This is a genomic window from Chitinibacter tainanensis DSM 15459 (genome assembly GCF_000429785.1).
In the GTDB taxonomy this organism is placed as follows: domain Bacteria; phylum Pseudomonadota; class Gammaproteobacteria; order Burkholderiales; family Chitinibacteraceae; genus Chitinibacter; species Chitinibacter tainanensis.
The window spans coordinates 336,009-393,679 of sequence record NZ_KE386951.1 but is presented as its reverse complement, the minus strand read 5'-3'; the positions used below and the strand labels follow the sequence as shown (position 1 = coordinate 393,679).

Below are 57,671 nucleotides of genomic sequence, written 5' to 3'. Positions count from 1 at the left end.
AAGCGTTACTGAAATTGTTCTATTTGGCGCTGCGCAACATCAGCCAGAAATGGACGATGCCACTGCGGGATTGGAAAGCGGCGCTAACCCGGTTTACTATCCAGTTTGAGGAACGACTTCCTCAGTAATCAACGAAGCCGATTTACACAAAATTCTGCACACCCTCACATGAGGCCAGCACGAGCATTCTTAAATAAAGCATGCTATAGGTCGTTGGGTGGCGATATAGCTTTCAAGTCTATTTCTAATTTTTCTGTAAAACTACTTCTCAGGTAAATCTAAGTGATTTACGGCGACCTGATGCTGCCATGCATTTCCATTTAATGCTCTTTCATATCCTAGTGAGAATAATTTTTTCATGTATTCTCTATCAAAGAAGTCGTTTGGCTTCTCATTGAAATCCATTGGGATCCAGGACAAATTGAAGCCGATGCCATCCCTTTGCGAAAGAATATAAACTTTGGCTAAATCGCCTATTCCCTGGGTCCGGATTAGTGATGAAATCGACTTGCTTAGAATTGGAACTAAAGAAAGTCCAACGTTGTCCCACTCCGGTGTCAACTTTGAATTCCTTATTACATAAATCTGTGGGGTGCCTTCAACCTTAAGTCGTTGTGCGATTAGTTTCCAATTCAAACCCGGTGCAGACAGAAATAGTTGTGAAGTTACACCGCCATCCACATGAACCTCCTGGTACACTCTAGTACCCACATTGACATCAATAAGCACAGGTGGGAAAGCCCCAGGGATGGATGCAGAGGCAAGAATCACTTTGTGAATAAGCTCCTTTGCATTTGGGCTGCCACTAGCCGCTATTTTGGTAATGTCCCATGTCACCGGACGCGTGGCGTCTAGGTTCGTCGTGCCAACTAACAATGATCGTCCCTTGCGGCCTTCAATCGCAATTTTCTCAATCATTTGATCATTGATGTATTTTTTAATGAGTGTTTTCAAGCGAACTGTATCTGCAGCCGCATCACCACTTATAATTGATAAAATGCTTCGGACTTCTATCAGATCCTTGGATGAGTAACTTGTGTATATTTCTTTTAATTGAGGATCATATTCAGAGCCTAAGAAAGCAAAAGGTGCGATCAGTGCTCCAGTACTTACACCTGTAACAATCTGAAATTCTGGGCGTTTGCCTGCTGCAGATAAACCGACCAGAAGTCCAGCCCCAAAAGCACCATCGGCGCCCCCTCCTGAAACAACGAGATAATTGTGAGGGCGATTCATTATCGCTGAAAACCTCGACTCCAATTCACTATCACTTAGATTTTTCCAGCGTTCAAACCCATCTGGAGTTTGATCTCCCCAGTAGCGTGCCTCTGGTATATCAGGGATAAAAGCTTGCTTCTCTAAAGCCTTCGGAAGAGGAGAGGTTCGATTTTGGGGCGTTGCACAGCCGGAAAAGGCAACAACCACGAACGAGAGGATGATGGAGCTAAGTAAAGTAGTAACCCATTTGCTACTGGTTGTAACAACGAATTGACTCACAAAGACTCCTTTAATTTCGAACGTGTCATTAGAGGTACGAAGACCCCCACAAATAATAAACCATCTTAGATCATCATCTTTTCATTAGGTTTACATCAAGATGGATCTTGGTGACTAGCATGCACAGATAAAATAATCATTTTTAGGCGTCTACTTGCTTGCAACTAGGCCTCAGCTACACAACAATGAGGGTTAACTAATCTACCAACCTAAGAACGTTATGCAGCTTCGCTTTGTGCTGATCTTTTTATTGTTATTGTCGTTCTATAGCAATGCAGGTCTAGATGCTTTGTTTCCATCCCAGATTCAGCGTGATGGTCAAAACGCAAGTGGGCCTACAAAGCTCATGACGGAGAATGATCCTCAGCGATTGGCACAGAAAATCGCCCTAGCTCAGCAGGCTATCGATCGACTCAATGCATCAGATAGTGGCGATCAGAACGACAATCGTATCTGGCTTGAGCTGCAAATCTATGCATACCAGCAAAATCAAGTTGCACTTGCCGGACTTGCTGGGCAAATCGAACTTCGTAAGTCAATTATCTCTCAGCCATTATTCCCAGTCGATAATATAGTAGATCTTGATAACCGGCGGAGTCAACTTCAATTAACAGATAATGAAATAAAAAATTTAATTGCAAGTTTGACTATGCAAGAAAAAGAGCTTGAGCAGAATCGAAGCAATCTTACCAATAGTGAGGTCGAGTTACGTCAGAAAACAGAAGCTCTAGATAAAAATGTATCCGATTCCAGTAAAAAGACTCAAGCACTACAGGCTCTTCAGATTGCACAGCTGAAGCAGGAAGCTTATTCCGCAATATTGGCGGCACAAGATGCTCGACAACGATTTACACGTGCCCAGTTGCAAACACAGCGCGAATGGCGTGATGCATTGAATGCTAGCCTCTTGAAAGTCTCCTCCGCACCTAGATTCGAAAAGCAGGACTTAGATCGCATATTGAGTAGCATTTCTAAACGCCAGAAAGAACTTAAAACTAAGCAACAGCAATTGAATGGAGAGGAAAACAAGCTACAGCTGGGTCTTGGTAATTTAATTGCCAGACGGCAGGAGTTGGAGCAAGAATTAAGACTATATCCATTAAGTGATAAAGTACAGGCAGACGAGAGAAGGAGACTCCTTTCTCATCAGCTTAATAAGCTAATGCAGGATGAATACCTTTTGCAGATGCGCCTAGAAAGCAATGCGATTAGTGCTGGTTTGCTGTCTGATAGTATTTTAGCAAATACACTTGAAAGTACATTCTGGAAGAAAAGATTTGAAATAAGTCAAAGTGCGGCTCGTGATCAACTCGCCGTTGTTCACGAGCAAATTCTAGGTTGGATTAAGCATCTATCTGGTCTGGAAGAAAATCTTGAATCATCCATATTGGTGGCGCAAAGCCAATCAGCTCGGCTATTTCAGGAAAAGGATCCCCATAGCCAAAATCTTGCTCAGCTATGGCAAGCCCGCGAAGCGCGCTATTCAGAAGCTAAAGCAGAGATTACACATAATCGGATGCTATTCAGTCGCTGGGCTGATGAATTCGCAGGAAAAGAAGTAACCCAAAGCCTTGGTGCCCGTTATTCGCAATGGCAGGATACATTACTGTCATTTGTTGAAAATAGTTGGAATTTTGAGTTGTTCAATGTTAACGATGATATTAACGTTGATGGACAAAATGTCTCAATTCGAAGAAGTGTTACCATTGGCAAGGTTATCGTTGCAATTCTATTGGTGACTGTCGGTTTTTCTGTGTGTATCTGGCTTGGTAATTTAATTGAGCGGCAAGTGCGCCAACATTCATGCTGGTCCCCAGTTGCAATTCGGATTACTAAGCGATGGTTACTTTCATTTTCATTCCTGATTCTATTGATTAATAGTTTGCTTTTGGTGCGTATCCCGTTGGCTGCGTTTGCATTTCTTGGTGGTGCCATTGCAATTGGTCTAGGTTTTGGTACTCAGACACTTCTTAAAAACCTCATTAGTGGACTCATGATGCTCCTAGAGCGCCCATTTAAGCCTGGAGATACCGTAGAAGTTGGTGGGTTACGTGGCACTATCGTTGATATGAGTGTTCGTGCTGCCGTTTTGCGCGATATTAACGGCATTGATACTCTAGTTCCCAACAGCACTTTTTTGGAGCAAAACGTCACGAATTGGACCTACTCAAGTAGTCTTGTGAGACAAAGTGTGCAAGTCGGTGTGGCGTACGGTAGTGATGTGAGATTGGTCGCTCGGTTACTTGAAGACGTTCTTCTGCAGCATGGGCATATCGACCAGCATCAAAAGAAAGAAATCCTACTTGAAGACTTTGCTGCAGATGCCTTGGTATTTGGTGTGTACTATTGGGTTGATCTAAATGGTTCAATGACGGGCCGGCAGATTGCTAGCGATTTGCGCTTTATGATTGAAGCAACTCTAAGAAAGCACAACATAGCGATAGCTTTCCCACAACGGGATGTACATATAGATCTAGCAGGAGATAAACCGCTTCGTGTTGAGTTGCAAGCTGCGAGTCTGTCAGTTGAAAATAGTAGGCCAAACCAAGCATGATTAGTCCTATTGTTTGCGTGCCCCTTGAGGGGCATGGATATTCTGATGCGCCACCACCCTTGATTATTTTTTAACCAGAACTGGATTGAGCGCTCCGATCGGTGTAAAGCTGAACGCGATCTGCGGCAAGGTGTTCAGGTTAATCACCACCTCATGCACGGTGTTTGCTTCCAGCGGGTCCATCGGGAGCAAGAATGCTTGGGCAGCATCAAAGCTCGACTCACCCTGATAGCAGCCCGTTAGATCACCAGGAATTGGATTGGTACACCCATTTTGGATGCGACGAACCGGTACAAATTGGCCAGTTCTGGTGTTTTTGATCGTTGCTGAGATGATTGAAGGTGTGACCCCTTGTGGCACCTGAATCAGGATCGGGGTACCCACTACGCGGGCGCCAACATCCGGTGCGGGATTCGGGACTTCCTGATTAGGGCGGAATTCATTGGGGACTTTGGAGCCTTGGCAGGGATAGGTTCTGGCGCGATCTTGGCCTACTTTGCCAGCATCCACGAAGGTCAAATCCCCTTGCAGGAAGGTCAGCCGGAACTGCTCGCTGCCATCAGCGGTGGTGGCTTTGACGAAAGAGGTACCCACGTCACTGAGCGGCAACATATTGGCCCCCAAGTGATACACCGTATTCAATAGGCTTTGAGCCATGGCTTGGCCGGCTGTATTCAAACTCTGGAAGGTATAGCCTGCCGGCAAGCCCTGGGTGGTGAGGGTTTCTGCAACCCGAGGCGTCGCCGTCATGCCGCCCGCACTATTGGCATTGGGATAGCCGCGATAACTGGCTCGCTGGGCTGGGGTGACACCGGTAAAACCAGTCTTACCCACGGTTTGAGTATGCACATAACTCAGATCGTTTTCGGCTACTCGGTTGAGATAATAGTTATTGGCATCAACCACTGCTGAATTGAGGGCGCTTGAAGTCGTGATGGCGCCGAACCCACATTCATTGCGCGCGGCATTCAAATACGCTTGCGCCGCTACGGTGGCTGTCGCAGTGGTCTGCGATGGATCCACTGTCGGTGCTGGTGTCACCAAGGGGGCAGGCGTACTGGTACTCGTCGACGTACCGGTATTGGTCGAGGCGCCTGTACCGCCACCCCCACCACAAGCGGTGAGTAGCGTGGTCAGCATCAGAAGACTCGTGGTGAGCGGGTGTGGATGTCGCATGATCAATCTAGGATTTGTTGTATGAGAATGAAATTTCAGGGGTAGGGTCCAGCTCTTCGGACGTGACAGCCTCTGGGTCCGCTAGGCATTCCAGCAAACGATTGACGACTCGCTCTAAGTTGGGCTTATGCACCATCCAGAATTGCGGCCAGTCGAATGCAAAGCCGACTTCGGGCGCCGCCGTCATATTGAAGATCAAATAACAGCGCGCCATCAGGGCGTACAACAAAGCCAGTCCACCGAAACCCATGATCAGCCTGCCGTCATTGGTCGCGAAACTCGCAAGCCAGGCCCCGAGCACCACAATTGGGGTGAAGATCGTCGGGACATTTAAAAAGTCACGCAATTTGAAGGCATCCCGAATATCGCTCGCGCTGGCCAAGAGATAGCGCTGTTGCGTACTGTGATTCACGATGCCAATCGGCAGCGTGCGGATTTCGGGTTTGCCAATCAGTGGTTTGAACTGAGACGAGGCGTAGAGCAGGCTCAGCACTTGTCCTTCGCGTACCGAGATATCCAACTTAGGCAAATCCACTTCGACTTCACCCACTGCAGGATCAAACAGCCAGAAGTGGCTATCAACCTCGGTTTTGGACGTTACATACAGCTTATGGGTATCAAACCCCGGGTGTTGACCGTAGTGGCTGGTGATTTTTTCTCGTTCGCGGCGCTCAGGGGCAAGGACGAGTCCGGTAAGACTCGTAAAGCCCACGAGGCGCTTCCCGAAGAAGTAATTCCGCATCCGAAAAGCACGCGCTTGGCAAAAGGCGTTGAAGTTCGTTTCGTCGAGCTCAATGGGCGTCTGATTCATAGCCTGACACTCCATCATTGTGTGCAGTATTGTTTGCTGAAGGCCTTCTGCGTCGGCAAAGCCTGACCTCGACCGACTGCACCACATAACTGATCGAACTGCTCCAGCTTGGGTCCCGCTAAGAGGCTATTGGCATTGCCCCGGCTGGCATTCGACAGTGACCACAGATCATCCGCCTTGAAGCGTTTGCATTCCTGCTGGATTTCGAACAAGCGATCGCAGTCCGCTTTGGCCAGCTTGCCGCCTTCAATGGGTTTGGTGGCGCCGCAATGTTTTGCCACCCACTCATCCACCCCAAAGCGACCGCTATCTCGGAAGACCTGCTCTGGCACACTTTGCACGCAGCGGTCCCATTCTGCGCCAGTCTTGGGTTTGGACCAGGCTGGGTGACTCAGGCAGAGTAATGCAATGAGGGGGAGTAGGATTCGTTTCATAGCGGGGCCTCGCGCAGGACAGGCTGTCATTGATCAGCAACTTCTCGTTGTTATTGCATAACACAAAGATAACGATAGTTGTCATATCTGCAACGATAGCGCGTAGTGAAGCGTGCGGCAACTGGGCATGCTGCAATGCATGAAAAATACAACCCAACCCGCAACAGCTCGACAAGTGTTTGCCTACAATGTCCGGCTGGCACGTCGACTTAAAGACCTCTCGCAAGAAGCGCTGGCCTTGCAGGCCGGGATGAGCCGAACCTATGTGTCGGAAGTGGAACGAGGGGAGCGGAATATCTCAATCGATAGCATGAGCTTGCTGGCACAAGCCCTCGGTGTGCCCTTGTCAAAGCTGGTCGACCCTGATGGGTTTGAGCACATCAAGCTCTAGCAAGGGCATCCATAACGGAGACAATAAAAAGCCCCATCCTTGGATGGGGCTTTTGCGTTTGAGGGACTTACTCAGTCGATCAAATTAGATCGCCAGTTCTTCCAGCGTTTTGCCAGCAGTCAGTGCATCGTGAACCCATTGAGGTTTACGGCCGCGACCTGTCCATTGTTGTGATGGGTCTTGTGGGTTTGCGTATTTTGCCGCAACTGCTTTAGCGGTTTTCTTGCCCGCTTTGCCGCCGAACAGGTCGGCGATGCTCAGGCCCAGAGTCGCTGCACGTTGTTGCACTTCAGCGCGCAGTTTTTCAATCTCGGTCGAGCGCCGGCTAGCCAACTCAGCATTAATCTGAGTGAGCAATGAATTCAGTTCTTCGTAGGTTTTGTTATCAAGTTGCATGTGTTTTCCTTAATTACTATAGGTACTTATTGTGTTGCAGTAGTCCGTCCGAGCAAACATTCTAAGCGTGCATCACAGACAACTAATCTACATCATACACATAAACCTAATTTAACCAATCCCTGATTTAATTCAGATCTGATTTTTATTGTATCTGCCTCAGTGATTCATAACAGAGGCTTTGATTGGTGATGTCACTTTTGATTCATCACACTGCCTTCTGAGGCCAGGGTGCTGGACTCAAGTGCGGTAGCCGCAAGAGCCTGCTCAAATACTTGATAGGCCATTACGTGCGGTGTGCTTTGCGTTTCCTGACCATTGTCTTTTTTCTTGATCGCTTGCGCTGCACGAATCTTTAATTCGGCATAAGTATTTCTTGTCTTTGAAGTGTGAGACAGATTCAGATTGACCCCAGCGGGTAAACAATCTGTCCACATCCCGGCTGTGCTTGGAGTCACGGATTGATTGGTGCGAATGGTGATTACGAGTGCCTCATGCTCAATTTTTACTTCATGAACCAACCAATTGATGACACTTAAAAATTGCGCTCGTTCGCGGAATTCATAAATATGTTCCCGAGGGACTAAACGTCGCAGCATTATCTTCGTGATGGACTCGCTCAGTATCGGATCCCTTTTCCAGGCTTTTTGAAGCTGCGCCAACCAAGCTCGGTATGTTGCGATTAGGGCCATCGGGGGGAGCTTAATTTTAGGGATGCGACGATGCCGGGAGCCATCTTTCCTTTTTTTCTGTGATTGTAGTGACTCTATCCACTTGGCATTTCTTACCCAGCGCTCGGCAGATTCTGGAGCGTAGCCCATTGCAATCAGGGGCGCTATGGCCCAGTTTTTTTCACGTGGCCACTTGAGGATGTTTACAACTTGCTCGGTTGAAATTGCAGGTCTTCCAGGAGGCCAATGCATTGTTGGCTTCTGGTAATGACATAGCGTAGTGACTTGTTCATAAAATTGATTTTTATCGGCGGAAAACTGGAACAGTGACGAAATGGGATCACCATAGTCCTGCGATTTATTGTCATTTGCTTGGTAGGTCTTGCTAATGTGTTTATCTGCTAACCAGGCCACTACATGCCGCGATAGGAGAGGGGAATTGAGCTGAATTAAACGTGCTGACAACCAACCATGTAGATGGATATACGAAGTTAAAGTAATTCCAGGCTCAGCATGTCCCATCATCGAACTGATTGCATACAGCCCGCGACGATCTGGGCTGATTGCCGCTTGCTGAGATGTTTCTTCCATAAAGGCACTCCTAAACCGCACCAATGCATCCCTCTCAAAAAAGGGATGCTCAAATAGGGGATAGTCGCGGTCCAGAATCCTGTGCTCTTCTACTGCCGCCAAACGGATCATTGCCCAGTTGGCAAAGCTATGCCGAAGGCTATGAAATACTACTTCTTCATCACCCGTCGCAAGTCGTAATGCGCGTTGGCAAATATTGATCAGCCAAGGGGCCTTGATCCTTTCATAGGTCAGGTCCGCATCTGCAAAGATGAAAGAGTCTTTTTCTCGCGACTTATTTTCTTCGTCTCGCAGATGCAAAAGCTCGTCAAGGAGTGGGGCTGGCAATAAGGCCCTCAATGGCAACTGTCTTCGCGATGTTTCTGTTTTAAGTTTTCGTGCTTTATGCGGTGTGATGATCAAATAAGGGTCATGCGTACCCTGAAGATCCTTGCGACGAAGAAAGAGGATTTCATTGCGCCGCAAACCACAATAAAACCCGAGTTTGAGGATGATGGTTGCGAGCTTAGCTGAACGCTGATCGTTTTGTGCTGCAGAACTAAGGATTAAATCGCAGGCGCGATCTACATCTAGAGGTGACACGAGCTTGGCATGAATTTTTTTTGTGGCGTGGCAAAAGCCCTCAACCGTTTTAAAATCAATTGGGGTAATGCCATACTCATTGGACAGCCAAGTATGGAATTCACTCAAATTCCAACTAATATCCCCTCGCCGTGCCGCCTTTTGCATCACGATTTCATAGCATTGTCGCCAATCCTCTTCATCAAATTCGTACACATTTTGACCCTTTGCGGCCTTGATAAGACGACTGTAAAAACACCCCAAATAGCGTCTAATGGAGGAAACTCGAAGGACCTTCCGTTGAAGACCTCCATGCTTAAGCAGATGAAGTGCACGAGCCACGATTAGACCAGTCATTGAATCGTATGAGGCCTGATATGTTTCCTTAAAGGCGACGATTGCATTTTTGAAATCAGAGGTGTTTTTTCCGGTGTTGATTGCTGAGCGCAGGTTCGTAAGGATGGCTGGATCAAAGTCCTGTTGTTCATAGGTTCTGGCAGTCGCTAATTCCAGGCTGGGCGAAGGAGGCAAATCTGTAGCCTCAACCGCCAAGCTTTGGTTGGGGCGAAGTACCATTCCCATCAGAATTCGCTGAATATCTGGCGTGGGTAGCGGAGTAGCGATGTTGACGCCGTAAAGCAAATCACAAAGATAAGGAGGGAGTGTCAGCGAGAGTGCCGTTTGCCTACCAATTTGCAACGCTTTGAAATTCACATTCAATGGTAAACGAGTTTTGAGACGTGCTTTGATCCCCGCAAAGATGGCGCCATTTTTTTTGAAAGGGTTTTTGTTAAGTTGAATATTTAACTTTTTAATTAAAGCGGTTAGCTCTGGAGGCAACCAGTGTGGATGCTTCTGGTTTTGTAGTGTTTCGAATAGGTATAGGTTTAAACGTGCTGACTTAGTGGTGTGTGGAGGAGGATGTCCAGTCCAGACTAACCAGCCAATAAAAGCCAATTGGACATCTGTGAATAAGCAGTTCGGACCAGAGCTGCGCAACGTTAGCTGCTCAGCCCACATTTTTTGCAGCAGCTGCCATTGCTGATAGAGCGCAAATTTATCAGGGGTAAAACGTTTGGCTGGAATTCTGAAGGAAATTGCAGGTGGCTGAGGCAGCGTAGTACCTGCGAGGATGTTGACTGCCTCTATGACCCGCCCGATGTATGCGAGTCTTAATTGTTTATCTCGAGGGTGCAGCCCCTTTTGAAGAATTTCATATAACTGAAGCAACTTCTCGCTTTTCAATGACTTCAGTTCGTTGGTATCAAGCAAATCCGGAAACTCGGTCCGAATGATCTCGTAAACGGCGGCCTCTTGATGCATCCTGCGTTGATGTCCTGCAGAGACCTTGCTGGGCTGCCTGGTGAGGTGTTCCTGCCAGAGTGAACCAGTTACAGAATCGGACATGCCATTTCTCGAATACTCAGTTCCTCAAGTATCGGGGCAAGGTGTAATTCAATATTTTTTCTGAACTGCTGCGGATTCATGCTGGAATAATTTGACCACGGCGCCTCGCCATACCGATGGTGGCCCATAAACGCTGCCAATGCTGTTTGTCCCATCCCATTTTCTAGCAATACGCTACGCAAAAGATGTCGATTACTGTTTGGGCGGATATTGAGAAAGTACTCAAGCTTATCTTGGTAGCTTTGAGGGCTTACCTCAATAATCGAATGCTCATGATTCAGAAAGAAGATGAGGGGCAAGGACTGGATCTGCTCGATAGGGCATGCGCTTACTGCATTGCTCCTCGTGGCATTATTCTTTGTTTTACGTGCAGTTGCGCCTTTTCTGGGGTTTCGGTTTAGTTCTGCAAACACCGCTGGGTTGTGAGAAGCCAGTCGGGTGAGCAGTCGTTTGCGATATTCGAGGAAGTTTCGCATGTGCGCACAAAGAACTTTAGGCAAATAAACAATTCGCGTATGCGCGAAATCATCACTGTCCTTGTCGGACAAAAGACACCATCCTTGCTCAAGATCTAGATCCGTATCTCTGGCGAATGCGCCACTGGTAGGGCGTGCACCGGTTGCTAATCCAAGTATCAATAGTGTGTATACCGCATATGCATTATGCAAATCCTGCAAGCGGTATGACTTCAAACCTTCCTGAGTCATCTTTTGCAGGTCAAGAATGCACTGCTTCAACGGCGTCATGAATGGTTTTAGACGAGAGCCAATCGTGTTCTCACTTTGTAATTCGGATGTGGCGTGAGATGGGGTTGTAAGCGCAGATGCCGGCCAAAAAGGCTGCGCGCCATCACTGGTCAGCAGTGAATGTAATGCCTCACGATAGCGTTGAAGCAGGAAACTTTCTGGTAAGGCGGTATAAGCCAGTTGAACCAAATAAACTTCACGTTGCTGGCCTGTGATGATGCTGGCTAGGGATGGATCACCTCCCGGCATTTGGATGAGCCGATGAAAGAGTAGGGCTTCAATTCGTTGAAGTGTCCATCGGTACGCTCCAGGTCGATGTATTGAGTTCAGGATGGCTTGGATTCTGTCTTGCAAGGTATCGCGATGTTGCGTGAAACAAATATTGTTGTCAGAGCCGCCTCTGAGGCTTTGGATCGCATCCCCAAGCTTGGTTGGAAGTGGCAGGCTTAGGCGATCAATGACTGGAAAATAGTTTCTTTTTTGCTCTGGCGTTAGGAGCTTGTCACTCTGCGTTGAATAAGTCGGCACCGTCAGGAACCAATCGTGACCCGCTTTGCTGAGTTGGGCGGCTTTAAGTTTGGCTGCAGCCCCAGTCGTCGTTGCAAATTGCACCCTATAAATTTCCTCAAAGGTGCGCCCACTAATGATGATTAGCCAGAGTAGGCATTGAGCGGGATCATCTAAGTCACGACTCTGAAGCGCTTGCAGTAGTCGTTTGATCTCGGTGGGTGTCGCCTGATTTAATGAAAATGGCAAATTCTGCCGCTGACGAGCGAGCGCGTTGTGTAGCCCTTTGGCGCTGCGGCGCATCCTAATCACATCAATCCGTTTGGTGTTTGCTGTGGGTGTGATAGGTGTAATGCTAATGGTCTGAGTCTCTACACCAAATTCGTGACGTGCATCGCCTGGAATCTGTGTTTCTTTACTCTGCAGGATCTCCTGAATGCGGAGATCGTGCTCAAATTTGAATTCATCCGGGGGCAAGGATTCATCTGTGAGTTCTCCACGGTTAGGTTGGCCGATCATCTTGCCACCCCCCTGACCATTTCCACCCTTGGCTTTAGCGGGCGTGCGCTTCTTTAGTTCCCCATTGAATAAGCCCCATGCCTCTAATGCTCGACGGGTAAAGAATTGCAGCGGCTCATCGGTGCTCCTGCCTAGCTTAGAATGATTGGTTATGCCCGCTTGAATTTCATTAAACATTTCAGCCACAGAGCATGGCTTCTCTGGTACCGAGTCCAATAGGCCTGCGGATGCAAGCTCCCCAAGCTTGCGCAAACATCTTCCGAGATCTGCTCGTTTACTTTGTTTATCAATAAAATGTGGCTGGTTCAGCGTGAATAGGGCAAAGGCCGATAGTATTTCATGCTTCTTTCTGAACAGACTTGATGCGCAACCGTACCAAAGTGCGCAAAAGAGAGGATGGGTTTCTGTATGAGGTCGAAGCGTTTTTCTACCTAGGCCATTGGGATTGATATCGCTCGGACTAAAGAAAATGAGTGGAAAGTACTGGGTGAGGCTTTCAGGGCTGGTGGCTTTTATTTGCTTTAATGCATCAGTGAGATTTTTAAAGATTAATTGGTCGCGCTCAAAGTCCGCACTGAATTTATATTTAAAGGGTTTTTCTTCCTCTTTATTTAAGTTTGCCTTGTGATTGATCTCTGCAAAGTCTTGTGCAGTTTGCAGGAAGTTTGGCGCATGTCCCACCACATGAAATAGTCCCATCAGATCGGGGGGCGCATCAATTCGTCTCAACGCGCTGAATAGATGCTCGTTGTCCAGATCCGGAAAGCATAGACTAAGTGGCACCCATTCTTTCATTCGTCTATCCGCAGATCTCGAGCCGCGTACAAGTTCGCTGTTGCATCATCCATCGTGAGGCCTTGGTGTTCGCTTGAAATGACGGAGGTCTCAAGCGATTGCGGTTTGATGAGTTTCTTTTTCCGGCTTAGCGTTGCGCGAGTCAACTGCGCGTATTTCAAAAAGCGATTTTGCGAACCATATATTTCCGCAATTGCCCCCTGCTTGGCCGCATTTTTTTCCGGTTGTGATTCATCTTGTTGGGCCCAATAAAGCTGTGCAAAATCTTCTTTGCTCAGCTGAGATGTGAATGGGCTAAGAAACGTCTCGAAGAATGGGAGCTGCTTGAGCTGTTCTCGAGACGGCTTTGGGAAAAGGATGGCTGGAAGTGGACGGTCTTGAGTTTTGTGCATCGGATTGGCATCCATGAAATCATGCCACATCGCTAATGTTCTAAAACCAGCTATGAAAATGTATCGTTGTTGATCAGAGGCTTTTGAAGTAGCCCCTGTGACAATCATGGGACTCAGGCAGGCCTGCAGGTAAAGCTCATCCTGATTGCATACGGGAATTCTGGTCGTTCGTTGATGATCGGCTTGAAGTTGGCCATAGCGTTTAGCAGGCTCTCTGGGCGCTTCAATTTGCCCAAGTCTGATTTCAATCAAGCGAGGTTGCTCTCGATTCATCCACCTAGATTCCCATATCACACCAATGAGACTCACTGGCAGACCGGATTGAAACTCGGGCTATCAGTAAGCATGACTATTTTGTTTGATCTCCCCCAGAAAGTCTTGTTGCATGCCGCGACTGTGTCCAGTTTGATCGACTTCGATAGCGCTCACTGACCAGTTTTTCACTCCGCCTGTGAGCTGGATCGCTTTGGGTAAGTTGCGCTGATGCCCGTTGTGGCTCATTTGCGGTATACCAATATCTTACTTAAAAGTGGCAAGCATACTTTCTCATCAGGCATGTCTGACCAATGCTTACTTGCCCGTTATCTTTGCTTGCAAGTGGTGTTTTGATATGACATCATCCATTTTTGTTTATAAGCAAAGTCTTATGTTGTGTCTGATGTGTCTTGTCTAGGTGCTCGAAGCTCTAGATATGCGGGTTCGGGCGACGTCAAACCACGACTTGGGGTTGTTTGCTTACTCTGTTATTGAAATTCTTTCATTGGTTTTTGATTTTGTTTTTAGATCGTAAGTTTTTCTGTGTTGTCGCATCTGTTGTCTTCGCTGTTAAGGCGGCATCAGCCGAAGCGCTCTTCAATCCATTCGAGAGCAACACTCAGGAGTTGCTCCGTCAGCAAGAGCGAGAACGTCAGCTCAAGTTGAAGCAACCGGACTCACCCGATGTTCGCTTAGAGCGCCCTCAACAGTCAGCACCGAGTGGGGTGATTCCCTCAAATGAAGCCCCGTGTTTTGATATCCGACGTATAGAGTTGGTCGGGGTGCGTGCTAAACAGTTTGAGTGGGCAATCTCGGCCGCTAGCCTAAAAAATGACTTAGCTGTTCCCCGGTGCCTCGGTTCGCAGGGCATTAACTTGATCATGAGTCGGATACAAAACGCCATTATTGATCGGGGTTATGTCACTACACGTGTCCTCGCTGCGCCACAAGAGCTAACCAGTGGCATTTTGGAGTTAACTCTTATTCCTGGGACAGTGAGAGCGGTGCGCTTTGCCGATGATGTTTCTACCCGAGCAACACAATGGAATGCTGTTCCATTAAGGGCAGGTGACCTACTCAATCTAAGAGATATCGAACAGGCGCTTGAGAATTTTAAGCGGGTACCCACTGTTGAGGCTGATATACAAATCGTACCTGCCGAAGGGCAGGCTGCAGAGGCAGGTCAAAGTGACTTAGTGATTACATGGCAGCAGCGGGAAATACCGCTGCGCATGAATTTGTCCGTCGATGATTCGGGTAGTCAATCAACTGGCAAATTCCAAGGCAGTATGACAATTTCGTATGACCATTGGTGGACCCTCAATGATCTCTTTTACGTTTCGTTAAATCATGATCTTGGCGGCGGTGAAGAGGGGGCTCGGGGTACACGTGGCTACACTTTCCATTACTCAATTCCGTATGGGTATTGGCTCTTCAGTGCAAGTACAAGTGGTAGCCAGTATTTTCAGTCAGTTGCTGGGGCTAATCAAGAATATCGCTATAGCGGCAATAGTCGAAATGCAGACCTCAAAGTTTCCCGATTGATTTGGCGCGATGCGGTTCGAAAAACCACTGCCTCATTCCGTGGTTGGTGGCGCGGGTCCAAAAACTACATCGATGACACTGAGGTTGAGGTGCAGCGGCGGAAAGTTGCGGGTTGGGAAGCCGGTCTAAATCATCGTGAGTTTATCGGTAGTAATACCTTAGATTTTGCTGTGACTTACCGTCGTGGTACAGGTGCTATGAATGCTCTCGAGGCACCTGAGGAGCAATTCGGAGAAGGCACTTCGCGGCTGGAAGTTTGGAATACCGACCTGGCTCTCGTCGTGCCATTTTCGATATTTGAACAACGATTACGCTACAGCGCCAATTGGCGCTGGCAAATGAATCGAACGCCGCTGGTGCCACAAGATCGTTTTTCAATTGGTGGCCGATATACCGTGCGTGGATTTGACGGTGAAAGTTCACTGATTGGTGAGCGCGGCTGGTTGGTTAGGAATGATCTTGTCCTGTCACTCGGGGACAGTGGGCATGAGTTTTTTATTGCCGCTGATTATGGCGCAGTCGGGGGCCCATCTACCCAATACCTGCTTGGGGACTCACTGGCCGGGGGCGTAATCGGTTTGCGTGGCGGATACGCGAATTGGAGTTACGAAATATTTGCCGGAAAACCAATTTACAAGCCCACTGGTTTTAAGACCGCTAAAACCACAGCCGGTTTTAATCTGAATTGGACGTATTAAATTAATTACTTTTTGGCGATTTTTGCCATCTTATTTTTCTTTAAATCATCGACATAAATGACCAGTCGGGTCGCTTGTGCGCAGCAACGTTGGACTTTGAGCAATGAATAAGAACATGTACCGGATTGTATTTAATCAGAGCCGTGGACAATTAATGGTCGTGGCAGAAAATACTCCGGCCCAGGGTAAAACCACAACCGATGCTCAAGGTCAACAAGGGGCTGCTTTTTGGCAAACACTCAAACCAATTCGGCACGCGTTATGTGCTGCGCTCGGTATGATTATGTTGACCGGTGTGCAGGCTCAGGTCGTTACAGATCCGAATGCCCCTAAATCTCAGCAGCCCACTGTACTCACCACCAGTAATGGAGTAACCCAAGTCAATATTCAGACGCCAAGTGCAGCTGGCGTCTCTCGAAACACATACAAACAATTCGATGTTGATCCTGCTGGTGTGGTACTGAACAACTCTCGCGGGAACGTGCAATCCCAACTGGGTGGGTGGGTCCAGGGCAATCCTTGGCTGGCAAAAGGGACTGCGCGGGTGATCTTGAACGAGGTTACGGGCAGTAATCCGAGTCAACTTCGTGGCTATCTTGAAGTGGCAGGTAGTCGGGCGCAAGTTATTATCGCCAATCCAGCTGGTATAAGTTGTGATGGTTGCGGATTTATTAATGCTAGCCGTGCAACATTAACGACAGGCTCTGCCATGATGAGTGGCGGTAATCTGGATGGTTTTCGAGTTACTCAAGGCACGATTAGTATCTTGGGAAATGGGTTAGATGCACGGCAAACCGATTACACAGACCTCATCGCCAGAGCAATTCAAGTTAATGCAGGTGTTTGGGCCAACGATCTGCGCGTAGTGGCGGGGGCAAGCCAAATTTCAGCTGAGGGTTCTGCGATACCTACTGCAGGCACCGGAAGCGCGCCAAGCTATGCGATTGATGTCGCTCAGCTTGGTGGCATGTATGCTGGAAAAATTCATTTAGTGGGCACCGAGTCCGGACTTGGAGTACGAAATTCAGGTCAGATCGGTGCTATGGCCGGTGATGTTGCCATCACGTTAGACGGTAAGCTCGTTAACGCTGGGGCGATAAGCAGTAGCCAACACATTCAAATTGACACCAGTCAGGGTTTAGAAAATGTAGGCACCGTCTATGCCAAATCCAATACGTCGCTGACGACCACAGGATCGGTCAATAATCAGGGTACGCTTGCCGCTCAAGGAAATCTCAACATCCAGGCCACTTCCGCGGGAAGTGAAATCCGAAGTGTCGGGGTTTTAGCCGCCGGTTTAAATGAGCAAGGGACGCTCACTGAGTCGGGCGTGCTTAGCCTGAACTCACGCGGTTCGATTATTGCAAGTGGTCAAAACTTGTCCGGGAATCAGCTGACTATGCTCGCCGGCACAGTTAATCTAGGAAATAGCCATACTGGTGCGGCTACGGTCAAATTGTCAGCCAACACGACAAATCTTGACCTTAACAAAGCAGAGGTCATGGCTTCACAGCAATTGGACTTGCAAGCCTCGCAACGTCTAATCACGGATGGTGCCAAGCTATCGGCTGAGCAAGTGAATGTTCAGGCTGAAGCGCTATCGAATATTGCAGGCACAATTATTCAAACGGGCACAGGTGATCTTCGCCTTCAAACGCCTGGCGCAATCAATAATGAGGCGGGGCTCATTGCTACCAATAGCCAACGGTTGCAGATCGCAGGCTCTGAAGTCATAAACACCCGAGGCAAAATCGAACATGTTGGTTCGGGCTCGGCCACCATCGTGACTAATAACTTTGCGGGGGCTGCTGGCCAGATCCAAAGCAACGCTAGCCTCGAGATCCAAGCTACTCGCTTGGATTTGAGTGAAGCAAAAACACTCGCTAAGAAAATAGACCTAACTGCAGAGCATGTTTCAAATCGCGCTGGTCAAATTATTAGCACTGGGAACGAAAGCGCAAATATCGTGGCGCGTAGCGCTCTAGATAATACAAATGGTGCATTTGTCAGTAATGGGCGTGCTGCACTGAGTACTGGTAGCCTTAATAACCAGGGTGGTGTGCTACAAAGCGTGGGCACGCTAGAGCTTTTAGCTTTAGGTCGCATTGATAATAGTAAATTTGGCCCAAATGCTGGCAGTATTTACGCCGGCGAGCAATTGAGCATAACCGCTCAATCGGTTGATAACCGTGGAGGTAAACTAACTTCTGCTGCTGCCATAGAGGCGAAGGTTGCTCAGGAATTCTTGAATCAAGAAGGGACACTGGCTGCTGCGCAAAATCTGTCCCTAAATGCCCATCAAATCGATAATCATCAAGGGACGATTGGCTCTGTTTCTGGCCAAGTTAGAGCCGGTGCAAACGCAGGCCTTATTAATACTCAGGGGCGGATCGAAGCGGCTCAGTCGCTAACCATCAAAAGTGCCAACCTAGCCAATCAGACTGGGATTGTTCAAGCGACACAGATAGATATCGATACACACGGTGGCGAACTCAACAATCAAAACGGGGTTTTGCAGGCCACTGGCCAAGTCACCGTCAACTCTGGAAAGTTTGATAACGACAGCGGGCTTGTTCATGCGAAAACAATATTAAGCATCAACACTCATGGCGCAGCACTCTTGAATACCAATTCAGGTAGCGCAAAAGGCATCATTGGCGCTGAAAGTGTGCAACTTAGTGCCGGTGATCTCACCAATACTGCAGGTTTTATTGGCAGTAAAGGTGCCCTGGAGGTTAGAGCCGAGCATGAGATTCAAAATGGTGGAACCATAAGCAGTGAGGCCCAGATTGCACTGCAAGCTCAGTCGCTGAATAACCTCGGCGGGCAAATTCAATCGATATCGGATGTCACCGTTAGTGCTAATTCGATTTCGAACCGGAATAGTTTGATTCGATCTGGACAAAAGTTGCAGTTGAATGCCCAGATGGTGGACAACCAAAGCACCGTATTGAGTAACCAGGGGCTTGAAGGCCAGCAGCTCTCGATCTCAGCCCAGCAAATTGAGAATCAGCAAGGTGCAATTCGAGCAGAAGCTGAGCTAAGCCTGCTTAGTACTAATAGTCTTAACAATAACCAAGGCTTGGTATCCGCTGGTAGTAAAGGCACGATCACCAGCCAAGCGCCAAGTAACCAATTAGCTTTTAGCAACACTCAAGGTAGTGTGATTGCAGGGCAGGAGTTACAGATCAATACCGCAACCTTAACGGGAGCGGGGCAGCTATTAAGCAAAGGTGATTTGACCCTTAAAGCACACGGAGATTACACCCATTCAGGTGTTCTTCAAGCTCAAGGTCTTGCCAAAGTAGAAGCCACAGGCACCCTCACGAATCAGGGGCGGCTCCTCAGTGCAGATCAACTAGTGTTGACCGCTAACCATATTGATAATACTGCGGTGGGAGAAATCTCGGCGGGATCGACAAAAGTAGTCGCCACGGGGACCCTAACTAATCGCGGGTTGATCGATGGCGTTGAAACACGTCTTTCCGCCGCGACTTTGAATAACCTCGGCACGGGTCGGATTTATGGCGATCACTTAGCTATCCAGGCCAACGTGTTGAATAATGGCGCAGAAAACGGTCTTGCTGCGGTCATCGCGGCTCGGTCAAGATTAGATATTGCTGCAGGCACTATTAATAATACAGATCACGGTTTGATCTTCAGTGCGGGTGATCTGGTTATCGGTGGCGCGATGGGTAGCAATTGGCAAGCCACTGGCGCAGCCGGTGCGGTGGTTAACCGCGGTGCAACGATTGAATCGCTGGGGGCGATGCAGCTAGGCGCAAACTATCTCACAAATAGTAACGCCAATTTTAGTACCCAACTGGTCCAAACAGTTGCCCCTGTTGCCCAGACCTATATTCAGCCGACAGGTAATCCAAACAAATACCTACTCAGTAATTTTGTTTGGCAGAATTGGAGTCGTGCAGGTTTGTATCGATGGGCCACTAACCCACCTGCTCAAGGTGGCGGGCAGCTTGGTCAGTCGCCAATTTCCTCTCCTGGTGCAGAACTCTGTTCAGAAGACGAAGCTGCTGATAGTTGTGCAAGAAAACTTACAACAAGTGATTTATTAAGTAACCCAGCATGGGCTTATTTTGGAGTCAGTGCGCCCACAGCGGAGCCGCAAGCGCCAGCGTTGACGAAGCCAGTAGCGCCGGATGCGGCGCGTGCGGATAGTTGCGTGCAAGGTGCTGGATATGATGCGGCTGCATGCGCCTTGTATAACAATGACCTGCAGCAATTCAATACGCAACAAGCGGCTTATACCACAGCGTGGCAAAGCTATAACGCCTCTTATCAAAGCTGGATTACCGATACAGAAGCAAAATATGATTTATTAGATGAGAAGGTTGACGCTTATAACAGTGGTTTCTCATCTACCGAAATCAAGGCTTGGACCCAGTATCAAGTGACGCACAGCGAGGCTGAAACCCGCGTGCTTAGTTCTGATCCCGGAAAAATTCTTTCTGGGGGACAGATGGTTTTGCAGGGCGGCCAGTTGCTCAACGACAAGAGCCAGATTATCGCCGGCGGCACCTTAAGTGGAGACTTGGGTAATCTATCCAATGTTGCCGCAACCGGGCAGCGCATTATTCACGAAGTAGGCACAAGTCAAGCGACACGCAGTCGCTGGCGTGGCGGCTTGAAACGTTATCACCAACGCGATTGGGATGCTGCAATTGCTTATGCGCCAGCCGATCAGGTTACTACTATCGATTTAGCCGTGAGCGAGCTAAAAGGAAACGCACAGTTTGCAAGCTCAAGTCAGGGGGCTTCAGCACTGTCGCGTTCTTTGATCGCTGCCGCAACGAGTGGGGTTCAGCCAGTTTCGGTGCTTGTACGTGATGGCCAGCCGATTAACCGCATCACCGAAGTTCCGGTGATAAATACGCAGGCAACGGCTGGATTAAGCCGTGTGATTCGTACGGCCAATCCGAATGTGAACCTGCCTAATAACAGTCTGTTTAAACAAAACCCTAATACGGCGAGTGGTTTTTTGATTGAAACCGATCCCCGCTTTGCAAATTATCGCAATTGGTTGGGCTCTGATTACATGCTAAGTGCATTGCGCACTGACCCAACGACGATCCAAAAACGTTTAGGTGATGGCTTTTACGAACAAAAGCTGGTTCGTGAGCAAATTGCTCAACTCACCGGGCGACGATTCCTTGCCAGCTATGCCAACGATGAAACTCAATATCAGGCCTTAATGGATAACGGTGTCGCATTTGCCAAGCAATGGCAACTTCGTCCCGGCGTCGCGCTGAGCGCAGAGCAAATGGCCCAGCTGAGCAGCGACATTGTTTGGTTAGTTGAAAAAGAAGTTGTCCTTGCGGATGGTACTCCGACTCGTGTGTTGGTCCCGCAGGTGTACGTCAAGGTACAACCTGGTGATCTCAAAGGTGATGGAACGCTGATCGCGGGAGATAGCGTTGATCTTAAAGTAGCAGGGGATCTGCAAAATGGTGGCACGATTGCGGGTCGCCAAGTGGTGGCACTTACGGCAGAAAATGTAAAAAACCTGGGTGGACGAATCAGTGCAGCAGATGTGGCATTAACTGCCAAAAATGACCTACAAAATCTGGGTGGTTTAATTGAAGCAAATCGTAATTTGGTGCTGACTGCCGGACGTGATCTAACTATTGAGAGCACCACGCAATCAGGCGCTAATCAGGTTGGGGCATCAAGCTTTAAGCGCACTCAGCTAGATCGGGTTGCCGGCTTGTACATCCGCGGGGCGGATGTTCCTAGCACCAATTTGCTTGTAAGTGCTGGGCGTGATCTCACCCTTGCGGCGGCCCAAGTGACCAATCAGGGCCAGCAAGGAAATACCCAGCTGGTGGCTGGACGCGATTTGAGTTTGAAAACGGTACAAACTGAAATTCAAGAAAACAATGTTCGCAATGCAACGAACTATCTAAAACAAGGTGGCAGCCAAGAAGTCGGTAGCACAATTCAGGCCGCTGGCAGCATTCAACTTGCAGCAGGCAATAATATAGTCGCTCGCGCAGCCACGGTGACGAGCGAGCAGGGGACGATCTCAGCGCTGGCAAAAAATGACATTCGAATTGAGGCAGGGCAGGCAAGTACCAATTACAGCGAAGGCCATGAAATCCGCAATAAGGGGACTTTAAAAACCACGACGACCCTCACTCGCGACCAACGAGATGCTACCCAGTCGATCAGTACCACTTTCAGTGGCGATCAAGTTGCGATTCAGGCTGGCCATGACTTGAGCATCGTTGGGAGTCAAATTGCCGCAACTCAAGACGTTAATCTGTCTGCGAAAAATGATCTAACAATCGCGGCCGCCACAGACACCTATACCGAAAACCACTTCAAGCAAGTCACCACCAAAGGCTTTATGAGCAATGGTGGCTTGAGCTTCACCTATGGCAAGCAACGCCAGTCTAGTGACTCTGAGCAGGAGGGAACTCAACAAAGCCAGAGTCGCAGTATGGTAGGCAGTGAAAAAGGCAATGTGACATTGCAGGCGGGCAATACATTAAAAGTAGCGGGTAGTGATGTGACGGCCATGACCGGCGATATTGCCGCAACCGCTAAAGCCATAACACTCACTGCAGGTGAAGACCAGAATCAAAGCAGGCAAACCCAGAAATTCGAGCAAAAAGGCCTCACAGTCGCGATCACCTCGCCTGTTATTACTGCAATACAAACCACAGCCGATATGGGCAAAATCGCTAGCAAAACCAAAGACGGACGCGTCGCTTTGATTGCGGGCGCGACTGCTGGGTTTGCTGCCAAAAATGGCTATGACGCCTACCAAAGTGGCTCCAAAAAGCTTGGCGGCGTTAACGTGAGTATCAGCTTTGGTCAATCCAAATCAGAAAGCACCACGACAACGGATAGCAGCACGCAGAGCGCGAGCTATCTCACAGCTGGCGGCAATCTCAAACTGAACGCCACTGGTGCCGGCAAAGACAGCGACATCAACGTCGTTGGTAGCCAATTAAGGGCAGGCAAAGATCTGATGCTGGCCGCCGATGGCGATATCACGCTACAAGCCGCGCGCAATACCAATGAAACGCGCAGCAAAAACAGTTCAAGCAGCAGTAGTCTGGGCGTCAGTGTGGGCACAGATGTCCCGTTTAGCGTTACCGCGAGCGCCAATAAAAGCAAAGGCAATGGTAATGGCAATGACCTTGAGTGGCAAAACAGCCAACTTACCGCGGGTAATACACTTACGCTCAAGAGTGGTGGCGACACCAATCTGATCGGCGCAAGCGCCAGCGGCAAGCAGATTGTGGCTGATGTGCGCGGCAATCTGAATATTGAAAGCCTGCAAGACACCAGCAAGTACGACAGCCAACAAAAATCCATCGGTGGCAGCATTTCAGTCGGTGCGGGCAAAGTCAGTGGCAGCTTGAATGCAGGCCGCGACAAAATGCATGCTGATTATGCCGCGGTGAATGAGCAGAGTGGGCTGAAGGCTGGCGACGGCGGATTCAACATTACTGTCAAAGGCAATACCGATCTGAAAGGCGCAGTGATTACCAGCAGCGCAGAGGAAAGCAAAAATCAGCTCACTACCGGCAGCCTCACTGTCAGCGACATTAAAAACCATGCCGAATACAACGCCAGCAGCATGGGGCTTGGCGTCGGTGTTGGGGATGTAGGCAAGACGATTGATGGCCTCATGTCGACGGGGGGTCAGGTTGTACCTGGCACTGAGAAATCAGGCGATGGCCTGAAAGCCAATACGCCAATCCTGCTGAGCGCCAGCGGTGATGAAAGTAGCACCACGCAAAGCGCAATTGCCACAGGCAAAATCACCATCACCAATGAAGTGCAGCAACAGCAACTCACTGGTAAAGCCGCAGACGAAACCGTCGCCAGACTGAATCGTGATACCAATAATACTGCAGGCAAACTCAACAATAACTTTGATAAAGCGCAGGTAGAAGAAGCCTTTACGGTGACGAAGGCGTTTATTAACGAGACCAGCACCTTTGTTGCGAATCGGGCGAAAGAAGCGGCCAAAGCAAAGCAGGAATACGATCAAGCAGTAAAAGATGGTGCGGATGTAACGACGCTTGAGCGGCTTAAGACAGTTAAAGAGGATGCTGAAAAATGGGGCCCAGGTGGCACCTACGGCCAAGCGATCACCGTATTCCAAGCGGCGGCGGGAGGCAATGTCACTGGCGGCATGACAAACTTGGTGCAAAACGCCGTTGTTGCGTATGTACAAAGCTTGGCGGCAGAAGAAGTCAAAAAGATTGCGGATTCTTTCATGAAGGATGGTAAAGAAACCGCAGACAGCCAAAATATCCGCACTGCCCTGCATGCACTCGTTGGCTGCGCGGGCGCTGCGGCCACGGGGCAAAGCTGCAATAGCGCTGCCGTTGGCGCTGCCTCTAGCGTGGTGCTCAATAACCTTATCTCGGAGATTCAAAAGACCGATGCCGAGCATATGACGGCAGAGCAAAAAGAAAACCGCAAGAATCTCGTGGGCACTGTGATTGGCGGGATTGTGGCGGCTGCAGGTGGCGATGCGGTAGTGGCGAATAGCGCCGCGCAGATTGAGATGGAGAATAACTACCTCAGCCCCTCTGAGAAGCAGAAGCTGATCCAGGCTGAGAAAAACTGCAGCTTTAGCAATAAAGCAGCTTGTGACTCTCGTGACAAACTGAAGAAACTAGATCGTGATCGTAATACTCAATTAGCACAAGAAATCTCATCGTGTAAGACAGAGGCAGAGTGCCAAAAAGTGGCTATAAAAATTACAGAGCTACTACAGCAAGAGAAAAATTATCAAGCTTTGCTCAACACTGGAGCAGGCGGATGTTCACAGGTTGTCATAGGGTGCACGCCAGAGAAGTATGCATCACTCGTTGCTGATCGCCAGCGTCAATTAGAATTGACGCGCAATGACATTCAGGCGCTAACTAAGTTAGGCAACAAAGCCGTTGACCCACTAAAAATCGGTGAAAAGCCCCTAGTTCCAGTCATCTGGGAAGACCTGTTAATTCCGGGATTGAAGGGAGCTACAAACCTTACTGGGCGGGTGGTTGAGTCTTGGTTGGAGAAGACCGCGGTAAAAGAAACTTGGCAGGCAACTTCAAATCTTAGCCCTAGGGTTTTTGTAGGGCAAGACGTTTCAAACGCCTTTGGGCAGGGTGGTGCGGTAATCAATGGTAGGTACATTCGTAGCGTACCTGAAGATATTAGCGCGAGTTACCAAGGGATGGGCTATTTGGATCCACTCAGTAATACCTTTAAACCAGCACCATTAGGTAAAACCATGCCGGTTGATCATATCTACTCAGTGCGCAAGATCCAGGAACGGCCTGGCTTCAATAGGCTGACGGTCGATGATCAAATATCAATAATTCACGATAGAATTGATGTTGGTAATTTCCAGCCGCTACCACAGACATTTAATTCATCTAAAGGATCCAAGTTAGACTGGTCGTTTTATAAAGATCAGCCCTTAGATCCGGTATACAAACAAAATTTGATTAATCGTCAAATGGAAATTGAGGTTGAAATTCAGCGATATATCAATCAGCGGCTTAAACAATACAAGAGTGGAAAATAATTATGGAATTGTCTTGCTCCTATATCTGTGTTGATAAATCTGAGATTCCAGAAAAAGCGTTAGAACACATCGATAAGCCCATCATAGATCGTGTTGGCGGCAGCTTTGCGGAGCTATTTCCGCTGTTTGCTCAGACTTTTATCGAAACTACACAAGTCATTGAGCGCGATTGGAGCAGCCCTAAGTTAGTTTTGAAGAAGGGGGTCAGACAATGGTTGATAAACATCGTTGTTCAATCAGAGACGCAGAATTTATTCTTTAAACTGCAGCCCGAATTTATGGATAAAGATGGGGAGTTGTTCGATGAGTATCATATGATGCTGCCAGTAAGTTGGAGGGAGATTTATCGTTGGTTTGATTCATTCTGTGTTACGAAAGAAGGTTACTGTTTGATGGATTGGTGGAATACGCCATTTCCTTATGCGGGACGATTGGATCTTGATGACTACGAGGATGGTAGCGGAGCATCAAGGGCACAGACCGAGCAATTTGCTAAGACCATTGGATGTAAAAGAGAAAAGCTACGTTGCTGGTTGCTTACAGAAAATGAAGACGCGCTGTTCATCAATGAGGAGGCATGTGACGGTAAAGTTTTTCATGTTAATGGGAAAGCATTAGATGAGATTACCGAGCTTTTTAATCCTCAAAAAAAACTTGATGAGTACTTGGCGCATTATTTATCTGGAAAGTCCCCTAAGTCCTTTAACTGGGTAAGCGATTAAAACTATATCCCGCGTACAGGCTGGCGACGGCGGATTCAACATTACCTTCAAAGGCAATACCGATCTGTAGGGCGCAATGTTTACCAGCAGCGCAGAGGGAAGCAAAAACTAGCTCACCACCGGCAGCCTCAGTTCAATTAGTTGAGGTGGCGGGAGTTAAATTCGAGGTGCCAATTAGTAAATACAACGGCAAGGTCTATGTGCCTACAGCCTATCCATCTGGGAAATAACCCATGGCATTTTATATTCAATATGGACAAAATGATGAGGCAAATCGGCCTTTGATTTACTGCGTTGGTAATGCGTTTCCGGCTAGGGATAGGCAGGAGTATTGGTACTACGTTGAAAGTATATTCGAATTTGATGGAGCAGGAGGCGATCCTGACTGGCATATTGAACGCTATATCGACGAGCAGGGAAAGGTGATGTATTGGGTTCGGTCGAGTACCGACATCAGCGGCTTGGAGCCGGCTTGTGGCGATTACGAAGAAGATTTAGTGAAACACTACTTTGCCAAAACAATGTGGGAGTATGCTCGGGTTCATCCTGAAAGTAGCACCAAGATTCAAGAGCTGATTAACAAGTACCAACTGGGATTGCAAGCGGACAAGCAATAAGCCAAATAAGGCTGGGTTTTGTAGGGTGTGGCTTTGTTGCACAAATCAGCGGCATAGTGCTGCTGGTAGAATGGCTGCATGAGCAAACCCGCACCTAGCAAGTACAAAACCACCAACTGGCCAAGTTATCACGCTGCTTTGAAATCACGTGGTGCGTTGATGGTTTGGCTCGATCCGACGCTGAAATGGGCTGCTGAGCCCACTGGCAAACGTGGACGAAAACCTACGTTCAGCGACGCGGCCATTCAGTTCTGTCTCACCATCAAATGCCTATTCGGTCTCGCATTACGCCAAACCACCGGCATGGTGGAAAGCCTGCTTCGACTCGCCCACCTAGATTGGATCGTCCCCGATTCGAGTACGATCTCTCGTCGACAAAAAACACTCAAAGTCATTATTCCTGCCCGTCAAAGCCAAAGTGGTTTGCATTTATTGGTCGATAGCACGGGCATCAAAATGCTCGGTGAAGGCGAATGGAAAACCAAGAAGCATGGCGCCGAATATCGTCGGCAATGGCGCAAAGTTCACCTCAGTATTGATACCGAAACCCTTGAAATTCGTGCCATTGAGGTCACTGACAATAAAACAGGCGATGCGCCCAGGTTGCTGGAACTGATGAATCAGATTCCCGATTCAGAACCGATTGCGGCGATTTACGGTGATGGCGCCTACGACACCAAAGAGTGCCACAATGCTATTGCGGCTCGTGGTGCGACTGCGATCATCCCGACTCGCAAGAACGCTCAGTTTCGGAAAGAAAATACGGCGGGCGCACGATCTCGCAATGCGATTTTACGTGCGACCAAGTACTTGGGGCGGGCAATCTGGAAAAAGTGGTCGGACTATCACCGGCGCAGCTTGGTGGAAACGAAAATGCGATGTTTCAAATTACTTGGTGAACGAGTGATGGCGCGTGACTTTGATCGTCAGGTGGCGGAGTTGCAAGTGCGTGCTGCGATCTTAAATCGCTTCACGCAACTGGGCACACCGACGACGGTGCGTGCGGGATAAATCTGCTTGGGATTTGGGGAAACTCGCTTTTAGGCTGATTTGTGCAACTAAGCCGCTTAGATGCAAAAATCAAGTTTGGAGTGAGGCTCCGCTCGGCTACGGGCGTGCAGGCTTCTGCTTCGCGTAGGAAGTCGATGATCTGTTCTTCGGTGAATCGCTTCTTCATATCCAACTCCTTGTCATGGTGGATTGGAATCTAAATTCTCGAGCTACTCAAGATGGGGTGGGCGTCGAGCAGACCATCCAAGCAATCAGATAGTCTCTAATCCTTTGTGGTAGCACTACGTTGCCAAGCATCTATCCAGATTGCAAGCTGGCTAGAGTGCGTCAACATGAAGTGATGCTTTGCATCCAAACTATTCACGGATGCTGGCTTTTTCACTTCCTGCCATGCTAAGACCTGACTAGGCTCTAATAACTCATCTTTTTCACCGTAAACAAGATGTAGCGGTGCAACTAAATAAGGTTCTACTTGATACTTATATTCTTTCGCTTGAATTTCTAATTGGGCTAATGTTCTAACTCGCTGCATAGGGCTATTAACCCCAAGAGCTTGCCAGTCAGATTCTGAACTCGGAGTATTGTGCGGATAGCTCAACGTAGGACTATGCTGCGCAGCAAGAGCAACCCAGCTGGGTTGATTCCCCGACAACTCCAGTTTCCTAGCTAATTCAAATGCCATTAAGCCACCAAAACTCTGTCCATAGATCGAAAATGGCCTATCAATTAGCGCCATAGCTTGGTCCTGCAATCCATTGAGCAGCAAATCTAGTGTGTCGTAGTCTTGATAACTTAGAACCCACAGCTCCCATTCTGTGGATAATGCTTGCGCCAAAGCAAAATAACAGTATGGCGATGCCCCAGCTGGCGTAAGGCAAAGCAACTTGTACTTCGCTTGGGGATTTGGAATTAAACACTTCACAGTATTCTCAAGCGGATTCACCTTAGAAGGCACGAGTTTACAAAGTGATTGAAGCCCCACTTTAATTTGTTGAGCTGACAATCCAAAGTCGACAAGACAAGCCACCTCATCCACTCCCAATTCATGCCAACGCTCCAGTTTTGCGTAACATTCTTCTGTGCTGCCTATCAATGCCTGACTTTTGCGGTAGCGCATCGCCGCGAACCTTATCAACTTCTCCCTTTCCTCTGCTCCCTGAGCATGTAATGCTTTGCTACCTTGTTGCCATAAATCTGCAGAACTATGGAGATATTCATGCAGCGCAGGTGTGACCCACTCGTTTAATTCATCAGGATTGTCGTGCACAAAACAATGAACCATCAGCGTTACTCTACCCTGCTGAGGTGAGAATCCCGAATCAACCAACGATTGCCGATAGCATCTAATATTTTCGGCCAACTCGTCTTCCGTCTGGCTTAGCAAAGCAGTCAGTAGATTAACGCCCAAGCTCCCTGCCTCAATAAATCCTTCTTTCCGGCGATTGCAAGTTAGCCATAACGGCGCTAACGACTGGAAAGGTTTGGGATATGTAGTCAGTGAAACGGAGTCTCCAGATGGGTTGATTAAAGTTTCAGGCTCTTGTTGCCAGAATCGTCGGAGTTGCTGAATTTGTTTACCAAGAGATTCAAAACGATTGGTGTAGGCATCTGACGAACTCAATACAAAGTCATTCTGATTCCAGCCTGCCGTAATCGCTATTCCTGCGCGACCTTTAGAAAGTTGGTCAACTAAAGACCACTGTTCTGCAATACGTGCAGGATGATGCAACGGAAGTACGACGCTACCCGCCCGCAATCGGAGATTCTTAGTTACTTGGCTGAGTGCACTAGCAAGAACTGCAGGGTCTGGGAATGCAGCTCCAAAGCGATGAAAGTGTCGCTCAGGTAGCCAAATTGCCTCAAACCCATGCACGTCAGCAAACTCGGCAGTTTCACGAATCAATTCGTATGGATTTTCATCACGAGTAGCTTCGCTTTGCCCAAAAAAGAATATACTTAAGCCGAGCGAAGATTGAGAACTGGGCTCACTCAGTTCCACTGCTGAGCAGGCTTGCTCTGATACTGAATTGTTCACAGGTTCGACAGAGGAAGATTCTGGACTGTAGCTCTCGTACAGCAGTGCTGATATTTGATCAATACGTTCGACTTGCCAAAACCACTCGACTGGCAGCGATTTGTTCCAGTGTTCTTCGAAAGCCACGGAGCATTCGACTGCAATAATTGAATCTAATCCGAGGCTATTTATAGCAGTGGAACGCTCCACTTTAGTGGACGGCTTAACGTTTTTCTGGAGCCAATTAATCAACCATTCTTCATAAAGTTGCTGCGCCGCATATGTGGCAATTGCAGGGCTTTCAATTTCTTCATCGGATGCATTCAAATTTTCTGTTAATTCAGCATTCGTTTGCCAGGATAGGCGAGCTTCAATGTCATTAGGCGGAGTGGCCTTTTGACTGCCGAGCGGACCAATTTGGCTGTCTAGCTGAACACTAAGCGCTAATAACTCAGTCTCCGAATAACGATCGATAGATAAGTTTGTTTTAGCAAAGGCTTGCTGCAAGCGGGATTGGATAAAAAGGGTCTCGTCTTCGTGCTGGCAGAAACTTTCTATTAGACATAAACAAACCAACTCTCCGCTAACGTAATATGTCCAATCTTGGTGAAGTGATTTCAGAGCATGCTCTTCTTTCCAAGCCCGCAGTTTTTCAAATGGAGCAATTGCTTCGAATTCAGTGAATGCTTTTTCTAATTCTTGTTCTTGTTGCCACAATCTCTGGCCTAAGTGGCTTAACAGCGTTTCAGTTGGGCCCTCGAAAATTCTGAGAAGTCGAGCATCTCGCCAGAGCTGTGGCACCAAACTATCTTCGATGTAACCACGCCCTCCTAATCCTTGCTGGAGTTGATCGATCGTTTCTCCAAGCCACTCCGGTGCAAGGCATTTTCCAATTGCATAAATATCGCTAGAGACTTCAATTTCCATATCGCGTTTTAATGCAATCCGCTGGCTGAAACGCTCTATCAAGTCAGCCTTTTTGAGTCCCTCACGTAGCCACAGCTGGATTAAACTCTGATCAATTAAGCGTCCCGAAGCAATTTGCCTCTCTTGCGCATGTCTTAGAAGTTGTTGGCAACAACGCCGTAAAGCGCCAACACATATAGCCATAATGCCAAGTCGTCCCGTATGCATTGCAGTTTCTGCAATGCGGAAACCGTGCCCAACCTGACCAAGTACTTGCTCATTCGTCAATGAAACTCTGTCGAACCAAAGCGAATTTTGCACCATAGCGCGCATGCCTGTTGTCATCGCTTCTGGGCCAATGTGTACTCCCTCTTGTTCTGTATTGACTAAGAAGGCGCTCAACCCAAGGGGCTGCTGAGTAGTGCTCTCACTTTTTGCAATAACAAGCAAGGTATCTGCCCATCCGGCATTGCCAATCCAGCACTTATTACCGGACAGCATCCAACCAGTTGAGCTTGCTTTGGCGAGGCTCTTTAGCGAACGAGGATTCGCACCAGCATTGGGCTCACTTATGGCAAAAGCAGCAAGAGATTGCCCACGGGCAAGAGAGGGCAAATGCATGACCTTCTGCTGATTCGAGCCGTGACGGACAATTGGCTCTACGGCCAGAGCCAGATGTACTCCAAGCATGGCAGCTATGCTGACATCCATCGCGCCCAACTGCTGCATAACCCGCAGGGTCTGCTGTTGCGAGAGGCCCTGTCCACCATATTGGGCAGGAATATTCAGGCCAAAAAAGCCGCGCTTACCCAGTTGTAACAACAAATGCGGATCGATACTCCGACGTTCATCCATTTGTTGCGATTGCAAACGACGAAGTTGATACTCTCGCAGCCACTCAATCAAGCTTCTACTCTTGTCCGTCTCTATAACGTCGTCGGTAGCTCTTTTATTCCCTGTAGTAAATATGCTTTGCCAATGATCATTTTCCCAATATTCGCGGCATGCCAAACGCCGACGTTTGCCACTTGACGTAATGGGCAACTGACCAGGTTTAAGAAGTGCCCCCGCAGTCAATTGGATCGATAATTCATCGGAGATAATTTTGACTATCGCCTGCCAAACATCGGCTGGGTTACATTTGCGTAACTGACTTCGTTCAAGCTCAGCGACAAGAGCCAAGGATTGACCCTGTGTCTCCTCGATAGCGAAGGCAACAATTCGCTGAGAATTTATTGCTGGATGAGCCTTGCTAACGAGGTTTTCAATATCCGATGGGTATAAATTTCTACCGCGAATGATAATCATTTCTTTCAATCGTCCGGTTACATAAAGTTCCCCTTGAGATAGAAAGCCAAGATCACCTGTACGCAGCAAAGGCGCTGAGTTATCTAGATTCAAGAATAGCTCGTCGTCCAATTCTGGCTTTTTCCAATAGCCTCGAGCATTCGAAAAACTACGGACACATATTTCACCAATTTGATTCTCAGGTAAAAAAGCACGTGTGCGCGAATCAATTATAAAAATTTCGGTATTATTGCTTGGAGAGCCGCAGCTAACCAAACGATGTTCGCTATTAGGTAGGGTAACAACCACCCCGTGCTCTAGTGCAGACTTATCTACCTCTAATGTATTTGCAACAAGCCCTTTAGGCTTAAAGCCACTAACGATAAGCGTGGTCTCAGCCATGCCATAGCAAGGTAATAATGCATTCTGTCGGAAACCGACATGAGCAAATCGGGAATAGAAGTCTAGTAGTGTGCTTGCTTGAATAGGCTCTGCTCCGCAATAAGCTTGGGCCCATTGGCTTAAATCTACTCCTATCAAGTCATCATCATTTATGCGGCCTATGCAGTACTGGTATGCAAAGTTAGGGGCTCCGCTTGTCGTTACTTGGTAACGAGTTATAACTTCAAACCATAATTTTGGCTTGCGTAAGAAGTCTTGTGCGCCAAAGAAGTATTGCTGGCATCCGACATAAATAGGACAAAGCAAATGTCCTACCAATCCCATGTCATGATAAAGCGGTAGCCAATTTGCCCCAATTGTTTCTTTGGTTAAATGAAAGCATTGTCTGATTTGCTCAAGGTTTTCCAGTAACTCACGATGATAAATAGGTACACCCTTCGGAGTACCTGTTGAACCCGAACTGTACTGAATAAATGCCAGATCCTCTTCACACCATTCATTAATAAATGAGCAAGCATCCTCACTTTGCTGGGTTAATTGTAAATCGCTGAGAACACAGAGCTCCAACTGACTTTCAGAGGAGTCACCAAGCCATTTCAGGCATTTTTCTTTGAACGCGGCATTTGTGAGCGCCATTTGAGCTTGCGAATCACCAATAATCGCAAGCAGTCTAGCGCTTTGCTGTGATTTTGTTGGAGGGAAAACTGGTAAAGGTACTACACGAGCATAAAGACAGCCCCAGAATGCAACGACAAAATCTATACCTTGAGGAAATAAAAGAAGGCACCGCTGACCAGGTGTCAATCTCTGGCGCAACGCATGCGCGATTGCACACGCTTGGTTATGTAGCTCCAGATATGAAAGTCGATACTGAACATCACCATCGCTATTGAGAAAGAAATAAACAGCATGATCAGATTGTTCGCGGCTCCGCTGCCACAGGTACGTCATTAAGGTCATTAAGGTGCTTCGTAAGGATGTTTTAACTGACAGAATAAATACATGTGTATTCCGTCATCATATCAGATCGATATTTCTGATTGATTGTCGCGAGTCGCCAAAACTCTTTTTGCGGGTCAATCTCCATGGGGGAGTCGACGTCCACCCCATCTTGAGTAAGGCGTGACTTTAGATTCCAATCCACCATAGCAAGGAGTTGGACATGAAGAAATGATTCACCGAAGAACTAATCATCGGCTTCCTATGGCAGAAGCCGGCATGCCCGTAGCCGAGCTGTGTCGCAAGTACATCTTCTCGGGTGCTAAGCGTTTCAAAGTATCGCTATTTTTGGGCCCACCCTAAGCTAGTCGCTCTATTTGGATGGCTGCAGCATCAATATGTCGACGTATTGACGCAATGCACGGCAAAAACCGTGCAGAAAAACCATCGCAATTTTGAATCGCCCTCAAAAATGCGTCTGCTAACTGCAAGGCTTCACGCCAGATTTCGTTTGGCACGGCTGTGCTTAATGTGGCTGGCGCTAAAGTATCAATGATCGAGCCACTGCTTCGCGGAGCAAAGGCCATCGGCAACATATCGTAGGCGGGTGCTAATTGGTACGTACCCCCTTCGCTGCCAATGAATGACAAGTTACCCGCATGCATGTCCGTGTTGCCGATCAAGCAGCCGAAGGCCCATAGTCGAGCGGTTTCTGAAACTGCTGATGATTGGAGCACCCCAACTGCCGCAAGCTTAGTGACTAATGTCGGCCATGGCGCGAGTGCATCGCCCACGAATTCCATATCCAGAGCACGTAGTGAACAGATACCGACTCGGCCTAGTTGGCTGGCTCGGTCAAAACGAGGCACTTCTAGAAATCGCTGCCCCTCGAAATCATAAACCTCTGTCTTGACCCCGAGTACTTTTAGCGCCAAGTGCTCAGCCAATAACAGGTCGCGCCATCGCTCACTCACTGGGTTATCGGTGGGGGCCGTGAATTTAACCAGCACGTGCCCCAGTTCACTGTAAGCACAAAATTTCGGTTGTTCGCCTCCGGCGGATGAGCCTGGGGCTTCGCCTAATGCCGCTGCCTTGGCAAGTACTGGGTAATCTTCCGCTCGGTTCACCGGCACAGGCAGTGGCATGTTAAGGAATCGATCTCGGGCCTCTGAACCGATCAGCAGGTTGCCCATGTTGTCATGCCCATGTGTTAACAGTGCCTTCAGTACTTCAGCATCATTCCAGTGTTCTGGGTTAGGCGGCAAATGAAGACCCGCAGCGTAAACCGAAGCATAAGCTCGCCCAAGAAAGCCTTGTGGTCGCATATCTACTAACCACCAAGGTAGTCCTTCGCTGTATATCGTTTTTCCTGTGACGTACTGCATCACAAAACCTTGGGGGCGTACTGGAACAAGAGTGCCTAGCTCTTCAATTTTCCCAGCAGAACTCACCCGGTAAATTGGCGTTGCAACAAGTCCTCGGAATTCATCTTTTATGGCGTATTGAATAGAAGGACCTGCGCCAATTCGGATAATTGATGCGCCCAACTTAGATAGTACACGTGACACTGTGGGCTGGCTTATTCCTGCCTTTTCAGCGAGTTGGCGTGCTGTGCAAGGCCCTTGGTCAAGTGCGTGCCTCAGAATTTCCGTATGAATGCGCATGGCTTGAATAGATTGATGAATAGATAAATGTGCTAATAGCCAGTTTAGCTGCTTTGGGGTAACTTGTCAGGGATCTAAGCAATTCGATTCACCGCACAACCTTGTATCAATCGGCAGAGTCCCCCCGTTGACTCCTGTTTACCATTTTCCGTTTTAGGTGTGGACATGAGCCCTTCCGGAAGAGGGCAGGTGCCAGCTTATTGTCAAAACAGGCTCAAAAGGGGTGGACGGTTCAAGGGGCACTTGCAGGCTCATAGGTTTGAGGACAACTTACCTGGTGAACTCACCAACGATCAAAGCTGCGTTTCTATTTAACATCAAAATTACCGCTTTTTTGGTTTGACTGACGTATTCGTATGGAGCGCCAAGGGGCGGATAAAGGGCGAGTTACGGTAGAAAAACTGTTGTAAAACATAGAATATTTGCCTAATATGTTGTTTGAAGAGTGTGTGTAGGATTGGCCTCATAACCCGAAGGTCACAGGTTCGAGTCCTGTTCCCGCAACCAAAATGAAAAACCTAGGTTTCAAGCCTAGGTTTTTTTTCGTCCAAAATTGGCCAGCGGCTGTTTTGCGAGGCAAGCCTACCCAATAAGCACTCCATTTTCATCGTTGCGACTTCAATGTGGATGGATCGCCATTCAGTTTAGAATGCTGTGATCAATCGATAGGGCGCACGCATGATTTACTTCTTTACTGGCGCAGGTATGGCTGCTGATTCGGGATTGCCAATATTTCGTGCGAGTGATGGCCTGTGGGAAAAGCATGATATCAATCTGGTCTGCAATTTCGAGCGCTATCGCCCCGACGCGAGTGTCCGTCAGCTAACGCGTGAATTTTACAATGCGCGGAAACGGCAGTATGGCAATGCACAACCGCACGCGGGTTACGCGGCCATTGCACAGTTGCAGCAGAAAACACCCGTTACGGTGATCACCACCAATATTGATTTACTACATGAAAAAGCAGGAACTCAAGACGTCATCCACCTGCATGGGCGGGTGGATCAAATGTCCTGTGCCGCCTGTTTGCATTATTGGCACATTGGCGATCAGGCATTCCAAGCCGATGATTGCCCCGCCTGCGGTAGTGGCATCACTAAACCGGGCATTGTCTTTTTTGGTGAGCCAGCGCCGGAATATGAAACCCTCTATCAAATTGCTAGCGATTTAACTAAGGATGATATTTTTATCGTCGTTGGCACTAGTCTGAACGTGGTCGACCCGATTCATCTAATCCGCTCGATGCAACGACTACCGCGCATCGTGATGATCGACCCCAATATTCCCGATTCTGCACGCCAATATGGCGTGGAGTGTATTCCTGCTCCAGCGCTACAGGGGGTTTGTGATTGGATCGCCGCTTTGGAGGCTAATAGAGATTGATAAAGCCTCACAGGCTAATATATTGACTGATCAAGGTGTGTGGGGGCTCTAAACCGCGTGCACCTCATACCCGAGGTAGCATCGCAACAGCACCAAAGGCCATCGGGTCGCTCGGTTTTCTGGCACAAAGCCACGCCACAGCGACTATAGTTCACGCAAAGTAATCGGCAGGCGAAACCCCTGACTAAACATGGCGATTTGGGCTCAGATATGGCGAGGTGGTGCGGTTCGGCGGGGGCTGAGGTGGGCCGCCTGCGTACTGCTGACGACGAGCCAGACGGTGTGGGCCGATAATTGGCCGGCGCTGACGATCTACACCGAAAATGATCCGCCCTATGTCACCCTCGATGAGCAGGGGCAGCTAGAGGGGCTCACCAAGCCGCGGCTCGAGCGCTTTTTGCAGGCGATTAATTATTCAAGCAAAGATATTAAAGTACAGCCGTGGGTGCGAGCTTACAAAGAGGCGCTGAGCCAGCCCAATGTACTGATTTTCCCAATCGCCAAAACCCCCGAGCGTGAGGCTAGCCTCACCTATTTATACCGGCTATATAATGCAACGGTTTATTTCTATCGCCTGACCGAACGTAGCGATATTCGCATTAATAATTTGCAGGCGGCTAAGAAATATCGTGTTTGTGCTGTGCGCGGCGATTATCGAGCCGAATTTTTGCAGCAAAAGCAGTTTGCACGGATTGATTTAGCGGCTGATTCATCACTGAATATCAAAAAGCTACTCGCTGGCCGCTGTGATCTGGCTATCCTTACCGAAATAGGAATGCGCAGCAAACTGGCGCAGCTGAATGAAAAATACGAGCGCGTGAGTATTGCTTTGCCTTTAGATGAACTCGATAGCAATTTGTATATTGCGATTAACAGCTCCACGCATCCTGATGTGATTAGGCAGCTAAAAAAACGTGCAGCGGCAATTGACTAATCGAATAGGCCTGCGTGCTGGCACCGCTGTCCCCAATTTCTAATCAGCCAGCACACTCTTAATTGGCCATATTCTTTGGCCTCAATGGGGTGTGGATCTTGTGAACCGCAAATTCTGGCTGGTTCAGTAGTCATTTAACGCATCTGAAATGCCTCTTGGTGGAAGTGCAGTGCCGGCATGCCTTGCTGGTTGAGCTCATGGCGTAGCTGCTTGGCGAGGCCATTGGGGCCGCAGAACCAGATGCTAGGCCATTGGCCATTTTGTGGTGCGATGCCGAGCTTGGCCAGCGTGGGGCGGCCGGCTTGGGCGCTGTAATGCACCTTGAGTGTGATCGAGGGCAATTCGGCGCACAGCGCCTGCAGGCGGGGCGCGTAAATGGCATCTTGTGCATCGCGTACGCAATAGTGCAGCGTGGCCGTGGGGGCATCGGCGCCTTGGGTGGCCAGCGCTTCTAGCCACGCTAAAAAAAGCGTAATGCCAATGCCGCCGGCAATCCAGACTTGGGGTGTTTCCTGGCTTGCCGCGCCGATAAAGCAGCCATATGGCCCCTCGATGCTAACTACGTCACCCACTTGCACTTTGTGCGGCAGCTGGCGGGTAAAGTCGCCCAGCGCTTTGATCGAAAAGCGCAGTGTCTGCGCTGCATTGGGGGCGCTGGCAATCGTGAACGGGTGCGCGCCTTCCCAGCCTGCCAAGCGTAAAAAGGCAAATTGCCCCGGCTGATGCTGCCAAGCCCCGCTAACCGTGCATTCTAGCTCCAGAGTATTGGTGCTGATGGGGGTTACGGCGCTAACGACGGCGCGGTGCGTGCGCTTGCGGCCGATCTGGCCGCTAAGCGAAATCACGGCGCAGGCAGTACCCATCATGGCGGTGACGGCCAGCAGCCAACCCACGGGTTGCAGCCAGTAGCTGTGCGGCATCAAGACTAAGCTGTGCAGCGCCAGCACAATAAAGACCACAGCCAGAATTTTGTGTACCACCCGCCAGATCACATACGGAAAACGTTGCCACAAGGTGATGATCAGCATAATCCCCAGCAGCCAAACTGCCCATTCGCCGAGGTCTTTGGCGGGGTGGCGCAAAGCATCCAGCCAGAACTCCGGCCGTGGGCCGCGTGGTGGGCGGCTAAAAAACTGGTGCAATAGCCCGCCGGATAATTTCAGCAGGTAATGCAGCAAGCCCAGACTAATGGCCAAAATACCGGCCCATTTGTGCAGGCGATACATTTGGTCGAGCCCGCCCAGCGGCTTTTCCAGCCAGACCGGGCGCACCGCCAGCAACATGATCAGGCCCATCAGCTCAAATGACAGGATGCCGGTGAGATTCATGCCTTCGCTGCGTAGCCACCACACATCGATTTGCGGCGGTGGATTTAGCCAAATGCTGCCCAGCCAGCTGATAATACTCAGCGCCAATAGCGCAAAAAGTGGTTTTTTCATGGCGGGCTCCCACAACACAAACTCGATGTTTTAATCCTACGCCCGCTCATTGCGCTGAATAAATACCCTATTACAACTTCATAAATGGTAATAATCCCCTTGGCGTGGTAAATGAGAATTATCCTTTTTATTCAAGGTAGTAATTGTATTTTGCTGCGGGGATTTAGCGGCTAGGTGTATGCTGGGCGGGCGAATAAAATGCGCTGAGGCAAAACATGAAACTGGGCTATACGATCATTTATGTGGCCGATGTACCGGCCGCGCTAGATTTTTACAGCCGCGCCTTTGGTTTGGCCACGCGGTTTGTGCATGAGAGTGAAACTTATGGCGAATTAGCGACCGGCGAGACCACGCTGGCCTTTGCCGCGCATGCGTTGGCGGAGCTTAATTTTACCGGCGGGCATGTGGCGGCCGATCAGTCGGCGCAACCCCTAGGGTTTGAAATTGCATTTGTCACAGCCGACGTAGCGGCGGCCTATGCGCAGGCGCTGGTCGCTGGGGCCAGCGAGCTTGCCGCGCCCGTTAGCAAGCCATGGGGACAAACGGTAGCCTATGTGCGTTGCCCATTCGGCGTGGTGGTGGAGCTGTGTACGCCGATGGCGGGCTAGGGCATGGCTGTGGCGCTAGGTTTTGTGGCGCGTAGCCGCCTGATGTGGCGATGTGCCAGTTTGCCAAGCACCTTAATAGTGTCCACTAGCGTATCGCCCCGACTGGCATTCAGCGCCGCCTGAGCGATGCCATTGCGATACGCCACAATGGCTTCCTCATCGCGCTGCGCGTGGCCAATTCAACGATTGGCTTCAAGGCTATACCTGTGTGGGTATCGCCTTGAACTTTATTTTAAATAAGGTCCTCAGCTATATACCCTAAGTATTCTTGCCCTCGATCGCTGGCATGGTCAGCGTGTTGGCCGCAAGGGGAGTATGCCGCGTCGTGCGCAAAGCTAGCCGCTGACGCAGATAGCGTTGCATTGGCCGCTCAAAGCCGTGGTAGCTCAGCGTCGCCACCGCGCAGGTCAAGAAAGTAAAGAGCATAATCCCCAGCAACAGCAGGCCTGCACTGGTTTGGCTATACCAGCTGGCCAAGAATGCCGGCGCTAGCCAGTGCAGCACTTCCACCCCCACCAGCAACAGCACGGTATGCCACAGATACACCGCAAACGAAATGTCGCCCAGCCAGCGCCCCAGCCGACCATCTAGCAAAGTCAGCAAACCATTGCGGCGCGATTGAATCGCCGCGGTGTAAACCAGCCCGGCAAAGCTCACGATCAACGCCAAGCTCATGCCGAGGCTAGTTGGTAATTGCAGCAGTACCAGCGGCAGTGCCAGCGCAACCCCGAGTGCTGGATCATTATTCAGCCAATGCTGCGCCACTCGCGTGCGCACGGCGGGCAGCAGACATAGGCCCAGTGTGAAACTCGCTAGGCCGCGCGCCACTGCGGGCCAGCCGGTGGTGGCATCCAGCGAGCCCAGTTGGCGGTGCACCATCCCCAGCGCGAGCAAAGCCACTGCCGCAGCCAGCCAGCGCCAGCCAGCCCGCTGCCGCGTAAGGGGCAACAGGAGCGGAAACAGCAAATAGCACAGCCATTCAATACTGAGCGACCACGACGAGACATTCCAGGACAGGCTGTCATTGAGCACGCTTTGCAGCAGGAATAACTGCGAGCCCAGCGCATCCAGCCGGTTAAACGGGCCGGCAAAGGCCGGAATATCTATCATGCCCCAGCTGGCAAATAGCGGCCCGCCGTAATATCCGCGCCCGGCTAAAGCCTTGATACTTTCCCAGCCCAGCAAAATCAGCAGGGTTAGCAAAAACAGCGGGTAAATCCGGCTCAGGCGTAAACCTAAAAATTGCCAGTAGCTCACGCTTTTGCGCGGGCCTTGCAAGCTGTGGGCGTACACATGCGCCAGTACCAGACCACTGAGAATAAAAAATAAATCGACAAACAGATACGCGTTTTCCAGCAACAAGCTATGGCTGGCGATCAGCTCTTTGGCTTGGGGAAACAGAATCAGTCGGGCATGAAAGAGCATCACCATAATGGCCGCAAGGCCGCGTAGTGAGCTTAATAGGGGTAATTCTTCGCTGTTGGCGAGTTTGGCCTGCATAGTGTGCACTCCTCTCGATCGGAAAAAAGACACGCCCCGCACGGCCAGTGCGCAGGGCCTGCCGGAAAGAGGACTGTATGCTTAATACTTACGAAAGGAAAATGCCGATGTTGGCCGGGTTGGATGACTCAATAAGGTGCGAATAGCATTGAAAAAGACTGAAATACGACTGAAATGTAGTGATTGGTAATTAACTACACGGTGTTGAATTGGTCATTGCTGAGGGTTTGTTAGCAAATTGAGATGTTTTGTCAGATTTGTTTACAATAAATTACCGTAGATAATTAATTGCTTGAATTCATGGGTAAATACGGATTTTTTTGCCAAGCTGCGGCGTGATGGTTTTTGAATATAGCACGAGAATGAAAGTGATTCCGTTCTCGTGTTCTGAATTTGGCGCGATGGCGGCTCAGACTGTCGCACGACAGCTGCACTGAATTCGGGCGAGATTGCGCATCGTGTTAGAATTTAATGAAATAGTAATTTAGTTGTGCTGGCTGCTCGTACGCTGCATAAGGCTACTGCGGATGGGTAACATTTCATGGTGAGAAAGCCTGCAATGGAGCTGGCTTCAGCTTGGGAAGCTCTCGCTCGGCGGTAGCGCAGGTGGCTAAGTAAAAACTATTTTCTGACTGGAATAAGCCGCAGTTGCGACCTATTCTGAAAAACGATTTGTTCTGCTCGCTAGGGTGCCGTAATGACGATTAAAGCAAAAGCATGGCTCTTATCCATCGTAGTGATGGTGGCGCTGATAGGGGTCATGGTGGTCGGCCTGTCGACCATGAAAACTGCCGCCAATGAAGACAATAAAGCGCGGATTCAGCAATTGCTGCGCAGTACCTACCTGACGATTGTTGAGCTGGAAAACATGGCCGCTTCGGGCAAGATGAGCGAAGAGCAGGCCAAGGCGATTGCCACCCAGCTGCTGCGGCAAAACAAGTATCACAAGTCTGAATATGTTTATGTTGTGGATGAGAAGCTCAACTTCGTTTCCACCCCGCTCGATCCGCAATTGCACGGCACCAGTTTTAATGAATTTAAAGACGCTCAAGGCAAGAGCGTGGGTGCACTGGCGGTCGAGGCGCTGCAAAAATCAGGTGGTGCGCTGACCGAATACTGGTGGACTAGCGAACGCGAGGGCAAGGTGGTCGATCTATTGTCGGTGGCGATTCAAACCCCGCGCTGGCACTGGATTGTGGGCAATGGCGTGAGCTTTGCCGAGGCCGATCAACGCTTCTGGAGCAACGCCCGCTGGCAGGTGGTGATCTGTCTGATCATCTCGGCGGTGGTGGCGATGATCTTGCTGGCCAGTGTGCGCAAGCTACTGGTGCAGTTGGGCGGTGAGCCGGATTATGCTGCCGAAGTAGCGGCAGCGATTTCACAAGGGGATCTGGGCCGCAAAGTCACAGGTAATTTCCGCCCGGATAGTCTGCTGGGCGCGGTTTCCAGTATGCAAACCAGTTTGCGCGAGATGATTCAGGGCATTCAGCGTGGTGCGGAAGAACTCAAGCACGCGGCCAGTGGCCTGACCCAGCAAATGGAATCCATCAACCAAGCTTCACGCCAATCTTCGGATGCCACGCAATCGAGCGCGGCGGCGATTGAGGAAATGTCGGTCAGCATTGATCATATTTCGCAAAGCGCGCGTGAAACCGAGGCCAATTCTTCCCGTTCGGCGCAGTTGGCCAACGAAGGGGAAGGGCTGGTATCACAAGCTGCCGGTGAAATTCAGCGCGTAGCAACGCAAATCGCCACCGCCTCCGATCTGATTGGCGGGCTGGTTGAGCGCTCGCGCGAAATCGACAGTATCGCCAGCGTGATTAAAGAAATTGCCGATCAGACCAATTTGCTGGCGCTGAATGCGGCGATTGAAGCGGCTCGTGCCGGCGAGCAAGGCCGCGGGTTTGCGGTGGTGGCCGATGAGGTGCGCAAACTGGCCGAGCGCACGACGCAAGCCACCGGGCAAATTACCCACATGGTGCATGCGGTGCAGTCAGATACCTTGTCGGTCGTGGCGAGCATGGATGAAGCCAAGCCGCAGGTGGAGCGCAGTGTGGAAATGGCCGATCGTGGCGCCGAAACCCTGCGCGAAATTAGCAATGGCGCTTCCGAAACACTGGCGAAAATCCGCGATGTGGCCAATGCCACTTCCGAGCAAAGCATGGCCAGTAGCAGCTTGGCGGTTAATGTGGAGCGCATTACGCATATGGTGGAAGAATCAGCCGAATCTGTCCGCGCGGCCAATGAGAATGTGCGCCGGCTGGAGCAATTGGCCAGCGAGCTGCGCTCGGCGGTGACCCGCTTCCGGCTGTAAGGCAGTTCCGGGCGACAAGATCGGGTCGCAAGAAAGAGCACCTGCGGGTGCTCTTTTTTTTATGCTGAATTGCCCGCTTGCTGGGCCGTACTAATTTAGGCCCGTATGCCCTTTAGCCCATCCACAAGCGCCCTTGCCAGGTGTTTTGCCGCACGAGCTCCGCACTGAGTAGCCGCCCCAGCTCTTCTTGACGAACCGACCAATTGGGCGCGAGGCGCAAACGGGGCGGTACTTCGCTGCCCAAGCGCTGTAGCGCCAGATCAGGGCGCATCCGCTCCAGAAATTCCACCAGCAATTGCAAATATTCGTCCTGCTCCAATAGCGGTACGCTGAGCGGATTGCGGCGCCATTGGTTGGCCAGCTGCGTGCCTTTCACCACCTGCAGCTGGTGCAGTTTCAGCGCAGCAAGGGGGAGGTGCGATAAATGTGTAGCGCCGGCCAGCATGCTGGCGCGGCTTTCGCCGGGAAGCCCCAGCATCAGATGGGCGCTGACGGTGAGGCCGCGTGCGGCGGCGCGCTCAATGGCATCTACGCTGCAGGCATAATCATGCCCGCGCTTAACGCGGCGCAGCGCTGCATCCGAAGTGGATTCCACGCCGATTTCCAGCTCGATGGTCACACTGTGTGCTAGCTCGGCCAGCAAATCTAGGGTGGCGTCGGGTAGGCAATCGGGGCGGGTGCCGATCACCAGCCCGCTGATGCGCGGGTGGGCCAGCGCATGTTGATAAGTCGCCCGCAAGGCGGCTTGTGGTGCGTAGGTGTTGCTATACGCCTGAAAATACGCCAACCACAGCCGAGTGCGCGGATAGCGCCGCTGTAGAAACTCCAGCCCGGTATCGATCTGCGCGTGAAGATTTTCAAGGTGTTCAGTCACATACCCTGGGGTAAATCCACGATTATTACAGAATGTGCAGCCCCCAACCCCGAGCCGGCCATCGCGATTGGGGCAGCTAAAGCCGGCCGCGACCGAGATTTTTTGCACCCGTCCGCCCGCTTTGGCGCGCACTAGATCATGCCAGGCCAGATAGCGACGCTCGTGCAGCAAGGGGGGAATTAAATCGTGCATCATGGATCGCCCAAAACAATGCTGCTTTATACCCGCGCCAGTGGGTGGCCATCTTGATCTGCGGCAGCTGCGCAGCCCAGCTGCGACAATCGGTATCAGTTCAGTATCAGGCTGGCGCGATCACTTGCTGCGCGTGCGCGGATCACGGAAGGTCACGACTAAACCTAGACCAACAGCACAGGGAGCGCGGCATGCACAGCACATCAGTAGCAATCATCGGGGGCGGGGTATCGGGGCTGGGCGCAGCCTACTATCTGTGGCAAACCGTGCAGCGCAGTGGCCGGCCATTACACATTCGTCTGTACGAACAGAAAAACCAGCTGGGCGGCAATGCCGATACCGTGGTGGTGCAGCTGGGCGAATTGCAAACGGGGGCGGGCCAGGCGGTGCCGTATTTTCGCTGGGCCGATCTGGGGGTAAATGATGTCAACCTCACGGCCTATCAACGGCTGAAGGCAGTGATGGAGCAGATCGGTTTTCTGGATAATATGAAGCCGCTGCAAGACACCGAAAGCTATGCCAGTAGTGATTTGCGCGTGGCGCTTACCGACGATAAATACCTGTCCGATGGCGTGACCGACCCCGCTTTTAACCTCGCCGCGGCCGATCAGGGCCGCTTGGCGCTGCTGATTCAGGTGGTGCATCGCACGGCGCTCAATACGCTGTCGGAATTCGAGCAGCAGGCGCAAGATCGGCTGGATTACACCGTCGGGCGCTTTTTTCAGGATTGCCTCGATGACCCGCAGGCGCTGCTGAGTAAAGCCGCGCAAGAGCTCAAAATCAAGCTCGATTGGGCCGACCCGGCCATGGCGGCGCGGCTGCAGCGCGTGCGTGATGAAATCTACTACCCGCGTATTTCGGCGATGTATTTCACCGACGATCAGGGCCCGGCCGGCATGCCGCTGCAAGCGCCGTTTGAATATTACCGCGTGCAGGAAGGCGGTAATGAGGCCCCGGATCGCCGCTATTTTGATCATGGCTCGCAAACCTGGCTGGAGGCGCTGGCGGCATTTTTGCTGGCGCAAAATGGCCCGCAGTTTCGCTTTGAGCTAGTGACGGGGGCGGCGGCTACGGTGCGGGTGGCGCAGCCCGGGCAGGCGATGGTGCACGTAGGCGAAAAGGCGATACCCGCCGATTGGGTGGTAATGGCCACGCATGCTGATGATGCCTTAAAAGACCTGAGTTTTGGCGATACCCTGCATCAGTATGGTCAGCAAATCAAATCAATACTTGGCTCCGTGCGCTATACCCGTAGCTATGCTGTAGCGCATACCCACGCGACGCGCTTGCCGGCCAATCGCGCGCTGTGGCGTACTTACAATATTCATGTGCGTGATGCCGGCGATTCGCTGTTTCCGTACCGGATTGATTACGTGGCCAATTTGCACCAGAACGACCCGCTCAACCCCCGCTATGATCGGGCGGGCCTGCCGCAGTTTTTTGTCTCGCTGGTCGACGATCTGAATCTGATTCCGCGCCAGCATATGCTCGATCGGGTGCTCGATTCGGCGTCGATTCCCGCCGAAATGCTGGCCGCCTTGCCGCAAGCCACTCGCCGCCAGCTAGAAGGGATTTTGGAGCCGAGCGCCTACCGGGTTAGCGATCCGGCCAATGATTTGCAGCAAAAAGCCTGGACCACCTTTAAGCACAATGTGCTCGATGCTCAGTGCATCCGCGCGCAGCGGGCGATGCTGGGCCACAATCAGCGCGTGGCGGCACAGCTAGAGCATGGCCAGCGCCCCGCCGTGCCGGTGCTGTTTAGCGGCGGCTGGACGCACGGGGCGGGTTTGCAGGAGCAATGCTTGGCGCAGGCCGAATTAATTGCCCAGTGGCTCAGCCCGCTGCTGCGCTAAAGGCGGCTGCGGCGCCCGCCTAAACGGCGCTGAGCTCGGTATGCAGGCGGGGTAGCACCCCCGCCAGCCCCAGCTGCGCGCCGCGTTGCTGCAGGCTGGCCAGCTGCGGGCTATGGCCTTGTTCGCCGTGCTGCACATAGGCGTCGAGCAGCGCCACATGGTGATCGACCCACGGGCAAGGGTCGCGGCTAGATAGCATGGCCAGCGCGCGAATATGCGTCTGTGCTGCTGCCCATTCCCCGGCCAGAATGCAGCTTTCGGCCGCGGCCACGCGGAAACGGTAAGCATTGTGGCCGACACAACCGGCAGCCAGCAGTGCTTCGCCCTGTGCCAGCGCGTCTTCGCGCACCAGCGCACGTTCATCCAACAGGGCCAGGGTGCCCAAGACCCAAGGGCCAATAAACTGTTGCAGCCGAAAGCGCTCAACCTGTTGCCAGGCTTGCTGGATCAAATGCCGGGCTTGATCGGTTTGCCCTTGCAGATAGCGAATACGGGCCAGGCTTTCCAGCAAAAACGGCTCAAACCGGCCGGCACCAATCTGCCGCGCCACGGCGAGGCCTTGTTCGATCTGCTGCTCGGCTTCGATCAGCCGCAGCAAAGACAGCAGCGCCCAGCCCGCCGTGAGCCGCGAAACGACTTCGGCGCGGCGATTGCCCACCGAGCGGCCCAGCTCGGCGGCGGCCAGCGCGTCATCCAGTGCGGGGACGGTTTCATTGGCATACAGGCGTACCGTGCCGAGCATAAAACGATTGGCGGCTTCGGTATCGGCAAAGCCATATTGCTCGCACAGCGCCAAGCAGGCGCGGATTGCCTCGGCGGCTTTGCTCATCCAGCCTTCGACATAATACGAGTCACCAATGCCGCCCAGCGCCTTGGCTTCAATCGCCAGCGCGCCGGCTTGGCGGGCGAAATCCAGCGCCGCCTGATGTTGGGCGCGGCAGCGGGCGAAGTCGCCACGGGGGAAGTACAGATTGCCTTTCAGATAGCTCAGCTCTGCGGCGCGGCGATAGTCCTGCGCGGTGAGCGCGGCGGGCAGGTATTCATCCAGCAGCTGCTCTTCGGCGGCAAGCTCATCCAGCAGATTGAGCGTTTGCGCGAGCCCCACCACGGCTTCGAGCACTTGGCTGATCTGCTGGGCATGCTGCTTGGCCGCTTGAAAACAGATGCGCGCCTCCTGGGTGAGGCCCAGCTTGCTAGCGGCCTGAGCGCGCAGCAGATTGAGCGTGCACAGATCGGGGCTGACATAATCGATGGCCAATGCCCGCTGAGTGAGCTCGAAGGCTTGCTCATACAGCTGGCGCTGCAGTTTGTCTTCAATGGCCCGCACAAAGGCTTGCGGCGCCTGTGGATGGCGGGCTTTGAGCAAGTGCTGGGCTTGCAGCGCCAGATCGCGCGGGGCGTAGTAATCGGCGATGCGGGCATGAATATGTTCGCGTTGCGCGCTGATCATTGATTCGTAAATGCCGCGCAAAATCAGGTCATGAATAAACACCAAATACCCTGGGGAGGTAGCGCGCATCAGATAATGCCGGATCGGCATTTCTGGCGTATACCCCTCGTCATTGAGTAGCTCGCGCAGCATGCTTAATTCAATTTGCGCGCCCGCTGCGGCGGCTACCCGCAGGGCCTGTCGATCGGTGGGGGTGAATTGATCCATCTTGGTTTGGATCAGATGTTTCACGCTATCGGGTAGCACCCGGCTGCGGCCGCTGCGTAGCAGCAGGCTAAGAAACAGCGGATGCCCCTGCGCCTGGCTAATACATTGCTGGCGATAGGTGGCATCTACCTGGCTAAATTGCTGCGCCATGGTGGCGGCTTCGGCGGGCCGCAGCGGGGCTAAATCCAGCTGGGTGAGCGGCAGGCCCAGTAGCTGCGGGCGCAGGTAATGTTCGAGCGGGTCTTGCTCGAAGCGCGAAGTGAGCAGCCAGATAATCGGCGCTTCATCGACCAGATTCAGCAGCGGCAGCAAAAGCTCGAACAGCGCGGGTGTGGCCCAGTGCAGATCTTCAAGCGTGAGTAATAGCGGGCGCAAAATGGCCTGTCGCAGCAAGAGCTCGCGCAAACCGGCTACCTGATGCTGCAAACGGCTGGCTTGGGTCATGGCGCTGTACAGCGTGGCCTGTTCGGCGCTGAGCGTTTCGCCCAGCAGCATGCGCAAGCACAGCGCTGCCTCGGGCGCGAGGATTTGCAGCGGCAAAGGCGTAGTCTTGCTGGCCTGCACAAGCAAGCTGCATAGCAATTCGCGTAGTGCATTCAGGCCACTATCATCACCAAAATCGAGCACCGCGCCTTGCCAGCTATGCAGGCCTTGGCTGGCGGCCAGCTCCTGACATTCGGCCACCAGCCGGCTTTTGCCGATGCCGGCCACGCCGCGCACATACAAGATATGCCCAATCTGATCCTGGCGGGTGTAATCCAGAATCGACTTCACCTGTTGCATTTCTAGATAGCGGCCACACAGCGGCAGCAAGGATTCATGGGCCGAGTCGACGTAGCCATTGAGCCATTCCCAGCCGGGCTCGGCGGCGCTTAAGGTGTAATCCTGACTCAAAAGGGCGCTAAGGCCTGTTTTCAGGCGGATGCCACTGGCGGTGGTGGCTGGCTGTGGCCACCAGTGCGAACCATCGGCGGGCAGCGGCCAGGCCGTGAGCCCCAGCTGCAGGCTGACTTGGGCGCCCAGTTGCTGCTGGATCAATTCGGCGCAGCGCACTGCGCGCTGGGCATCGCTGCGATAAGCGCAGGGCAGGCCAAATACCGCCCGCCAGGCGTTGGCCGTTTGCGCGGCGGCGGTGCCGCCAAATTGCTGCACCAGTTCGGTTAATTGTTGCTGCTCGGCCGTGCTGAGCGAGCCATTCAGTTGCAGGCAGACCACATCGCGCTGCTCATGAAATGCGATCTCGGGGGCGTTGCGGGCTGTGGGGCTGTGCGAGCTGGGCGCGTTGGCGGGGGCGAGTGGGCTGGCTAGTAGTTCTTCCAGCGTCACACTGTAAAAGCTCGCTAAATGCCGGGCGGTGCGGTAGAGCACGGGTTTGAGCGTTTCTGCCCGCTTGATCGAGGCAATCGACACACACAGCCGCTGCTCGAAGCAGCGCTGGGCCAAGGCTTCTTGGCTGAGGCCGCTTTGCCGGCGCAGCTGTTTCAGGCGCTCTGAGTCGAGCACGACACGACCGTCGGAGAGAGGGCTGGATTCTTGCACTGGCTGCGACATGCAATTCTCGATTCAGTAAGGCGGAGCAATCAGGTAGGGCTGGCGTTGGCGCCATGCAAGCCAGATAATAACGCGCATTCGTTCGCCAATCGTTCGCTAGGATCTCTGGAGCCCCGATGTCGCTTGTTCATGCTGCGCCTGTTCAGCTGTCTTTATTCGGTCGTTGCCGGCTGGCTGCACTGGGGCAGCCGGCGCAAGACCCGTTTCCGTATGACAAGGTGCGTGCTTTGCTGGCGTATCTGCTGCTGGAGCGTGAGCGTAGCCATCCCCGCGAGGCCTTGGCTGAGCTTTTGTGGCCGCAGGTCAGCCCTGAAACTGCGCGCAATAATCTACGCCGCACCTTGCATGATTTGCGCCGGGTGCTGGCGCCGTGGCCGGCTTTGAGCGATGGCTTGCAGATAAACCGCCGGGAGCTGGCTTGGGCAAGCAACGCGGCGGTGGAGTGCGATGTCTGGCGGCTAATGCAGCCGGTGTTGCCGGCAGACTTACCCGCGGCGGCCACCGCGCGCTTGGCGGCACCAGCGGCGCCACTGTTGGCGGGGCTGGTGCTGAGCGATGCGCCCGAGTTCGAGCGCTGGTTGCAAATCTGGCGCCAGCGTTGCTGGCGGCAACGCCAGCAAGTGCAGCAGCAGCTCAGTGATTATTACTTGGCCGCCGGCGAGCAAAGCGCGGCGATTGAAAGCCTTTTGGCCGAGGTGGCGCTAGAGCCACTGCATGAGCGCCCCTATCCGGCTTTGTTCACCGCTTTGCTGGCCGAGGGGCGTCGCGCCGAAGCGGCGACGCTGTACGAGCAGCTATGCCTGCGCCTGCAGCAGGAATGCGGGCAAAGCCCAAGTGCGGAATTAGCCGCGCTGTATGCACGCTTGAGCGCCGCCCCGCTGTTGGCGCCGGCGCTCACTTTACCCAGCGCGGCCACCGGCCCGGCCGAGCGGCGCGCGGTGTATGTGCTGGCCGTACAGATCGAGCTGCGCCCCGGCATGGCCGCCACAGAGCGGCTGGATGTGCTGGGCATGCTGCATGAAAACTTGCTCGAAAGGCTGCAGCAGCAAGGCGCGTATTGCTGGCCACGCGCCTTGGGGCAGGTGCTGGCTTACTGGGGGTATCCGCTGGCGAGCGAGAAAATGCATGATCTAGCGCTCGATACCGCCTTGGGTATTCGTAGCTGGCTGGCGCAACAGCCGGCCTGGGCTTTGCGCCAGGCCATTCATCAGGGCTGGATGCTGTCGGATCCGCGCTATCCGTGGCCCGATGCCAGCGGGCAGATCAACCGCGAAGCCGAAGCCGGCGTGGTGCTGGCCGAGCCGAGCGAGATTTTGCTCACACCGCAAGTCTTGGCACAGGGGGAAGGGGCGTATTTATATAGCGCACGCCTGAGCCGCGGCGGGCGGGATTTTTATTCGCTCAGTGCTGCGCTGCTGGGCTTGCAGCGGCAGGAAGGGCCGCTGATCGGGCGGGAGGTTGAGCTCGCGACACTGCGGCGGCATTGGCAATCGGCCAGCGCGGGCCGGGTGAATGCCGTGCTGGTGCAGGGTGAAGCGGGCATTGGTAAATCGCGTTTACTCCGGGCGCTAATGGCCGAGGTGGCGCAGGGCAGCGGGCAGGTGCGGATATTGCGCTGTAGCCAAGAGCTCGTGCATGCGCCTTACCATCCGGTGATTCAGCTGTTGCAGCAGCAATTGGCGGCGCTGGGGCCGGCGAGTGATTCGGCGGAAGTGCAATATGCGCGGCTAAGCCAATGGCTGGCGCCACCGGGCAGCCAGCTGCAGCTGCATTTACCGGCGCTGGGCGATTTACTCGGGCTGTTACCGGCGCCGGCGGTACCCCGCCCAGCCTTGCAGGCGCGGCGTGAAATCGAAGCCGCCTTGCTGGCCTTGGCACAAATGCTGGCCCAGCGCGGGCCTTTGTTGCTGGTGGTGGAAGATGTGCACTGGCTTGATCCATCCACCGCCGAGGTGCTGCAAAAACTCCTCATGCTGCGCAAAACACCGATTTTGCTGGTGCTGAGCGCCCGCCCACCGGTGGTGTTGCCGTTTACATTGCCGAGCTTGACGCTCGCGCCGCTCACGGCTGAGGAAGCGCTAGCGCTGGCCCGGCAATGGAGCCCCGCCGAGCTAAGCGCCAATGAGCTCACTGCGGTGCTCGCGCAGGCCGAGGGCGTGCCGCTGTTTGTGGAAGAAATGAGTAAAGCGCTGGCGCAAGGCCCGCGCGCCGGCTTGCCCGTTTCATTGTGGGGGCTGCTGGCGAGCCGGCTAGAGCCCTTTGCCGAGGCGCGCCAAGTGCTGCAGGCCGGTGCGGTGCTGGGGCGACAATTTAGCCATGCGCAATTACAGGCAGTCTGGCGCGGGGAAGCCACTGTGTTGGCCACCGCCTGCCAGACCTTGGTGCAGGCGGGGATTTGGTTAGCTGCCGATGGGCAATATCGCTTTCATCATGCCTTGCTGCGCGATGCCGCCTACCAGATGCTGCCGCCGCTGGAGGCGCAGCATTGGCATTTGCGCGTGGCCGAAGCGCTGGCCGCGCAGCCCTTGCGGCGCGTGGCGCAATGGGAACAGCTGGCCCAGCATCAGCTGGCGGCGGGACAAAAGCTAGCCGCCGCCGAGGGGTTTTTGCGCGCCGGGCGGCTGGCGGCCGAGCAGTCGGCCAATCAGGAAGCGGTGGCCTTATTGCGCGCCGGGCTCGCCGCGGTGGCCGATTGGGCGGCCCCGAGCGCGCAGCTGGTGCAGATTAATCTAATTGCTGCACTGGCGTCGATTTTACAAACCCTACAGGGGTATGGCTCGGAAGAGGCTAAATCTTATTACGCTCAGGCTTATACCCTCATTCATCAGCTGGATGCGCAAGAGGCCTTGTTCCCGGTAGTGTGGGGCTTATGGCTGGGCGGACGCGCCAGTGCACCGGAAGCCGCGCCGCTGGAATTGGCCCACAAGCTGGCCGAGATTGCGGCGCTGAGCGACGATCCGGCGCAAACCATGCAGGTGCACTATGCCTATGGCAATAATTATTTCTGGCTGGGGCGCTATGCCGAAGCGGCCGAACACCTGCAGGCCGCGCTGGCGATTGGCGAAGATCTATCGCCCTTTGCGCTGATTAACCGCTTTGGCGAAGACACCAATATTTCGGCGCGGGCCTTTCTGGCCTGGGTGCACTGGTTTCAGGGGGATGCGGCAGCGGCGGAGGGCTGCATGCAGCAAGCGCTGCGCGAAGCGGCAGAGTTGCAACACGCGCATACTCAGTGTTTTGCGCTGACCTTCGCCGCCATGCTGCAGCGCTTTGCGCAGGCGCCGGCCGCGACGGAGGCGCTGTGTACCGAGCTGATGGCGCTGGCGCAACCACAGGGTTTGTCATTGTGGCTGGCAGCGGGCTTTGCGCTACAGGGCTGGGCGCGGGCAATGCAGGGGGATGCCGCAGCGCTGGAGCAGGTGGCCTTGAGCCTCGCCGAAGCGCGCAAGGCCATGTCGGGCATCGAGCCGACATTTGCCGGCTTTTTGATCGAGGCGCTGTTGCACGCCGGGGCGGAGCGCGCCGCCGAGCTCGAGCTGCAGCGCTGGATGGCGCTCGCCGGCCAGTTGCAAGATGTGTATTACCTGCCGGAGGCGTGGCGCTGGCAAGCGCAGCTGCACCAGCGGCGCGGTGACACGGCCGCCGCAAAAGCTGCCTTGCGGCAAGCGCTGGCCGTGGCCGCAGAGCAGGGCAGCGTGGCCTTGCTGCAGCGCGCACAGCAGCAGGCGCAAGAGTGGGGCTGGGCCGAGCTAGTGGCTGAAAGCCGCACGCCGGCCGGCTAGTCGCCCAGCTGCCATTGGGTGGCGGAGCTACGGCGCTACGGCGCCGAGCTTAGCCCGCGCATCTGATACCAAACTCAGCCAGCGCCCTCATGTCGGCTTGCGTACCCTGCACTACCACTTGCCTAGCCGGGCAAGGGTGTTTGCCGGAGGTGCTGCATGTCGGAAGTGTATTATCTGTATTACCTGTCCACCGAACAGAGCTTGGGTGAAACCCTGAGCCCGGATGCCTTTCGCCAGCCCTTGGCCGAGGTGCTCGCGGCTTTGGTGCAGTTACAGCTATACAGTACCCAGCTACAAGCGCAGCCTAGCCTCTGGAGCGAGTGCCGCGATGCGGTGCTGGGCCGGCAGTTGTATCAACAGCAAAACGCCATGCAGCGTAATGCCGATATTTATCTGCAGGTCTTGCAGCCCAAATTACAGCGTCTGCTGCAGCGGGTGGGCCTGTTTGCCCAGCAATTTCAGGCCCAACAGCACACGCTGGCCGATTGCTCGGCCACGCTACTGAGCCAGCCCAAAAATCGCAGCCGTTTTTTAAGCTGCCTGTATGAGCTGGAGCAAGTGGCGCAGGCCAATCATGCCGAGGTGCAGACTTTTACCCAATATCTGGCCGGCTATGTGTATGCGGTGAATGATCAGCAAGCCGGTTTGGCGCAATTTGCGGCGCAATATCGGCGCCAGTGGCCGGTGAGCTTGCCGCTGGCGACCCAGACCGTGGCGCAGCTGACTTTGCGCCAGCAGGCCATCCGGCAAGATCTAGCCGCAATGGCGCGCTCATCGCTGACGGTGGGTGGCGCGGTGATTGCGCTGGTGATTAATCAGCTGGTGAGCTTGCCCGGCGAGCAAGGGCCGGTGCAGCTCTTGGGCGCAGCTGCGACAGTGGGCTTGGGCAGCATGGGGGAATTAAATGCCAGCGCGATGCAGCTGGCGGCCAATAGCAGTCAGCTGGCGCAACATTATCAAACCCTGTGGCCACTGCATCCCGATCAGGTCTTGCTGCATGCGCTGGAAAACCAGCTGCATAATCTGCAGCATGCAGTAACCCAGCTGCATGAACACGCCCGCCAGCTGGATCAGGCGTGGCTGGCCTTGCGGCAGTGCTTCCGCGATTTTCGTGGGCAAGCCGAAGGGCTGAACAGTATCTACGATGTACTGAAAGTCGATAGCTCGCTGCGCGCGGCCACCCACGATTGGCTGCATCTGGATCACACCTTGCAGGCCATGCAGCAGCAGGCCCAAAGCCTGAAACCCGTCTTGCCCGCGCGCCAACGGCCAGCCGCGCTGGTGGCGTAATCGACCTTCGCTAGGCGTGGCGCAGCCTCGGCCACGCTATGGTAAATCCACCACTGACGCGGCCCTTGGCTCAGGTTACAATCGGCTGATTGTGTTGTGAAGCCGAGAGCCGCGTGTCTGAGCCTGCGCCTGATTTATTGCCCGATTTGTTGCAGCTATTGCGCCAAAGTAGTCATGGCGCGCTGGGCACGCATTCTTACGCCATGCCCGGCTATCCGCATGTGTCGTGGTTGCCACTGGTGCCCGCGCCCAATGGGATGCCGATTGTGGTGATAAGCGAGCTGGCCGAACACACCCAGAATGTCCGCCATCATCCAGCCGTGAGTTTCCTGTTGCACGAAGGCGAGATGGCCTTGAGCAAAGCGCGCGCCACCGTACTGGGACAGTTGCGCCCGCTGGCGGCTGAGCCCTTGGTGCTGGCGCGGCTCAAACGCTATGCGCCGGGGCTGGTGAAGTATCTGGCACTGGGGGATTTTGCGCTGTGGCAGCTTGAGTTCGTGCGGGCACGCTATATCGCCGGCTTTGGTAAAATGGGCTGGGTAGAAGCGGCCGCTTGGGCGCACCACTATGTGCTACCGCTCGAAGCCGAGGCCACCCTGCTGCACGATTTTGCTGCGCATTGCCCCGCCGAGACGGAGCTGGTTGGGATCGATGCGCAGGGCCTTGATCTACGCCGGGGCGACACCCTGATGCGTTACCCTTTTGCGCAGGCTGGCCAAGATCTGGCCGCCGTGACGCAGCAATTACAGTTATTACTGCAAGGATTAGCCAAGCAATGAATACCACGCGGGTTTTGTTTGTTGAAGACGATGCCGATCTGGCCGAGCTGATTGGCGGCTTTTTGCGCTCGTTTGAATTCACGGTAGATGTCCTGGCCGATGGGCTGGGCGTGATCGACAGTGTGAAAAGCAATCCGCCCGAGCTGATCTTGCTCGACATTATGTTGCCCGGCAAAGATGGCCTCACCCTGTGCCGCGAGCTGCGCGAGTTTTACGCCGGCCCGATTATTTTGCTGACCTCGCTCAATAGCGATATGAATCAGATTCTGGGCTTTGAAATCGGCGCGACCGATTACGTGGTGAAAACCACACCGCCGTCGGTGTTGCTGGCGCGTATTCGCGCCCATCTACGTACAGCGGGGCAAAAGGGGGCGGATCTCTTGGCCAATGCGCCGGCCAAAGAGCAATCGGTGCTCAATTTTGGCAAGCTGCAAATCGATTTGCGCAATCGCAGCGCCAAATACCGCAATGCGCCGATGGGGCTCTCTACGTCGGATTTTGATTTGCTGTGGGAGCTGGCGAGCCACGCGGGCGAGATCCTCACCCGTGATCATTTGCTGAAGAAATTGCGCGGCATTGAATACGATGGGCTTGATCGCAGTATGGATGTGGCGATTTCCCGTCTGCGTAAAAAGCTGGATGATGATCCGCTTGATCCGCAAAAAATCAAAACCATCCGCAACAAGGGGTATCTCTTCGCAGCCGATATTTGGTGGCAGGAAGACTGATATACCCGGGGATGTATCTATAAATGGCCCACTGTTGTTGCAGCTGGGCCTTTTTCTCGCCCGGCTTGGGTGATGTTTGGGAAGCTTGCTGATGCGCCAAGTGTTTATTCGCTTCTACCTGACGGTGGTGTTGTGTTTTCTGCTCTCCTCGCTGCTGATCGGCGGGTTTTACAAGCAGATGATCGAGCGCACCAACCAGCGCTATTTGAGCGATATGTTTCTCTCGACCGTATCGCTGATCGAAAAAGAGCTGGGCGATCTGCCGCCGTCCATGTGGCATGACGAAGCCTCGCGCCTGCGCGGCAAGCTGCCGGTGCCGGTGGATATTGAAGCACTGAATGCGTATTCGCTCTCGGAAGAAAACCAAACCGCGCTACAGCGCGGCGATATTATTTTGTTGAAAGACCGCGGCCTGTATCTGCACCGCATTCACCAGACCCAACAAATGGTGGTGCTGGGGCCGATTTCATTTCTGGAATCGCTGGAAGGTATTTCATGGATGGATATCGTGGCGCTGGTGCTGATGTGTCTAGCGCTGGGGATTCCAACCTGGCTGTGGCTGCGGCCTTTCTGGCGCGATCTGATTCAGGTGATTCGCCAGAGCCGGCGGCTGGGGGCGGGCGACTTTACCGTGCGGGTGAGCCTGGAAGACAGCTCGCCGCTGGCGGCGCTGGGCTCCAATTTCAACCGCATGGCGCATGATATTGAAGAACTCACCGCTTCGCGCCGCGCGATGATCGATGCGGTCTCGCATGATTTGCGCACGCCACTGGCGCGCTTGCGTTACCGTTTGGAGGCGATCAAAGCCGGCGCCAATAGCGCCTCGCAGGTGGAAGCCATCGAGCGTGATCTGGGGCAGATTGATCAGCTGATTGATGAATGGCTGACAATGTCGAGCCTGGATAGCCCGCAATTGCGCATGGAAGTCCAGCCACTGGAAGTCATGCCGTGGCTGCAGCGCTTGCTGGCTGAATACGCGCTGGACGGCACGATGCCTAAATTGCATAACCTCACCGGCGCCCCCAGCCCGCTGCTCGACGTTGATAGTTATTACTTCGGTCGCGCGGTAGGCAATGTGCTCTCGAATGCCCGCCGCTATGGCGGCAAGGAAATCGAGCTGACGTTGCTGTGGCAGGACGGTACTGCGGTGCTGCACATCGATGACAATGGCGAAGGGATCCCGCAAGAAGATCGCGCGCGCCTATTGCAGCCGTTTACCCGGCTGGAAGGCAGCCGCAACAAAGCCACCGGTGGCTTTGGCTTGGGGCTGGCGATTGTGGCGATGATTATGCGCGGGCATGGTGGTGCTGTGAGTATTCTGGATGCGCCCAGTGGCGGTGCACGCCTGAGTTTAAGCTGGCCCACGCCGCTGCGCGTGGCCGAGTAAAGGGCCGATTTTCAGTCGATTTAGACTGTATTGCTGCCTTTCGTAGCGCACTGTAGCTTTACTACGTACTTTCGGTTACACAATCACACCAAGCCTGCATCGCCAGCCGCGATGGCGAGTCGCATAATCCGCGTCGTTAAAGGTATTCAATGCCGAATACCGCGAAAAGAATTTTTGTGGAGTTTTGAAGATGAACAAGATCGCTGCTGGCGTTATCGCTACCGTATTTGCTGCTGCTTCAGTTTTCGCAGTAGCTGCTCCTGCTAAGAAAGCCTCTGCGGCTTCTGTAGCTTCTGCTGCTCAAAAAGCTCAAGCTAAAAAAGCTTCAGC

32 protein-coding genes (1 of these 32 only partly in view) are annotated in these 57,671 nt (G+C 52.3%); 18 read left to right on the top strand and 14 right to left on the bottom strand.

Features of this window, described 5'->3' with window-relative positions:
* Window positions 1-128: the final stretch of an IS256 family transposase gene (locus G482_RS0111230; protein WP_373277569.1), read on the top strand. The gene continues 844 nt to the left of window position 1, outside the view; the window shows 128 of its 972 coding nt (coding positions 845-972); its start codon lies beyond the left edge, outside the window; the stop codon is at window positions 126-128.
* Between the two features lie 133 nt (window positions 129-261).
* Here G482_RS0111230 and G482_RS18395 read toward each other — a convergent pair whose 3' ends face one another.
* Window positions 262-1,497 carry a patatin-like phospholipase family protein gene (locus G482_RS18395; RefSeq protein WP_156128948.1) on the bottom strand — a complete coding sequence of 412 codons (1,236 nt, stop codon included), beginning with the start codon at window positions 1,495-1,497 and terminating at the stop codon, window positions 262-264.
* A 220-nt stretch (window positions 1,498-1,717) separates the two neighbouring features.
* Between G482_RS18395 and G482_RS19665 the strand changes: the two genes are divergently transcribed.
* Window positions 1,718-4,051 (top strand): mechanosensitive ion channel domain-containing protein, encoded by a 2,334-nt coding sequence (locus G482_RS19665; protein WP_051258953.1) that lies wholly within the window; start codon window positions 1,718-1,720, stop codon window positions 4,049-4,051.
* Window positions 4,052-4,114: 63 nt separating this feature from the next.
* On the opposite strand, the gene G482_RS0111215 is transcribed toward G482_RS19665, so the two are convergent.
* Genes G482_RS0111215 through G482_RS0111205 form a run of 3 tightly spaced genes read right to left on the bottom strand, consistent with a single transcriptional unit; the run spans window position 4,115 to window position 6,379 of the window.
* On the bottom strand, window positions 4,115-5,191 hold the full coding sequence (locus G482_RS0111215) for a hypothetical protein (RefSeq protein WP_156905392.1): 1,077 nt from the start codon (window positions 5,189-5,191) through the stop codon (window positions 4,115-4,117).
* 43 nt (window positions 5,192-5,234) lie between these two features.
* Window positions 5,235-6,038, bottom strand: a complete 804-nt coding sequence (locus G482_RS0111210) for a hypothetical protein (RefSeq protein WP_028450102.1) — start codon at window positions 6,036-6,038, stop codon at window positions 5,235-5,237.
* A 14-nt stretch (window positions 6,039-6,052) separates the two neighbouring features.
* On the bottom strand, window positions 6,053-6,379 hold the full coding sequence (locus G482_RS0111205; protein WP_034619522.1) for a hypothetical protein: 327 nt from the start codon (window positions 6,377-6,379) through the stop codon (window positions 6,053-6,055).
* A 232-nt stretch (window positions 6,380-6,611) separates the two neighbouring features.
* Between G482_RS0111205 and G482_RS0111200 the strand changes: the two genes are divergently transcribed.
* The gene (locus G482_RS0111200; RefSeq protein WP_028450100.1) at window positions 6,612-6,863 is read left to right on the top strand and encodes a helix-turn-helix domain-containing protein; all 252 of its coding nucleotides are present in this window, start codon (window positions 6,612-6,614) and stop codon (window positions 6,861-6,863) included.
* 84 nt (window positions 6,864-6,947) lie between these two features.
* Here G482_RS0111200 and G482_RS0111195 read toward each other — a convergent pair whose 3' ends face one another.
* The 4 genes from G482_RS0111195 to G482_RS18385 all read right to left on the bottom strand — a co-directional run bounded on the left by G482_RS0111195 (window position 6,948) and on the right by G482_RS18385 (window position 13,721).
* Window positions 6,948-7,259 carry an H-NS histone family protein gene (locus tag G482_RS0111195; RefSeq protein WP_028450099.1) on the bottom strand — a complete coding sequence of 104 codons (312 nt, stop codon included), beginning with the start codon at window positions 7,257-7,259 and terminating at the stop codon, window positions 6,948-6,950.
* Between the two features lie 194 nt (window positions 7,260-7,453).
* Window positions 7,454-10,489 (bottom strand): site-specific integrase, encoded by a 3,036-nt coding sequence (locus tag G482_RS0111190; protein ID WP_028450098.1) that lies wholly within the window; start codon window positions 10,487-10,489, stop codon window positions 7,454-7,456.
* A complete protein-coding gene (locus tag G482_RS0111185) occupies window positions 10,474-13,056 on the bottom strand; it encodes a hypothetical protein (RefSeq protein WP_028450097.1) in 2,583 nt (860 codons plus the stop codon). Before G482_RS0111185 ends, G482_RS0111190 begins: the two co-directional genes overlap by 16 nt.
* Window positions 13,053-13,721 (bottom strand): hypothetical protein, encoded by a 669-nt coding sequence (locus tag G482_RS18385; protein ID WP_034619520.1) that lies wholly within the window; start codon window positions 13,719-13,721, stop codon window positions 13,053-13,055. The genes G482_RS0111185 and G482_RS18385 overlap by 4 nt, the downstream gene beginning before the upstream one ends.
* 458 nt (window positions 13,722-14,179) lie before the next feature.
* On the opposite strand from G482_RS18385, the gene G482_RS0111170 reads away from it, so the two are divergent.
* The 5 genes from G482_RS0111170 (at window position 14,180) to G482_RS0111150 (ending at window position 27,858) form a co-directional block, all read left to right on the top strand.
* On the top strand, window positions 14,180-15,946 hold the full coding sequence (locus G482_RS0111170; protein ID WP_211227612.1) for a ShlB/FhaC/HecB family hemolysin secretion/activation protein: 1,767 nt from the start codon (window positions 14,180-14,182) through the stop codon (window positions 15,944-15,946).
* Between the two features lie 103 nt (window positions 15,947-16,049).
* Window positions 16,050-25,508 (top strand): hemagglutinin repeat-containing protein, encoded by a 9,459-nt coding sequence (locus G482_RS18380; protein WP_084414632.1) that lies wholly within the window; start codon window positions 16,050-16,052, stop codon window positions 25,506-25,508.
* Between the two features lie 2 nt (window positions 25,509-25,510).
* Window positions 25,511-26,230 (top strand): hypothetical protein, encoded by a 720-nt coding sequence (locus G482_RS0111160; protein WP_028450093.1) that lies wholly within the window; start codon window positions 25,511-25,513, stop codon window positions 26,228-26,230.
* Between the two features lie 233 nt (window positions 26,231-26,463).
* Window positions 26,464-26,847: a hypothetical protein gene (locus G482_RS0111155; RefSeq protein WP_028450092.1), complete on the top strand. Its 384-nt coding sequence runs from the start codon at window positions 26,464-26,466 to the stop codon at window positions 26,845-26,847.
* A 78-nt stretch (window positions 26,848-26,925) separates the two neighbouring features.
* Complete coding sequence (locus tag G482_RS0111150; RefSeq protein ID WP_028450091.1) at window positions 26,926-27,858, top strand: IS5 family transposase; 933 nt, start codon at window positions 26,926-26,928, stop codon at window positions 27,856-27,858.
* A gap of 262 nt (window positions 27,859-28,120) precedes the next feature.
* Here G482_RS0111150 and G482_RS0111145 read toward each other — a convergent pair whose 3' ends face one another.
* Entirely contained in the window at window positions 28,121-33,427 is a 5,307-nt protein-coding gene (locus tag G482_RS0111145) for a MupA/Atu3671 family FMN-dependent luciferase-like monooxygenase (protein ID WP_084414630.1), read from the bottom strand.
* 338 nt (window positions 33,428-33,765) lie between these two features.
* Window positions 33,766-35,070, bottom strand: coding sequence for a type II toxin-antitoxin system HipA family toxin YjjJ (gene yjjJ / locus G482_RS0111130; RefSeq protein WP_028450089.1), 1,305 nt, complete (start codon window positions 35,068-35,070; stop codon window positions 33,766-33,768).
* 678 nt (window positions 35,071-35,748) lie between these two features.
* On the opposite strand from yjjJ, the gene G482_RS18375 reads away from it, so the two are divergent.
* Complete coding sequence (locus tag G482_RS18375) at window positions 35,749-36,453, top strand: SIR2 family NAD-dependent protein deacylase (RefSeq protein WP_051258951.1); 705 nt, start codon at window positions 35,749-35,751, stop codon at window positions 36,451-36,453.
* 280 nt (window positions 36,454-36,733) lie between these two features.
* Window positions 36,734-37,387, top strand: a complete 654-nt coding sequence (locus G482_RS0111120; RefSeq protein ID WP_028450088.1) for a substrate-binding periplasmic protein — start codon at window positions 36,734-36,736, stop codon at window positions 37,385-37,387.
* Window positions 37,388-37,521: 134 nt separating this feature from the next.
* On the opposite strand, the gene G482_RS0111115 is transcribed toward G482_RS0111120, so the two are convergent.
* On the bottom strand, window positions 37,522-38,826 hold the full coding sequence (locus tag G482_RS0111115) for a ferredoxin reductase family protein (protein ID WP_028450087.1): 1,305 nt from the start codon (window positions 38,824-38,826) through the stop codon (window positions 37,522-37,524).
* Between the two features lie 215 nt (window positions 38,827-39,041).
* Between G482_RS0111115 and G482_RS0111110 the strand changes: the two genes are divergently transcribed.
* On the top strand, window positions 39,042-39,434 hold the full coding sequence (locus tag G482_RS0111110; protein ID WP_028450086.1) for a VOC family protein: 393 nt from the start codon (window positions 39,042-39,044) through the stop codon (window positions 39,432-39,434).
* 258 nt (window positions 39,435-39,692) lie between these two features.
* Here G482_RS0111110 and G482_RS18370 read toward each other — a convergent pair whose 3' ends face one another.
* Window positions 39,693-40,934: an acyltransferase family protein gene (locus G482_RS18370; RefSeq protein ID WP_034619519.1), complete on the bottom strand. Its 1,242-nt coding sequence runs from the start codon at window positions 40,932-40,934 to the stop codon at window positions 39,693-39,695.
* Between the two features lie 697 nt (window positions 40,935-41,631).
* Between G482_RS18370 and G482_RS0111100 the strand changes: the two genes are divergently transcribed.
* Window positions 41,632-43,248, top strand: a complete 1,617-nt coding sequence (locus tag G482_RS0111100; protein ID WP_051258950.1) for a methyl-accepting chemotaxis protein — start codon at window positions 41,632-41,634, stop codon at window positions 43,246-43,248.
* A gap of 112 nt (window positions 43,249-43,360) precedes the next feature.
* Here the strand turns inward: G482_RS0111100 and mnmL are convergent, their stop codons facing one another.
* On the bottom strand, window positions 43,361-44,317 hold the full coding sequence (gene mnmL, locus G482_RS0111095; protein ID WP_084414627.1) for a tRNA modification radical SAM protein MnmL/YtqA: 957 nt from the start codon (window positions 44,315-44,317) through the stop codon (window positions 43,361-43,363).
* Between the two features lie 188 nt (window positions 44,318-44,505).
* Here mnmL and G482_RS18365 point away from each other — a divergent pair, with 188 nt between their 5' ends.
* Window positions 44,506-46,167 carry an NAD(P)-binding protein gene (locus tag G482_RS18365; protein WP_051258949.1) on the top strand — a complete coding sequence of 554 codons (1,662 nt, stop codon included), beginning with the start codon at window positions 44,506-44,508 and terminating at the stop codon, window positions 46,165-46,167.
* A gap of 19 nt (window positions 46,168-46,186) precedes the next feature.
* Here G482_RS18365 and G482_RS0111085 read toward each other — a convergent pair whose 3' ends face one another.
* Window positions 46,187-49,375: an AAA family ATPase gene (locus G482_RS0111085; protein WP_028450083.1), complete on the bottom strand. Its 3,189-nt coding sequence runs from the start codon at window positions 49,373-49,375 to the stop codon at window positions 46,187-46,189.
* A 116-nt stretch (window positions 49,376-49,491) separates the two neighbouring features.
* Here G482_RS0111085 and G482_RS0111080 point away from each other — a divergent pair, with 116 nt between their 5' ends.
* From G482_RS0111080 to G482_RS18355, 5 genes are all read left to right on the top strand, one after another.
* On the top strand, window positions 49,492-53,157 hold the full coding sequence (locus tag G482_RS0111080) for an ATP-binding protein (RefSeq protein WP_028450082.1): 3,666 nt from the start codon (window positions 49,492-49,494) through the stop codon (window positions 53,155-53,157).
* Window positions 53,158-53,313: 156 nt separating this feature from the next.
* Entirely contained in the window at window positions 53,314-54,447 is a 1,134-nt protein-coding gene (locus G482_RS0111075; protein WP_028450081.1) for an HBL/NHE enterotoxin family protein, read from the top strand.
* A gap of 113 nt (window positions 54,448-54,560) precedes the next feature.
* Window positions 54,561-55,226: a HugZ family pyridoxamine 5'-phosphate oxidase gene (locus G482_RS19660; RefSeq protein ID WP_051258948.1), complete on the top strand. Its 666-nt coding sequence runs from the start codon at window positions 54,561-54,563 to the stop codon at window positions 55,224-55,226.
* A complete protein-coding gene (gene rstA, locus G482_RS0111065; protein WP_028450080.1) occupies window positions 55,223-55,954 on the top strand; it encodes a two-component system response regulator RstA in 732 nt (243 codons plus the stop codon). The genes G482_RS19660 and rstA overlap by 4 nt, the downstream gene beginning before the upstream one ends.
* A 91-nt stretch (window positions 55,955-56,045) precedes the next feature.
* Complete coding sequence (locus tag G482_RS18355) at window positions 56,046-57,341, top strand: ATP-binding protein (protein WP_034619518.1); 1,296 nt, start codon at window positions 56,046-56,048, stop codon at window positions 57,339-57,341.
* Window positions 57,342-57,671: the final 330 nt, after the last annotated feature.

What these genes read in the sequence shown, in the direction of transcription:
- G482_RS0111185 (WP_028450097.1), bottom strand. Translation starts at nt 13,056, where the DNA reads ATGAAAGAATGGGTGCCACTTAGTCTATGCTTTCCGGATCTGGACAAC.
- G482_RS0111150 (WP_028450091.1), top strand. Translation starts at nt 26,926, where the DNA reads ATGAGCAAACCCGCACCTAGCAAGTACAAAACCACCAACTGGCCAAGT.
- G482_RS0111115 (WP_028450087.1), bottom strand. Translation starts at nt 38,826, where the DNA reads ATGAAAAAACCACTTTTTGCGCTATTGGCGCTGAGTATTATCAGCTGG.
- G482_RS18380 (WP_084414632.1), top strand. Translation starts at nt 16,050, where the DNA reads ATGAATAAGAACATGTACCGGATTGTATTTAATCAGAGCCGTGGACAA.
- G482_RS0111160 (WP_028450093.1), top strand. Translation starts at nt 25,511, where the DNA reads ATGGAATTGTCTTGCTCCTATATCTGTGTTGATAAATCTGAGATTCCA.
- G482_RS18370 (WP_034619519.1), bottom strand. Translation starts at nt 40,934, where the DNA reads ATGCAGGCCAAACTCGCCAACAGCGAAGAATTACCCCTATTAAGCTCA.
- G482_RS0111215 (WP_156905392.1), bottom strand. Translation starts at nt 5,191, where the DNA reads ATGCTGACCACGCTACTCACCGCTTGTGGTGGGGGTGGCGGTACAGGC.
- yjjJ (WP_028450089.1), bottom strand. Translation starts at nt 35,070, where the DNA reads ATGCGCATTCATACGGAAATTCTGAGGCACGCACTTGACCAAGGGCCT.
- G482_RS18385 (WP_034619520.1), bottom strand. Translation starts at nt 13,721, where the DNA reads ATGAATCGAGAGCAACCTCGCTTGATTGAAATCAGACTTGGGCAAATT.
- G482_RS19665 (WP_051258953.1), top strand. Translation starts at nt 1,718, where the DNA reads ATGCAGCTTCGCTTTGTGCTGATCTTTTTATTGTTATTGTCGTTCTAT.
- G482_RS18355 (WP_034619518.1), top strand. Translation starts at nt 56,046, where the DNA reads ATGCGCCAAGTGTTTATTCGCTTCTACCTGACGGTGGTGTTGTGTTTT.
- G482_RS0111190 (WP_028450098.1), bottom strand. Translation starts at nt 10,489, where the DNA reads ATGTCCGATTCTGTAACTGGTTCACTCTGGCAGGAACACCTCACCAGG.
- G482_RS0111080 (WP_028450082.1), top strand. Translation starts at nt 49,492, where the DNA reads ATGTCGCTTGTTCATGCTGCGCCTGTTCAGCTGTCTTTATTCGGTCGT.
- G482_RS0111100 (WP_051258950.1), top strand. Translation starts at nt 41,632, where the DNA reads ATGACGATTAAAGCAAAAGCATGGCTCTTATCCATCGTAGTGATGGTG.
- G482_RS0111200 (WP_028450100.1), top strand. Translation starts at nt 6,612, where the DNA reads ATGAAAAATACAACCCAACCCGCAACAGCTCGACAAGTGTTTGCCTAC.
- G482_RS0111210 (WP_028450102.1), bottom strand. Translation starts at nt 6,038, where the DNA reads ATGAATCAGACGCCCATTGAGCTCGACGAAACGAACTTCAACGCCTTT.
- G482_RS0111155 (WP_028450092.1), top strand. Translation starts at nt 26,464, where the DNA reads ATGGCATTTTATATTCAATATGGACAAAATGATGAGGCAAATCGGCCT.
- G482_RS18375 (WP_051258951.1), top strand. Translation starts at nt 35,749, where the DNA reads ATGATTTACTTCTTTACTGGCGCAGGTATGGCTGCTGATTCGGGATTG.
- G482_RS0111195 (WP_028450099.1), bottom strand. Translation starts at nt 7,259, where the DNA reads ATGCAACTTGATAACAAAACCTACGAAGAACTGAATTCATTGCTCACT.
- rstA (WP_028450080.1), top strand. Translation starts at nt 55,223, where the DNA reads ATGAATACCACGCGGGTTTTGTTTGTTGAAGACGATGCCGATCTGGCC.
- G482_RS0111110 (WP_028450086.1), top strand. Translation starts at nt 39,042, where the DNA reads ATGAAACTGGGCTATACGATCATTTATGTGGCCGATGTACCGGCCGCG.
- G482_RS18365 (WP_051258949.1), top strand. Translation starts at nt 44,506, where the DNA reads ATGCACAGCACATCAGTAGCAATCATCGGGGGCGGGGTATCGGGGCTG.
- mnmL (WP_084414627.1), bottom strand. Translation starts at nt 44,317, where the DNA reads ATGATGCACGATTTAATTCCCCCCTTGCTGCACGAGCGTCGCTATCTG.
- G482_RS0111075 (WP_028450081.1), top strand. Translation starts at nt 53,314, where the DNA reads ATGTCGGAAGTGTATTATCTGTATTACCTGTCCACCGAACAGAGCTTG.
- G482_RS0111145 (WP_084414630.1), bottom strand. Translation starts at nt 33,427, where the DNA reads ATGACCTTAATGACGTACCTGTGGCAGCGGAGCCGCGAACAATCTGAT.
- G482_RS0111085 (WP_028450083.1), bottom strand. Translation starts at nt 49,375, where the DNA reads ATGTCGCAGCCAGTGCAAGAATCCAGCCCTCTCTCCGACGGTCGTGTC.